This is a genomic window from Paraburkholderia phymatum, from assembly GCF_038900715.1.
Classification (GTDB): domain Bacteria; phylum Pseudomonadota; class Gammaproteobacteria; order Burkholderiales; family Burkholderiaceae; genus Paraburkholderia; species Paraburkholderia phymatum_A.
In genome coordinates this window covers 1-56001 of record NZ_JAYMRZ010000026.1, presented here as the reverse complement: position 1 = coordinate 56001, position 56001 = coordinate 1, and the positions used below count along the sequence as shown (strand labels likewise).

Below are 56001 nucleotides of genomic sequence, written 5' to 3'. Positions count from 1 at the left end.
GCCGCGCCGCCCGAGCAGCAGCTCGAGTGGTCGGGCGCGGGCGTCGAAGGCGCGAGCCGCTTCCTGCGCCGCGTGTGGGTGTTCGGCCAGGCGAACGAAGCGGCGCTGCGCGAGCGCGCATCGTTCGATGCCGCGAAGCTCGCCGATGCCGAAAAGACGTTGCGCCGCGAAATCTACACCGTGCTGAAGCAGGCCGATTTCGACTATCAGCGTTTGCAGTACAACACGGTCGTGTCGGCGGCGATGAAGATGCTCAACGCGCTCGAGAGTGCGAAGGCCGCGAGCCCCGCCGTGCTGCGCGAAACCTACGGCGTGCTGTTGCGCGTGCTGTACCCGGTCGTGCCGCACATCGCGTTCCAGCTTTGGCAGGAACTCGGCTACGCGGACGAATTCGGCACGCTGCTCGATGCGCCGTGGCCGAAGGTCGACGAAAAGGCGCTGGAGCAAAGCGAAATCGAGCTCGTGTTGCAGGTGAACGGCAAGGTGCGCGGCGCCGTGACGGTCGCGAAGGACGCGTCGCGCGAAGCGATCGAAGCCGCTGCCCTCGCGCACGAAATGTTCGCGAAGTTCAGCGAAGGCAAGCCGGCGAAGAAAGTGATCGTCGTGCCTGGCCGCCTCGTGAACGTCGTCGTCTGACGGCCGCGCCGAATGCGTCCGTTGGTGCCGATCGATGGCGATTGCGCTTTAACTGCGAACCAGGAGCCCATGTGAACCGCAGATCGTTTTTGACCCTGGCGTGCGGCGCGGTGCTGCTGTCCGCGTGCGGCTTCCAGTTGCGCGGCCAGCAGAACTACGCGTTCAAGCGCCTCGCCATCACGGGCGCGACGCCGCCCGTCGCAGCGCGCCTGACGCGCATGGTGCAGGGCGGCAGCGACACGGTGATCGTGAATTCGTCCAGCAACGCGGACGCGGTCCTGGTGGTTTCGGAGTCGCGTGGAACGGGCGTGCTGACGCTAAGCTCGCTCGGCGTAGTCGAGGAATACGCGCTGAACTATTCGCTGAACTACACGCTGAGAGGCTCGGACGGCACTTTGCTGATTCCGCCAAGCTCGATCGCGTTGAACCGCGCGATGACGTATAGCGATCAGTTCTCGCAAGCGAAGGCCGCGGAAGCCGACATCCTTTACGCCGACATGCAGAACGACGCCGTCGATCAGCTGATGCGGCGTCTCGCCGTCGTGCGCTCGCTGCATCCGGCGCCGGGCCAGGAAGTGCCGGGCGTCGCGCCGCGCGCGCCGCTGCCGCCGCCGCCGCTCTGATCCGCCGACTGCATCGACCCGCTTTCACTCTCGTTCATCCGTAACCATGCAACTGCGTCTTGACGCGCTCGAAGCGCACCTCGCGAAAGGACTCGCCGGCCTGTACGTCGTGTACGGCGACGAGCATCTGCTCGCGCAGGAAGCGTGCGACCGCATCCGCGCGGCGGCGCGCGCGAGCGGCTTTACGGATCGCGCGGTGTTCACGGTGGAGCGCGGTTTCGACTGGAGCTCGCTGCTCGGTGCGAGCCAGTCGATGTCGCTGTTCGGCGACCGGCAACTCGTCGAGTTGCGCATTCCGACGGGCAAGCCCGGCAAGGAAGGCGCCGATGCGCTGAAGACACTCGCGGCATCGGCGAATCCTGATGTGCTCACGCTCGTCACGTTGCCGCGCCTCGACGCCGCGACGCAAAAGGCCGCGTGGTTCACGGCTTTGGCGGACGCCGGCGTCGCGCTGAAAATCGATCCCGTCGAGCGCGCGCAGTTGCCGGGCTGGGTCGGCCAGCGGCTTGCGCAGCAAGGTCAGCGTGTCGCGGCGGGCGAAGACGGCAAGCGCGCGTTGCAGTTCATCGCGGAGCGCGTCGAAGGCAATCTGCTCGCGGCGCATCAGGAGATCCAGAAACTCGGACTGCTGTATCCGTCCGGAGCGCTGACGTTCGAACAGGTCCACGACGCCGTGCTCAACGTCGCGCGTTACGACGTGTTCAAGCTCAACGAAGCGATGCTGGCAGGCGACGTCGGCCGGCTGTCGCGCATGCTCGACGGTCTGAAGGGCGAAGGCGAGGCGGCCGTGCTGGTGCTGTGGGCCGTCGTCGAAGAGATTCGCACGCTGCTGCGGATCAAGCGCGGCGTCGAAGCCGGCAAGCCGCTCGCGATGCTGTTGCGTGAGAACCGCGTATGGGGCCCGCGTGAGCGGCTCGTCGGGCCAGCGCTGTCGCGCGTGACGGAAGCGTCGCTCGAAAAGGCGCTCGCGCTGGCGGCGAAGCTCGACCGGCAGGTGAAGGGCTTGTCGGGCGGCACGCCGGGCAATCACCGCAATGACCCGCCGCCCGATCCATGGGCGGGGCTCTTCGAACTCGCGATGGCTGTCGCCGGCGCGCAGTCGTCACACTCGCACGCCGCGCCGACGCGGCCCGCGCCAGGTCGAACGGCTCCCCCGCGACCGGCGCCAATGCGCCGACCGTCGTAGGCTGTCGCACGCCTGGCGGACCATCATGCAGAGCCGAGCCGCAGCAGCGCTCGCGTGGTTTCCAGATTCCTCGTCAGGCCGTCCGGCAGCCTTTCCCGGTCCGTGATAGCGCGCCGCCGCGCCAAGCACGCTGTAGTCACACGCCTTACAATCGTCGCATCGTTCCGCTTGCAGAAATTGTCCGCCGCGCTTCGTGCAGAACGCGGCACAACGGGAATCACCATGGATATCGACCAGTACATGACCGATCTCGGCCGCCGCGCGCGTCACGCATCGCGCGCAATGGCGCGGGCGTCGACGGCCGCGAAGAACGCGGCGCTCGAAGCCGTCGCAGTCGCCATCGAGCGTGAAACGGGGGCGCTGAAGGAAGCGAATGCGCGCGATCTCGCACGCGCTCGCGACAAGGGACACGACGCCGCCTTCATCGATCGTCTGACGCTGTCGGACAAGGCGCTGAAGACGATGGTCGAAGGCTTGCGGCAAGTGGCCGCGCTGCCCGATCCGATCGGCGACATCAGCAACATGAAGTACCGGCCGAGCGGCATCCAGGTCGGCCAGATGCGCGTGCCGCTGGGCGTCATCGGGATCATCTACGAATCGCGGCCGAACGTGACCATCGATGCCGCCGCACTGTGCCTCAAATCCGGCAACGCGACGATTCTGCGCGGCGGCTCCGAGGCGCTCGAATGCAACACGGCGCTCGCGAAGCTGATCGGCGAAGGATTGGAAAAGGCGGGCCTGCCGCAAGAGGCTGTGCAGGTGGTCGAAACGTCGGATCGCGCGGCCGTCGGCAAGCTGATCACGATGACCGAATACGTCGACGTGATCGTGCCGCGCGGCGGCAAGAGCCTGATCGCGCGCCTGATCGAAGAAGGCCGTGTGCCGATGATCAAGCATCTCGATGGCATCTGCCATGTGTATGTCGACGATCGCGCGGACATTGCGAAGGCGATGAACGTCTGCGACAACGCGAAGACGCACCGCTATGGCACCTGCAACACGATGGAGACGCTGCTGGTCGCGCGCGGCGCGGCGGCTGAGGTGCTGCCGCCGCTCGGCAAGCTGTATCGCGGCAAGGACGTGGAGCTGCGCGTCGATCCGGCAGCGCGTAAGGTGCTCGAAGCGGCTGGCGTTGGTCCGCTCGTCGATGCGACGGAAGAGGACTGGCGCACGGAATATCTCGCGCCTGTGCTCGCTGTGAAGGTGGTCGACGATATCGATCAGGCGATCGAGCACATCAACGAATACGGCTCGCATCACACGGACGCCATCGTCACGGAAGATCACGACCGCGCGATGCGCTTCCTGCGTGAAGTGGATTCCGCGAGCGTGATGGTCAACGCATCGACGCGTTTTGCCGACGGCTTCGAATTCGGCCTCGGCGCGGAAATTGGCATCTCGAACGACAAGCTGCATGCGCGCGGGCCCGTCGGATTGGAAGGGCTGACATCGATGAAATACGTCGTGCTCGGACACGGCGAAGGTCGCCAATAACCATTCATAAAAACGAACAAGGATCACAGATGTTGTGGGTCAAGACGTTTCACATCGTTCTGGTCGCTTCGTGGTTCGCGGGGCTCTTTTATCTGCCGCGGATCTTCGTCAATCTCGCGATGGAGACCGATCCGAATGCGGTGAAACGTCTGTTGATCATGGCCCGCAAGCTGTTTCGCTTCATGACGCTCATCGCCGTGCCGGCGCTGGCGTGCGGCTTGTGGCTGTGGCTGGTGATCGGGATCGGCAGCGGCGAGGGCTGGATTCACGCGAAGGTCGGCGTGGTCGTGCTGCTCGTCATCTATCACGCGTATTGCGGCGTGCTGCTGCGCACGTTCGAGCGCGGTGAAAACCGGCGCTCGGACAAGTGGTATCGGATGTTCAATGAGCTGCCTGTTCTGGGCATGCTCGTAGCCGTTGCGCTGGTGGTGATCAAGCCGTTCTGATTTTCAGGTCTGTTCGATTCGCGGCGTCGATAAAAAAGCCCGGTTTGCTGGAAACAGCAAACCGGGCTTTTTGCTTTTTGAGGCCGCGTGCGGGAGGTTTGCGGTGTTCGCTTCAACGGACCAGAGCACGACCTGAGTACCATGCGGCTGCTGCTGCCGTGGTTGTGGCGATCTGATCGACCTTCGCACTTTCCTACTTTACCTGGCTCACAGGCGCGCCCTCTGGCGCGGCGACTCCGGCCGCTACGCGTTCTCACGCGGCGCTAGACGTTCGCGACATAGCGCCGGTTCGTTTTCCGAAACACTCAGCCCGTTTCTTTCCGCACACCTGATCGTCCGCACTTTCGACGTTTGCCCGCCCTGGGTGTGTGCCTTCGGCTATCCCGTGCTTCGTTCGCGATATTTCTAGCGAAAACACTTGGGGCCATATCGACTATGTAGGTCAGGGCTCTCTCTGTCAGGTGAAGGCATGGCTGGACGCATGAATTAAGACTGGTCTTATTCATGACGCAGTTCGGTATCTCTAAAGTTCATCCTCAGCATGACGGGAAATTTGAGATGGCGCGCCAACTCAGTCGCGTACATCGAATCGGCCTGAGTCGCCGACAGTCGAACGGGCTCGCCGGGTCCATCAAAATTTAATTCGCTTAGGATTGCAGATGAACAAGACGTATAGAAGTGTCTGGTGTGAGAAGACGGGCACTTTCGTGGCAGCGGCTGAAACGGCCAGGGCAAAAGGGAAAAAGGCGCGTGGCGGCCGCAGCCTGGCCGGTGCGTGCGTCATGGTGCTCGCGGTTGGAACGGGTACAGCGGTAGCGGGCGCACTGGACGGTGGTTCGAATACGGGCAGTGCAAACATCGCCTATGGTAGTGGCGCAGTGGTGAGCGGTGTACCGGGAGCCAACAATGCGATGGCGATCGGCGTAGGTGTGACCGCGTCTAACTCAGATGCCATCGCAATAGGCTCCCAGCTTACTGTTGCCGGCAGCGCCGCTATTGCAATCGGTAACAATGGCGTCAGCATCGACTCGGCATCCTCGAATTCGATCCTGCTTGCGCCCAATACTGGCGCAATCCAGAATTCGGCCAGTTCGTTTGTGGTAGATACCTCAGGTACCTACTGGTCGTCGGGTAAAGCTGCAGCCGTAAATTCCGCCAATGCGGTCGATCTGCTCGGATACGCAACCAACGCGCAACGCAGCGTAGTGGTAGGCAGCAACGCAAGCGCATCGATAGCAGACGTGGTTGCCATTGGTTCCTCGTCACTCGCTTCGGGCTCAACTTCTGTCGCGATGGGTTCCAGCGCAAGTGCGACCGCGACGAATTCCGTGGCGCTAGGTGCAGGCTCGACCACAACGGCCAATCTGAGTGCTGCGGGTTACAACCCGGGCAACGGTACGCTGTCGGGCACCGCCTCGACGACAAACGGTGAAGTGTCGGTGGGCGCATCGGGCAAGGAACGCCGTGTGACGAACGTGGCGGCCGGTTCGGCTGCGACGGATGCGGTGAACGTGAGCCAGTTGCAGTCGGAAGACGCGAAGGTCAATCAGGAAGGCACGACGGCGGCAACGGCGCTGGGCGGCGGCTCGTCCTACAACTCGACCACGGGTGCGATCAGCGCGCCGAGCTATGCGCTCACGAACGCGAACACGATCGACGGCACGGCGCTGACGATGATTCCGGACGTCGATCAGGGCAAGACGATCGCGGTGGGTGTCGGCGGCGGTTCGTACCACGGATATCAGGCCGCTGCGCTGGGTGCTTCGGCACGCGTCACGCAGAACATCAAGATCAAGCTCGGCGCAGGCATCAGCGCGCAGGGCACGACGGTCGGTGCGGGTGCGTCGTATCAGTGGTAAGCATCGGGAAGTGAGCGCGAGGGCGGTGCAGTAATGGCCGCCCGAGCGCTGCCTTCACAGCAGTACGCTTCAGCGCAGTAGGCTTCAAACGAAACGGGCTCCTTCGGGAGCCCGTTTTGCATTTTGCGTCTCGTGGTTCATGTAGCTCATCCGCGCGATCAGTTCGATGCGCTCTACGCGGCTTCGTCCCGGAGAACACGTCCGTGGTGCGCCGGCATTTGCGATCGTCGCCGAAACGGACACGCAAACGCGAACACGATGCACCCGTTCGTCGCTACTCAGCCCGAGTCCGTTAAACGGCCACACGTCAACGCAAACCCGCAGCGCTGCGAGCTACGTCACGATTCTTCGCTGCGCGATGAGATCCTTCGCGCCGGCCAGTTTTTCCGCCAGATCCGGCCCTCGTTGAAGCGCCACACCGACCGCCAGAATATCGCCGATCGCGAGATGCGACGTGCGCGACGTCATCGGTGAAAAGATGTCGGTGTCTTCGTCGACATTGGCAAACAGGCCAATCGACGCAATCCGCGCCAGCGGCGAGTTCCCATGCGTGACGGCAATCACTTTCGCGCCCGTTGCGAGCGCTGACTTCGCCGCATCGATGATGTCGCGCGTGCGTCCCGTATTTGAAATCGCCACGACGACATCGCCTTCGCCGAGCAACGCCGCCGACATCAAAAACGTATGCGGATCGGAATAAGCGACGCTCGGCATGCCGAGGCGGAAGAACTTGTGTTGCATGTCGAGTGCGGCGATCCCCGAGCCGCCCGCGCCGTAGAACTCGATGCGCTTCGCGTGCGCGAGCAGCTGGATCGCGGCCGCGACGCTGTCGGTCGACAGATTGTTGCGCACCTGGATCAGCGCGCCGATCGTCCGGTCCAGCACCTTCGCGGCGACGCCGGGCGCCGGCTCGTCGGGACGAACGTCGCGATAGACGGCGGGCACCTCGGTTGCTATGCCTTGCGCGAGCCGGATCTTGAACTCGCGGAAGCCGGAAAATCCGAGCGCATGACAGAAGCGCGCGATAGTCGGCTGACTCACGCCCGCGCGCGCGGCGACCTCCGTCATCGACAGGTCGAGCACTTCGCGCGGCGCTTCGATCACGTAGTCGGCGAGCTTGCGTTCGGAAGGGCGCAACTGGTCGCGCATCGCTTCCACCTGGGACAGCATCATCGGGAATCTCGCACTATGCTGAAGAATGCGTGGACTATAGCTGATAGATGAATCTGGTACAAAAACTACATTTGCACCGTAGGTGATTACCCTGATGTCGGCCGCAGAGTTCTGGAAAGCGCCGATGCGTAAAGCTTAGGCGTGAATTTGACCGCACGGCAGATTCAGCAATTGCAACATTGTGTGCATGTAGTTTTTCTACTAATATCCCGATTGCCGGCGTTCCATGCCGTTCCCCGCGATATCAATCTGGCGCAAGCGCGCATACGCGCGAGCCAGCGACGAAGGAGCATCGATGGTTTCCCCGCATTCGCAACTGATGAAAGTCACGAAGCGCGTGATCGAGCGCAGCAAGCCCATGCGTGACGCCTATCTGTCGCGCATCGACAAGGCGCAGGGCAAGTTCCCGGCGCGCGGCGCGCTGTCCTGTGCGAACCTCGCGCACGGTTTTGCCGGTCTGGAGGGCAACGACAAGCTCGTCATCAAGCAGATCCGCCAGCCGAATATCGGCATCGTCTCGTCGTACAACGAGATGCTCTCGGCGCATGCGCCATACAAGGATTTCCCCGACATCATCAAGGCCGCCGCGCGCGAAAGCGGCGGCGTCGCGCAGTTCGCGGGCGGCGTCCCGGCGATGTGCGACGGCATCACGCAGGGCAACGCGGGCATGGAGCTGTCGCTGTTCTCGCGCGAAGTGATCGCGATGAGCACGGCCGTCGCGCTCACGCACAACATGTTCGACGCGGCGCTGTGCCTCGGCGTGTGCGACAAGATCGTGCCGGGCCTGCTGATCGGCGCGCTGCAGTTCGGCCATCTGCCGACCATCTTCGTTCCCGCCGGTCCGATGACGAGCGGTCTCTCGAACGACGACAAGGCGAAAGTGCGCCAGCAGTTCGCAACGGGCCAATGCGGCCGCGACGCGCTGCTCGAATCCGAGGCCGCCGCGTATCACAGCCACGGCACCTGCACGTTCTACGGCACGGCCAACAGCAACCAGATGCTGATGGAAATCATGGGCCTGCATCTGCCGGGCTCGGCGTTCGTTCATCCGCATACGCCGCTGCGCGACGCGCTCACGGCGCAAGCCGCGCGCCGCGTGCTCGACCTCACCGTCGACCGCGGCCAGTACATGCCGATCGGTCACGTGATCGACGAGAAGGCGATCGTCAACGGCATCGTCGGCTTGCTGGCGACGGGCGGTTCGACCAATCACACGCTGCACCTCGTCGCGATTGCGCGGGCGGCGGGCATCATCATCGACTGGGACGATTTCGACACGCTGTCGGCGTCGGTGCCGCTGCTGGCCAAGGTCTATCCGAACGGCAAGGCCGATGTGAACCACTTTCACGCGGCGGGCGGCATGGCGTTCCTGATCCGCAATCTGCTCGAAGGCGGCCTGCTGCACGACGACGTGAACACCGTCGCCGGCAAGGGTCTCGCGCGCTACGCGGAAGAGCCGAAGCTGCTCGACGGCAAGCTGACGTGGGTGCCGGGCGTCACCGAAAGCCAGGATGCGGCGGTGCTGCGAAGCATCAACGAGCCGTTCCAGCCGGACGGCGGTCTGCGTCTGATGCAGGGCAAGCTCGGGCGCGGCGTGATCAAGATTTCGGCCGTCGCGAAGCAGCATCGAACGGTGAAGGCGCCCGCGATCGTGTTCGATTCGCAGGAAGCCGTTCAGGAAGCCTTCGACAACGGCGAGCTGAAACGCGACTTCGTCGCCGTCGTGCGCTTCCAGGGCGCGCGTGCAAACGGCATGCCCGAGCTGCATCGTTTGACGCCGCTCCTCGGCGTGTTGCAGGATCAAGGCTTCCACGTCGCGCTCGTCACCGACGGCCGTATGTCGGGTGCATCGGGCAAGGTGCCCGCTGTTATTCACGTGTCGCCGGAAGCGTTGCTGCAAGGCCCGCTCGGCAAGGTGCGCACGGGCGATACGATCGTCATCGACGCGGAAGCGGGCGTGCTCGACGTCGAAATCGAAGATGCCGAATGGGCTGAGCGTCCGATTGCCGTGTCGCAGCATCAGGCGGAAAACGAAGTGGGTTTTGGTCGCGAACTGTTCGGCGTGTTCCGCTCGGCGGCTGCGCCGGCGGAGCTGGGTGCGTCGGTGTTCGGGCCGCTCGTCGGCGAAGAGACGCACGCAGCGCAGCACGAAGGTCAAGCGGCAAGCGCCGTGTCGAGCGAAGCCAGTCACGCAATGCAGAAATGAAGCGATAAGGAGTCTGAAGATGACGTCGAAAACAGTCAGCGAAATCGTGCGCCTGGGACCGGTGATTCCCGTCCTCGCATTCGATACCGTCGAGCAGGGTGAACACGTTTCGCGCGCGCTGCACGCAGGCGGCGTGAAGGTGCTCGAAATCACGCTGCGCACGCCCGCGGGCATCAAGGCGATCGAGCGCGCGAGCCAGCTTGCCGAAGACATCATCGTCGGTGTCGGCACGATCACGAGGCCCGAGCACTGCGAGCAGGCGAAGAAGGCGGGCGCGCAGTTCGGCGTATCGCCGGGCCTCACGAAAGAGATGCACAAGGCCGCGCAGGATGCAGGTCTGCCGCTGCTGCCCGGCGTGATGACGCCCAGCGACATCATCGTCGCGCTGGAACTCGGCTATGAAATCGTCAAGTTCTTCCCGGCGCAGCAAGCGGGTGGCGTGCCGATGCTGCAGGCCTTCCACGGCCCGTTCCCGACGCTGAAGTTCTGTCCCACGGGCGGCATCACGGCGGAAACAGCGCCGAACTTCCTCGCGCTGCCGAACGTCGTGTGCGTCGGCGGCTCGTGGCTGACGCCGAAGGCAGCGCTCGCCGCGCAGAACTGGGACGAAGTCACGCGCCTCGCGCACGCTGCAAGCGAACTGGCCGCGCCCGCGCATTGATTCGCAGCATCGCGTTTTGACGAAGCGCGTAAGAGGCTCGATGCAACCGGCTCGACACAGCCTCGCCGCTTTAGCCTTAAAAGGCTTTAGCGGCGAGGCTTTTTGTTTGTTGCGCGGGCCTTCGCGCGCCATGAACGTCAACAGACAGTAAAATTCAGCGTCCGCGAATACGCCTTTTTTAAAGGCGTTTTCAGCATCCGGAAGCGGGCGAGTGCAGCAGCCCTTGCAACTCAAACCAACAAAGCAAAGGAGGAGCTTCATGGAAGCTGTCCACGGCAGCATGCTGCTGATATACGCCGTGATCGCCATTGCGGTGCTGATCCTGATGATCACGCGCTTCAAGGTCTATCCGTTCCTCGTCCTCATCATCGTTTCGCTGCTGCTGGGCCTTGCTGTCGGCATGCCTGCGGGCACGATCGTGAAGTCGTTCGAAACGGGCAATGGCAACACGTTGGGCCACATCGCGATCGTCGTCGGCCTCGGCACGATGCTCGGCAAGATGATGGCCGAGTCGGGCGGCGCCGAGCGCATCGCCACCACGCTGATCAGGTGGTTCGGCGAAAAGAACATCCACTGGGCGATGATGTTCGTCGCGATCATCGTCGGCTTGCCGGTGTTCTTCGAAGTCGGCTTCGTGCTGCTGATCCCGATCGCGTTCAACGTCGCGAAGCGCACGGGCAAATCGCTGCTGCTGATCGGCCTGCCGATGGTCGCGGGCCTCTCCGTCGTGCACGGTCTGATTCCGCCGCACCCGGCCGCGCTGCTCGCCGTGCAGGCGTATCACGCGGATATCGGCCGCACGATCGCATACGGTCTGCTCGTCGGCGTGCCGACGGCCATCGTCGCGGGTCCGCTGTTTGCGTTGCTGATCCATCGTCAGGTCAAGCTGGCCGAAAACAATCCGCTCGCCGCGCAATTCGTCGATACCGAGCACCAGGCCGGCACGCGCGAGCTGCCCGGCTTCGGCATCACGCTCTTCACGGTTTTGCTACCCGTGATCCTGATGCTGATCGGCAGCTGGGCGGACCTCGTGTTCGCGCCGAAGACGATGGCGAACGATCTGCTGAAGTTCATCGGCACGTCGGACGTTGCGCTGCTGATCTCGGTGCTGGTGAGCTTCTGGACGTTCGGCGCGAGCCGCGGCTTCAATCGCGAGCAGATCCAGAAGTTCTGCGGCGACTGTCTGGCGCCGATCGCGGGCATTACGCTGATCGTCGGCGCGGGCGGCGGTTTCGGCCGCGTGCTGATCGATAGCGGCATCTCGAAGGAAATCGTCGCGACGGCGACGGCAGCGCATCTGTCGCCGCTGCTGTTCGGCTGGTTCGTCGCCGCGCTGATCCGTCTCGCGACGGGTTCCGCGACGGTCGCGATGACGACGGCCTGCGGCATCGTCGCGCCGATCGCTCAGGCGGCGGGCGGCGTGCCCGTGAAGCCGGAACTGCTGGTGCTCGCGACGGGTTCGGGCTCGCTGATTTTCTCTCACGTCAACGACGGCGGATTCTGGCTGATCAAGGAGTATTTCGGAATGACGGTGGGCCAGACGTTCAAGACGTGGTCGCTCTGCGAAACCATCATTTCGCTGATGGGCCTCGGTTTGACCTTCGCATTGGCGGCGGTCCTGTAAGGAGTTTCAAATGATTCTGATCGCGATGGGCGTGTCGGGTGCCGGCAAGACCCGCATTGGCGAATTGCTGGCGGAACGGCTCAACTGCTCTTTCACCGATGGCGACGCGTTCCACAGCGCCGCCAACAAGGAAAAGATGCACCACGGCATCCCGCTGACGGACGATGACCGCTGGCCGTGGCTCAGAGCGATCCGTGCCGCAATCGAGGAAAAGCAGAAGGCGAACGAGACGGCCGTGTTCACGTGCTCGTCGCTCAAGCGCTCGTATCGCGACATCCTGCGTGATGGCGACAAGGATGTGTGCTTCGTGTATCTGAAGGGCACGCGTGAACTGCTGGCGCAGCGTCTGCAGACGCGCACCGGGCATTTCTTCGATCCGTCGCTGCTGCAAAGCCAGCTCGATACGCTCGAAGAGCCGGGTGAGGACGAAGCGATCACGGTGAGCATCGAGCTGACGCCGGAGCAGATCGTCGACGAGACGCTCGCGAAGATCAAGCTGCGATAACGCGTGAGTCCGCCCTTGCGGCAGTCGTAAAAAAGGCGCCTTCGCAGGCGCCTTTTTCATATCCGCATCGTCGGGCGATGCGTGAAGCGGGCAAGCTGATCAGCTGATCCGCTTCGCCAGTTCCGCTGCCTTGCCGATGTACGATGCGGGCGTCATCGCGAGCAGACGTTCCTTGGCATCGGCGGGAATCGACAGGCCGTTGATGAACGTCTGCAACGCTTCGCGCGTGATGCCCTTGCCGCGCGTCAGTTCCTTCAGCTGCTCGTACGGGTTCTCGATGCCGAAACGGCGCATTACCGTCTGCACCGGCTCCGCGAGCACTTCCCACGTTGCGTCGAGGTCTTCGTTCAGACGCTGCGGATTCACTTCGAGCTTGTCGAGGCCGCGATTGAGCGCGTCATACGCAAGCAGCGCGTAGCCGAACGCGACGCCGATATTGCGCAGCACCGTCGAGTCCGTGAGGTCGCGCTGCCAGCGCGAAACGGGCAGCTTGTCGGCGAGATGGCGCAGCGTCGCGTTCGCGAGGCCGAGGTTGCCTTCCGAGTTTTCGAAGTCGATGGGGTTGACCTTGTGCGGCATCGTCGACGAGCCGATTTCGCCTGCCTTCGTCCTCTGCTTGAAGTAGCCCAGCGAGATGTAGCCCCACACGTCGCGGTCGAGATCGAGCAGGATCGTGTTTGCGCGCGCAACCGCATCGAACAGCTCGGCCATGTAGTCGTGCGGCTCGATCTGGATCGTGTACGGATTGAACGTCAGCTTCAGGCGCTGCTCGACGACCTGCTTCGAGAACGCTTCCCAGTCGAACTCCGGATACGCGGACAGATGCGCATTGAAGTTGCCGACAGCGCCGTTCATCTTACCGAGCAGCTCGACCTTCGCGATCCGGTCGATCGCGCGCGACAGACGCGCCGCGACGTTCGCAGTTTCCTTGCCGAGCGTGGTCGGGCTCGCGGGCTGGCCGTGCGTGCGCGAGAGCATCGGCCGATCGGCTTGCGCATGCGCGAGCGCGACGAGACGCTGATGCACCGAGCGCAGCGCGGGCAGGATCACGTGTTCGCGCGCGCCTGCAAGCATCAGGCCGTGCGACGTGTTGTTGATGTCCTCGGACGTGCACGCGAAATGGATGAATTCGCTTGCGCGCTCCAGTTCCGGCTGACCCTTCACCGATTCCTTCAGCCAGTACTCGACGGCCTTCACGTCGTGATTCGTCACGCGCTCGATTTCCTTGATGCGCGCGGCGTCATGCGCGGTGAAGCGCTCGACCAGTTGCAGCAGGAATTGCTCCGACGCTTCGGAGAAGCGCGGCACTTCGGCGAAACCGGCGTGCGACAGCGCGATCAGCCAGTGAATTTCCACCGTCACGCGATGGCGCATGAATGCGGCTTCCGAGAGCCAGTCGCGCAGGGCTTCGGTTTTCGATGCGTAACGGCCGTCGAGCGGGGACAGGGCGGTCAACGCGAAGAGAGTATCGGGGCGGGTGTCGGACATGATGGGAGGGGCGGCAACGGTGAAGAATCGGGTGACAGATATCAGCGGGGAGAACCGCGAATTTTACCACTTTAGGACATCCGGCCCGGCGCGTGCTTCGCCTCTTGCGCACGCGACGCCGCTAGAATGCGGGCTTTCTGTCAATGCTGGAGCGCTGGGTCGCTATGGAACTGAAATGGCTCGAAGACTTCGTTTCGCTCGCGGAGACGCGCAGCTTCAGCCGCTCGGCCGAACTGCGGCACGTCACACAGCCCGCCTTTTCGCGGCGCATTCAGGCGCTGGAAGCGTGGCTCGGAACGGAACTGATCGACCGTTCGGTTTACCCGACGCGCCTGACGGCAGCGGGCCAGGTGTTCTACGAGCAGGCGCTGGCGATGCTCTCGCAGTTTCACGAGGCGCGCACGCTGCTTCGCGGCCACACGGCGACGCCCGCCGCGACGATCGAATTCGCTGTGCCGCATACGCTGTCGCTGACGTATTTTCCGAGCTGGCTGCAACGCATCGAAGCGCAGCTCGGCTCGATTCACACGCGGCTGCGCGCGCTGAACGTGCACGATGCCGTGCTGTCGCTGGTCGAAGGCGGCTGCGATCTGGTGATGGGCTATCACCATCCGAGCCATCCTGTCGCGCTCGATCCCGCGCGCTACGACATGCTGACGCTCGGCATCGAATCGATCAGTCCGTTCTCCGCGCCGGGCAAAGGCGGGCGCCCGCGCCATACGCTGCCGGGCACGCCGGATGCGCCGACGCCGTACCTCTCGTACACGCCGAACGCGTATCTGGGCCGCATGACGGAAGTGATCTTCGCGACCGCGCCGGGGCGTCTCTATCTCGATCGCGTGTACGAGACCGACATGGCCGAAGGACTGAAGGCGATGGCGCTCGCCGGACACGGTGTCGCATTTCTGCCGCATAGCGCCGTCGAAGATGCCGTCGCCGATGGCCGTCTGCTGCGCCTCGATCGCGCATCGCGCGGCGTCGCGCAAGGCCAGCTCACGCTGACGATGGAAATCCGCCTCTATCGCGACAAGCTCGCGGCGCAAGCCGACGACGCGCGCCAGCAGCTTGTGCGCGCGTTGTGGGACGTGGTGAGCGCGGAACTCGCGCAAGGCTCGAAGTAACGCCCGCCAAAGCCACGCGCAAGCGGGGACTCACGAATACACCTTTGCGACATGCATTTGCGTTTTCCGCAGCGTTATGCAAGAAAAACATAACCGGATGAACAATCGGCATTGGACCCTTTCGCCGCTTTTTTTCGACAATGGCGGCACCCGATAAAACGCTGGAGCGTTCATGTCTACCGCGGCAAATCTGCAGTCCATCCCGTCCTACCTTCATCAGGACGATCTCGGCCCCTGGGGCAACTATCTGCGTCAAGTCGATCGCGTCGCGCCGTACCTCGGCTCGCTGTCGCGCTGGCTCGAAACGCTGAAGCGCCCGAAGCGCATTCTCATCGTCGATTGCCCGATCGAACTCGATAACGGCACGGTTGCTCACTTCGAAGGCTATCGCGTGCAGCACAACGTATCGCGCGGTCCGGGCAAGGGCGGCGTGCGTTATCACCAGGACGTGACGCTGTCGGAAGTGATGGCGCTGTCCGCGTGGATGTCGGTGAAGAACGCGGCCGTGAACGTGCCGTACGGCGGCGCGAAGGGCGGTATCCGCGTCGATCCGCGCACGCTGTCGCGCGGCGAGCTGGAGCGCGTGACGCGCCGCTACACGAGCGAGATCGGCATCATCATCGGACCGAACACCGACATCCCCGCGCCGGACGTGAACACGAACGAGCAGATCATGGCGTGGATGATGGACACGTACTCGATGAACCAGGGCCAGACGTCGACGGGCGTCGTGACCGGCAAGCCGATCACGCTCGGCGGCTCGCTCGGCCGTCGCGAGGCGACGGGCCGCGGCGTGTTCGTCGTCGGCTGCGAAGCGGCTCGCCGCATCGGCATGGACATCGAAGGCGCGCGCATCGCCGTGCAGGGCTTTGGCAACGTGGGCGGCATCGCGGCGCGTCTTTATCAGGAAGCGGGCGCGAAGATCGTCGCCGTCCAGGACCACACGGGCACGCTGTACAAGCAATCGGGCATCGACGCAGCCGCGCTGCTCGAGTACGTCGCGAAGCACGGCGGCGTCGGCGGTTATCCGGAAGCGGACAAGATCGCGGACGATGACTTCTGGACGGTCGAGTCGGAGATCCTGATTCCGGCTGCGCTCGAAAACCAGATCACCGAAAAGAACGCCGGCAAGATTCGCACGAAGATCATCGTCGAAGGCGCGAACGGCCCGACCACGACGGCCGCCGACGACATCCTGCACGACAAGGGCGTCCTCGTGATCCCCGACGTCGTCGCGAACGCGGGTGGCGTGACGGTCTCGTACTTCGAGTGGGTGCAGGACTTCTCGAGCTTCTTCTGGACGGAAGACGAGATCAACGAGCGTCTCGAGCGCGTGATGCGCGAAGCGTTCGCAGCCGTGTGGCAAGTGGCGAGCGAGCAGAAGGTGTCGGTGCGTACGGCAGCGTTCATCGTCGCGTGCAAGCGCATTCTGCAAGCGCGCGAAATGCGCGGCCTGTATCCCTGATACAGCGGCGCAGCCCGGGTCCTGTCGGATACGGATACCCGGCCGACGCGGCGCCTGTCATGGAGACGGGCGCCTCGCAACAAACGTTTCACCTATGTCTTTTTTCTGCGCGATTCCACGGACTCGCGCAGAATAACGGGCGGACGGCATCTCCGGGTGCCGTCCGCTTTTGCGCAGTTAATGCCGGTTCAAACCGGCAAAAACGACGCATCCAATGACGCATGCATCATCGCGTCGAGCCGCTGCAAAGCCAATACCAGCGCTGCATCGCGCAAGTGGTGGCTTTATGCAACACTGCATGCGGAAACATGGTTAACAACCATACTTTCAGAATAATTACTGATATAAACTGGCGCCGGTTCTTGCCAAGGAGATCACAAATGAAGGTTAAAAAAGCTGCGCTCGTTCTCGCGACTCTGGGTTTGTTCACGGTAGGCGCACAAGCGCAGGACGCCGGCACGCTGAAGAAGATCAAGGACACGGGCGTCATTTCGCTGGGCCACCGCGAATCGTCGATTCCGTTTTCTTACTATGACGACAAGCAGAACGTAGTCGGCTACTCGCAGGAGTTCGCGCTGAAGGTCGTGGACGCCGTCAAGCAGAAGCTGAACATGCCGAACCTGAAGGTCAAGCTGACGCCGATCACGTCGCAAAACCGCATTCCGCTGGTGCAGAACGGCACTGTCGACCTCGAATGCGGCTCGACCACCAACAATGCCGAGCGCCAGCAACAGGTCGCGTTCTCGAACACGATCTTCGTGATCGGCACGCGCCTGATGACGAAGAAGGATTCGGGCATCAAGGACTGGGCGGACCTGAAGGGCAAGACCGTCGTGACGACGGCTGGCACGACGTCCGAGCGCCTGCTTCGCAAGATGAACCAGGACAAGAGCATGGGCATGAACATCATCAGCGCGAAGGATCACGGGGAATCGTTCCTGACGCTGTCGACGGGCCGTGCCGCTGCGTTCATGATGGACGACGCGCTGCTCGCGGGCGAGCGCGCGAAGTCGAACAACCCGGGCGACTTCGTGATCGTCGGCACGCCGCAATCGCATGAAGCGTACGGCTGCATGCTGCGCAAGAACGATCCGGAGTTCAAGAAGGTCGTCGACGATGCGATCGCGAAGGTCGAAACGTCGGGCGAAGCATCGCAGATCTACAAGAAGTGGTTCGAATCGCCGATTCCGCCGAAGGGCCTGAACCTGGCCTTCCCGGAAAGCGACGACATGAAGACGCTGTACAAGGCACCGAACGACAAGGCAATCGACTAACCCTCGAACAACCGTTAGCTGATCAGTCAACGTGTTGAACAGAACGGAAGGGGCAGGCGCTTCTTCCGTTTCTTTTTGTTGGAGTCTTCGTCATGTCATACCACTGGAACTGGGGCATTCTGCTAAGTCCGGTTTCCACCGGCGAGCCGACCACCTATCTCGGCTGGCTGCTGTCCGGCCTATGGGTGACGGTCACCGTTTCGCTTTCCGCGTGGGTGATCGCGCTCATCGTCGGGTCGTTGTTCGGCGTGCTGCGCACGGTGCCGAACAGGACGGCCGCGATCGGCACGGTCTACGTCGCCGTCTTCCGTAACATCCCGCTGATCGTGCAGTTCTTCATCTGGTATCTGGTGATACCGGAACTGCTGCCGGTTTCGATCGGCACATGGTTCAAGCAACTGCCGCCGGGCACGCAGTTCTTCTCGTCGTCGATCATCTGTCTCGGGCTCTTCACGGCCGCACGCGTGTGCGAGCAGGTGCGCTCGGGCATCAACGCGCTGCCGCGCGGCCAGCGCGGCGCGGGCCTCGCGCTCGGCTTCACGCAATGGCAGACGTATCGCTACGTGCTGCTGCCCGTCGCGTACCGGATCATCGTGCCGCCGCTCACGTCCGAGTTTCTGAACATCTTCAAGAACTCCGCGGTCGCGTCGACCATCGGCCTGCTCGATCTGTCCGCGCAGGCGCGCCAGCTCGTCGACTACACGGCGCAGACGTATGAGTCGTTCATCGCCGTCACCGTGGCGTATCTGCTCATCAACCTGATCGTGATGACGCTGATGCGTATCGTCGAACACAAGAGCCGGCTGCCTGGCTACATCGGAGGCAAGTGATGCATCATTTCGACTGGAGCGGCATTCCGGGCGCGCTGCCGACACTGTGGACGGGTGCCATCGTCACGCTGAAGATCACGATTCTCGCGATCGTCATCGGCATCGTGTGGGGCACGCTGCTCGCCATTATGCGGCTGTCGTCGTTCAAGCCGCTCGAATGGTTCGCGAAGCTCTACGTGACGCTCTTCCGCTCGATCCCGCTCGTGATGGTTCTGCTGTGGTTCTTCCTGATCGTGCCGCAGTTGCTGCAAAACGTGCTGGGGCTTTCCGCGGACATCGACATCCGGCTTGCTTCGGCGATGGTCGCGTTCTCGCTGTTCGAAGCCGCGTACTACTCGGAAATCATTCGCGCGGGCATTCAGGCCGTGCCGCGCGGGCAGGTGAATGCATCGTTCGCGCTCGGCATGAACTACGCGCAGGCGATGCGCCTCGTCGTGCTGCCGCAGGCGTTCCGCGCGATGGTGCCGCTGCTGCTGACGCAAGCCATCGTGCTCTTTCAGGATACGTCGCTTGTCTACGTGATCAGCCTCGCCGACTTCTTCCGCACGGCCACGAATATTGGTGATCGTGACGGTACGAATGTCGAGATGGTACTGTTCGCCGGTGCGTGTTATTTCGTGATTTGTGTGGTCGCGTCGACCCTCGTCAAAAGTCTTCAGAAAAAGGTCGCAAGATGATCTCCATTAAGAATGTCTCGAAGTGGTACGGCCAGTTCCAGGTGCTGACCGACTGCACGACGGAAGTGAAAAAGGGTGAAGTGGTCGTCGTGTGCGGCCCGTCGGGTTCGGGCAAGTCGACGCTCATCAAGACCGTCAACGGCCTCGAGCCGTTTCAGAAGGGCGACATCGTGATCAACGGCCAGTCGCTGACCGACAAGAAGACGAACTTGTCGAAGCTGCGCGCGAAAGTCGGCATGGTGTTCCAGCACTTCGAGCTGTTTCCGCATCTGTCGATCACCGAGAACCTGACGCTCGCGCAGATCAAGGTGCTCGGCCGCTCGAAGGATGAAGCGACGGCGAAGGGCCTGAAGCTGCTCGATCGCGTCGGCCTGCGCGCGCACGCGGACAAGTATCCGGGTCAGTTGTCGGGCGGTCAGCAGCAGCGCGTGGCGATTGCGCGGGCGCTGTCGATGGACCCGATCGCGATGCTGTTCGACGAACCGACGTCGGCGCTCGATCCGGAGATGATCAACGAAGTGCTCGACGTGATGGTCGAACTTGCGCAGGAAGGTATGACGATGATGTGCGTGACGCACGAAATGGGCTTTGCCAAGAAGGTCGCACATCGTGTGATCTTCATGGACAAGGGCCTCATCGTCGAAGACGACCGCAAGGAAGACTTCTTTGCAAATCCGAAGTCGGATCGCGCAAAGGATTTTCTCGCGAAAATTCTGCATTAAGTTTAAGCATCGAATGCAGGTAAAGCCGCTTCCCCGGAAGCGGCTTTTTTTATATATCTACAATTGCTTGGTAGTCCTTTTTTGTGCTGGGCTAAGTGATTATCCTAGACGTTAGGAATATCGCTCATTGTCATATTGGTTAATCGGAATCGTCTCATGTGAGGAATGCTGATATAAGCATAAGCTTGGGGCGAAAAATTCGATGACGATAAGCGGCACGCGTTGCCGTCATTCGTTTTCGATCGACAAGAGACAATCCATGAAAGTGTTTTTACTGAGCGACATGGTCGTTCACGAGCTGGTATCGATGCAATTGGAAGGAAAATGGCTGACGGCGGAACAATTCTCCGAGTCGGCGCGTCTTTGGGTTTCTCGTCATGCGCCTAAATATCAGTTTTCCGAACCGTTTATGCGGACACTGGAAAGGGAGGCCATTCAGATCGCGGAACGCCTGATGAAGGACGGCGTGGTCATGATGGAAGGCTCGCCGTTCAGGCGGCTTTTTCTGGATATTCCCGTTGTCAACTATGCCGATCCGCTGAGCGCGAGTGCGCTCGCTGCCAGTCTGGAGGTTTGCCGCAACAAGCTGTGCGATTGCGGCTCGCATTCCGCCGGAAACGACCTGGCAGCGCAGCTCGCGACGGGCGGCTTGAGTTGCCCCGCCGTGTTGCGTTCGCTCATCTGCATGGCAGATACGCGACAGTCGACGAGATCGGCCGGCGAGCAAGGATGCGCCGGCCGTTGTGGCAAGGCGGTGAGTGAGAAGTAACGACAACGGCCGCTACCCGGCATGTCAGCCGGTTAGGATTCGTACGCGGCGGCGTCGTCGGATTCGAGGTCGAGCGCGGTGGCGGCGGGCAGCATGCTCGCCGACGCGCTCGGATCGCAGGCAGGATTGCGCGCCTTTTCCAGCACGGCCGGCGGCACGGGCACATTGGCGCGCGCAATCACTTCGCCATGCTGGAACATCAGCAGATCGCCGGGTTCGAAGGCGGTCCACACTTCGTTGTCGGTGAGCGGCTGCGTGGCGATGACCGCGACGCGATCTTCGGGCGTCGTGTATTTGGCGAAGTCGATTGAAACGTCCGCGTCGACGAGATGCGCCGTCGAAAACGGCCAGCTACGAACGAGGTAATGCAGATGCGTCGAGCAGTGCGCAAACAGCGCCTGGCCGTTCGACATCAGGAAGTTGAACACGCCGAACTGGGTGATCTCGCGCGTCAGCGATTCGAGCGCGCCAAAAAGTTCGTTGAGCGGCGGCTGCGAACTGGGGAACGCCTTGCGCAAACCTTGCAGCAGCGCGCAGAACGCGAGCTCGCTATCCGTGCTGCCGACAGGCTGATAGACGCCCGAGAGCACAGGGCTGTAGTTCTGCAGATCGCCGTTGTGCGCAAAGATCCAATGGCGTCCCCACAACTCCCGCAAGAACGGGTGGCAATTCTCGAGCACGATATGCCCTTGCGTCGCCTTGCGAATATGCGCGATCGTGTTTTTCGACTTGATCGGATAGCGTTTGACCATTTCGGCGATCGGCGACGTGGCCGACGATTGATGGTCGATAAAGAGCCGACAGGCCTTGTCCTCGAAGAAGGCGATGCCCCAGCCGTCGGAGTGGTGGTCGGTGACGCCGCCGCGCGCTGCGAAGCCGGTGAACGAGAACGTGACGTCCGTCGGCGCGGCGCAATTCATTCCGAGTAGTTGGCACATGATGCGAAAGACGAGCCTTATGAACGGGGTATGAGCCCAGGTGAGCCAACCCGTTACAATGATGATTTTCCAAGCATATCACCGAGCCAGAAACGGCAAAACGCAAAATTGACGAGTGTTTTGGCTGCATTTGTGCAAAGACCTCGCCATTTTCTGCCGCCAATCGTTGCTTGCCGCACCGGCCGCTCGTGACTCCCCGCCATGACTGCATCTACCGCTGCTTCCGTCGATACCCTCACGCTCGCCCGTCCCGATGACTGGCATCTGCACGTCCGCGACGGCGCGATGCTCGCCGCCGTCCTGCCGCATACCGCGCGCCAGTTCGGCCGCGCGATCATCATGCCGAACCTGAAGCCGCCCGTCACGACGACGGAGCTGGCGCGCGCCTATCGCGAGCGCATCGTCGCGGCGATTCCGGCGGGTGTGAAGTTCGAGCCGCTGATGACGCTGTATCTGACCGACAACACGCCGCCCGAAGAAATCCGCCGCGCTCGCGAAAGCGGTTTCGTGCATGGCGTGAAGTTGTATCCAGCGGGCGCGACGACGAACTCGGACGCCGGCGTCACGGACATCCGCAAATGCGCGAAGACGCTCGACATGATGCAGGAAGTCGGCATGCCGCTGCTCGTGCACGGCGAAGTGACGGATTCGTCGATCGACCTGTTCGATCGCGAAAAGGTGTTCATCGATCGCGTGATGACGCCGCTGCGCCGCGATTTCCCCGCGCTCAAGGTCGTCTTCGAGCACATCACGACGAAGGATGCCGTCGACTACATCCGCGACGCGGGTGCGCCGCCCGAACTGCTCGGCGCGACGATCACCGCGCATCACCTGCTGTACAACCGCAATGCGATCTTCCAGGGCGGCATTCGCCCGCATTACTACTGCCTGCCTGTGCTCAAGCGCGAAACGCATCGCGTGGCGCTCGTCGAGGCCGCGACTTCGGGCAATCCGCGCTATTTCCTCGGCACGGACAGCGCACCGCATCCGAAGGGCCTCAAAGAGCATGCGTGCGGCTGCGCGGGCTGCTATACGGCGCTGCACGCGCTCGAACTCTACGCGGAAGCCTTCGACAAGGCCGGGGCGCTCGACAAGCTCGAAGGCTTTGCCAGCTTCCACGGCGCGGATTTCTACCGTCTGCCGCGCAGCGAGGAGAAGGTGACGCTGCGCCGCGAGCAATGGACGCTGCCGTCGGAAGTCGCTGCCGGCGATACGCCCGTCGTACCGCTGCGCGGCGGCGAGGCGATCGGCTGGCGGCTCGTTTGATGGTTCGTTCGACGGTTCGTTTTAAGGCTGGCTGGCGCAATGTCGCGTGATGTCGTTGCGCACGGCGGCGCCCTGAAACGCACCGCGCCAGGTTTCGCGGATATCGACTGGTCGCGGCCGTGGTTCGCGCAGGTCGCCGCGCGCGGCATGCGCTGGCAACAGGCCGCGCTGCGCAGCGCGGCGGACCAGTTAACAGAGATGAACGCCGACGCCGCGTCGACAGTTCAGACGACGGGGCGCGGAAAGCGCCTCGCGTTCATCCCGCAAGAGGATTTGCCTCCCGACACGGCTTACGAAGCCCATATCGCGGCGACAGGCTGCGTGCCCACGCGCCACAATCTGCACGATTTTTTCAACGCGCTGATGTGGTTCCAGTATCCGCGCATCAAGGCCGCGCTGAGCGCGCGCGGGTCGGCGGCCGTCGATGCGCTGGGTGTCGGCCCGACACGCGGCGGCATGCGCGACGCGCTGACGCTCTTCGACGAAAACGCCGTGCTGTTCGCTTGCGCCGGGCGCGAGCTGAGCACGGCACTGCGGTCGTTCGACTGGAAAGCGTTGTTCATCGACAATCGCGCGGCGTGGGGCGAGCGCTGCGAGGTGCGCTGTTTCGGGCATGCGCTGCTCGAAAAGCTCGTCGCGCCGTACAAGGCCTGCACGGGGCATGCGTGGATCGTCGACGTGCCTTTCGCGTACTTCTCGTGGACGCGCGCTGCCCGCGACGCGTTTCTGGATGAGAACGTCGCGCGTGCGCTGATCGAAGGCAGCGAATTCAGCGGCAAGATGTTCGCGCCGCTTCCGGTGCTCGGCATCCCTGGCTGGTGGGCGGAGAACGAAAAGCCGTCGTTCTATGCCGATGCCGCCGTGTTTCGCAGCGGAAGGCGGTCCGGCGTGGTGCTGGATGGTAAAATCCGCGGTTGCAAAGCAGGTCAGGCAGTCGCGGCCTCGACGGTTTCGGCCGGCGAGGGCGAGGAAAGTCCGGACTCCACAGGGCAGGGTGATGGCTAACGGCCATCCGTGGCGACACGCGGAACAGGGCAACAGAAAGCAAACCGCCGATGGCCCGGCGCAAGTCGGGATCAGGTAAGGGTGAAACGGTGCGGTAAGAGCGCACCGCGGCTGCGGCGACGCAGACCGGCACGGTAACCTCCACCCGGAGCAATTCCAAGTAGGCAGGCGCGCATCTTCGCGATGCAGGACGGGGCCCCCGTCTCGTCTGCGGGTAGGAAGCTTGAGCGTGTCAGTAATGGCGCGCCTAGAGGAATGGCTGCCACGCGTGAGGCGTCTTCGGGCGCGTCGCGCGCACAGAATCCGGCTTATCGGCCCGCTTTGCCGCTCAAACGACAAATGCCGGCGTCCGTTGGGACGCCGGCATTTTTCTTTTTGCGCGTTGCTTCGGTACGTCCAGCCGTCGGATCGGACTCAGGCGGGGACGATATCGAACGAATGCGACAGTTCGGCCGTCTTCGCGATCATGATCGACGCCGAGCAGTACTTGTCGTGCGACAGATTGATCGCGCGTTCGACGGTGGCCGGATTCAGGTTCTTGCCCGTCACCGTGAAATGGAAGTGAACCTTGGTGAAGACCTTCGGGTCTTCGCTGGCGCGCTCGGCTTTCAGCGTCACCGAGCAGCCGACGATTTCCTGACGGCTCTTCTTCAGGATCATCACGACGTCATACGCCGTACAGCCGCCCGTGCCGAGCAGCACCATTTCCATCGGGCGGGGCGCCAGATTGCGGCCGCCGCCTTCCGGCGCGCCATCCATGGCGACGAGGTGGCCGCTGCCCGTTTCGGCGGCGAATGCCATGCCGTCCTGACCCATCCAGCTGACTTTGCATTCCATGCGTGTACTCCGGCTCGCTTGCCTTGAATGAGAAACGCATCATTGTAGCCCTACGGATGATGGCTCGCCCGGAGCGACATCGGCAGCAGCTTATGCGGGACAAGGGTTGTATGCTGCACCGCGTCATGCTGCGCGCGTAAGGGATAGCACCGACGAAATTAGGCGATCAGCTCTAGTTCCGTTTGAGAGCGTTTTCCTTAGATGATGGCTAACTGTCTGTTCTGAAAGAATTTATTTGATCTATGTGCGTCGTTGTACGAATTCCGAATCATGAAATCGCATTTCGCATTGCAAATGCTCTTGCGTCGCACAAGCGTTGCCCATATAATCTGTTCATTGGTTGTCGCAGTTCGGCAACCTCCGCATGTCTCCTCCACCCTCCTCCTAAGGTGGATTAAGCCCGAACCGCTAGTTCGGGCTTTTTTTCGTCCCCAGTTTCCCGATCGCTTCGGATGCTTTGACTCCTCGCAGCAAATTCCTTTATAATTCATAGCTTTTCCGCATTCGTGCCCGCGGAGGAAGAACAGGGAGAGCCTGCACGCGCCTCGATGCGCACTTACAAGCAGGAAAAAACACAGGGCGCAGCACTATTTTTTGGATCGATCATGAAGACGTTTTCCGCAAAAGCCCATGAGGTGACGCGTGAATGGTACGTGATTGACGCGACGGATAAAGTTCTCGGCCGTGTCGCCAGCGAAGTGGCACACCGTCTTCGCGGCAAGCACAAGCCTGAGTTCACCCCGCACGTCGACACCGGTGATTTCATCATCGTCATCAACGCCGGCAAGCTGAAGGTCACGGGCAACAAGACCACGGACAAGAAGTACTATCGCCACTCGGGCTACCCGGGCGGTATCTATGAAACGACGTTCGGCAAGATGCAGGAACGCTTCCCGGGCCGTGCGCTCGAGAAGGCGGTCAAAGGCATGCTGCCGAAGGGCCCGCTCGGCTACGCGATGATCAAGAAGCTGAAGGTCTACGCAGACGCAACGCATCCGCACTCGGCGCAACAGCCGAAGGCGCTCGAGATCTAAGGGGAGCCCACATGATCGGTAACTGGAATTACGGTACGGGCCGCCGCAAGAGCGCCGTTGCACGTGTCTTCATCAAGGCAGGCAAGGGCGACATCGTCGTCAATGGCAAGCCCATCTCCGAGTACTTCTCGCGCGAAACCTCGCTGATGATCGTGCGCCAGCCGCTGGAACTGACGAACCACGCTTCGACGTTCGACATCAAGGTCAACGTGTCGGGCGGCGGTGAAACGGGTCAGGCAGGCGCAGTCCGCCACGGCATCACGCGCGCGCTGATGGACTACGACGCGACGCTGAAGCCGGCTCTGTCGAACGCAGGCTTCGTGACGCGTGACGCACGCGAAGTCGAGCGTAAGAAGGTCGGTTTCCACAAGGCACGTCGCCGCAAGCAGTTCTCGAAGCGTTAATCGTTTCGTGCCGGCTCTGTTTTCGGCAGGGCCTGCAACAAAAAGCCGCCAACGCGCATGCGAAGGCGGCTTTTTTGTTTTTCGCCGTGCGGATGGGCCGTTTCGCCTGCCGCCGTGCGAGGATATGGCTTATGGTTTTGCACCCGCTTCTTTCCCGCCTAAGAACCTATTGATTTCATGGGCTTTAGCACGATATTGGGATCAGCAATACAATAGTGGCTAGAAGCTATTTTGGAGAGTTCGTATGAACGCAGTGACCGACACCCCTGTGACCGAGATGCCGGCCCCGTTCGTCTTTACCGACGCAGCGGCAGAAAAGGTCAAGCAACTGATCGACGAAGAAGGCAACCCGGACCTCAAACTGCGCGTGTTCGTGCAGGGTGGCGGCTGCTCGGGCTTCCAGTACGGCTTTACGTTCGACGAGGCGATCAACGAAGACGATACCGTGATGAACAAGAGCGGCGTCCAGTTGCTGATCGACTCGATGAGCTACCAGTATCTGGTCGGCGCGGAAATCGACTATAAGGACGACATCAACGGCGCCCAGTTCGTGATCAAGAACCCGAATGCGACGACTACCTGCGGTTGCGGTTCGTCGTTCTCGGTGTAATCGACACCGTACTTCGCGCAAGTTGCACAGAAAACGGGGCCTCGGCCCCGTTTTTCATTGTCCGCCTCGCGTTCGCGTTGCGGAAAACGCCTCAGAATGCAAACGACGGATCAGCGCGCATAAACCGCGCCCAGTACGCGCTCGCCGGCCGCGCCCGTCACCGACGACAGATTTCCCGGCTCGCGCGCCACGCAACGCATCGCCAGCCACGCAAACGCCAGCGGCTCCACCTGATGCGGTGGCACGCCAAGCGCGTCCGTCGTCAGCACGGGTACGCCGCTGCAGCCGCTTTCGGCTAGCGCGCCCTCCAGCGCCTTCATCACTTCCGGATTGCGCGCGCCGCCGCCGCAGATATACACGGCCTTGCAATCGGGCGCATGACGCTCGATTTCGCGTGCGACGGTCACGGCCGTCAGCGCGACGAGCGTCGCCTGGACGTCAGCGGGGCTTACGTCGGCGAATTCATGCAGTTTTGCGTCGAGCCATTCGGCGTTGAACAGATCTCGGCCCGTGCTTTTCGGCGGCTGCGCCTCGAAAAACGGCTCGTCGAGAAACGCATTCAGCAGCGGACGATGCACCTGGCCCGTCGCCGCGAACTGGCCGTTCTCGTCGTAAGGCTTGTGCAGATGCCGGTGCGCCCATTCGTCGAGCAGCGCGTTCGCCGGGCCGCAATCGAAGCCGCGCACCGCACCGTTCGCCGACAGGATCGTGATATTGCTGATGCCGCCCAGATTGCAGACCACGCGTGTCTCGTTCTGCGCGCCGAAAACCGTCGCGTGGAACGCGGGCACGAGCGGCGCGCCCTGGCCGCCCGCCGCGACGTCGCGGCTGCGGAAATCGGCGATCACGTCGATGTGCGTCATTTCCGCCAGCAGCGACGGATTGTTGATCTGCCGCGTGTAGCCCTTTTCCGGCCGATGCCGCACTGTCTGTCCGTGCACGCCGATCGCGCGGACGTCGGCGGCGGACAGGTTGCCCGCGCGCAGCAGCTCGTGGCAGCACACCGTGTAGCGCGCGGCCAACGCGTTCGCAGCCAGCGCCTCGCGCTCGATTTCGTTGTCGCCGGGCTGCTGAAGGGCGAACAGCGCGTCGCGCAGGCCCTCCGAAAAGCCCACGAAAGCCTGGGACCGCACGACGGGCGCCTTGCCCTTCGCGAATTCGACCGCGATGCCGTCGACACCGTCCATGCTCGTGCCCGACATCAATCCGAAATACACGCCGTCTGCTGTGTCTTTCGCCACGCTGTGCTCCTCCCATCGTCGTTCGTCGCGCATCACGGCGCTTCGGGCGCGCCGTTCACGACGATTGTCGCTCAATGCTGCGCCGCGAAACAACCGGGCCGGGCCGCGCGCGAGCGCGCGAACTCTTCGCTCGCGCCGTATTGCGACGTGAGTTGGGCGCGTTTCGCGTGAGATGAGGGCGCAATGTCCCGCAACTATGGGACAATCTCCCTTTTTGCGATCTCCCGTTCCAGCATGAGCACCGAGTCCACCGACAAGCCCAATTCCGCCTACCCGATCACCGACGAAGTCCGCCACGCGCTCGAAGTCACGAAGCGCGGCGTCGACGAACTGCTGATCGAAGAGGAGTTCGCGCAAAAGCTCGCGAAGAGCGCGGCCACGGGCACGCCGCTGCGCATCAAGCTCGGTCTCGATCCGACGGCGCCCGACATCCACATCGGCCACACCGTCGTGCTGAACAAGATGCGCCAGTTGCAGGATCTCGGCCATACGGTGATTTTCCTGATCGGCGATTTCACGTCGCTGATCGGCGATCCGTCCGGCCGCAACGCGACGCGCCCGCCGCTCACGCGCGAGCAGATCGAATCGAATGCGAAGACGTACTTCGAACAGGCCGCGCTCGTGCTCGACCGCGCAAAGACCGAGATTCGCTACAACAGCGAATGGTCGATGCCGCTCGGCGCCGACGGCATGATCAAGCTCGCGTCGCGCTACACCGTCGCGCGCATTCTCGAGCGCGAAGACTTCACGAAGCGGTTCCAGAGCGGCGTTCCCATTTCGATCCACGAATTCCTGTATCCGCTGATGCAGGGGTACGACTCCGTCGCGCTGAACGCGGACCTCGAACTCGGCGGCACGGACCAGAAGTTCAATCTGCTCGTCGGCCGCGAACTGCAAAAGCAGTACGGCCAGGAACAGCAGTGCATTCTGACGATGCCGCTGCTCGAAGGGCTGGACGGCGTCGAGAAGATGTCGAAGTCGAAGGGCAATTACGTCGGCATCAGCGAAAAGCCGACCGAGATGTTCGGCAAGCTGATGAGCATCTCCGACGTGCTGATGTGGCGCTACTTCGAGCTGCTGTCGTTCCGTCCGATGACGGAAATCGAAGGGTTCAAGCGCGAAGCCGAAGGCGGGCGCAATCCGCGCGACTTCAAGGTGATGCTCGCGCAGGAGATCGTCGCGCGCTTCCACTCGCAGGCCGACGCTGAGCGCGCGCTCGAAGACTTCAACCATCGCGCGAAGGGCGGCGTGCCGGACGACATTCCGTCGGTGTCGCTCGCGGGCGCGCCGCTTGCGATCGGCCAGCTGCTGAAGCAGGCGGGCCTTGTGCCGTCGACGAGCGAAGCGCTGCGCAATATCGAGCAGGGCGGCGTGAAGATCGACGGCGCGACCGTGTCCGACAAGGCGCTGAAGGTGGACGCCGGTGAATTCGTCGTGCAGGTCGGCAAGCGCCGCTTTGCGCGCGTGACGCTGTCGGCGTGATGATTCGCGCAGCCATCGGCCTTGCGCAGCGGACGTGCGCCGCATGATCGCGTTAATTCAACGCGTGCGGCGCGCGGAAGTGCGCGTTGGCGACCGTGTGACGGGCGCAATCGACGCGGGCCTGCTCGCGCTGGTGTGCGCCGAACGCGGCGACACCGACGCCATCGCCGAAAAGCTGCTGGCGAAGGTGCTCGGCTACCGCGTGTTCAGCGACGCCGCAGGCAAGATGAATCTGCCCGTGCAGAACATCGACGGCGCGGGGCGCGCGGGCGGCCTGCTGCTCGTTTCGCAGTTCACGCTCGCGGCCGACACGAACAGCGGCCTGCGTCCCAGCTTCACGCCCGCCGCACCGCCCGACGAGGGCAAGCGCCTGTTCGATTACTTCGTCGCGGCGGCGCGCGCGAAGCATCCCGTCGTCGAAACGGGCGAATTCGGCGCGGACATGCAGGTGTCGCTCGTCAACGACGGTCCCGTCACGTTCTGGCTGCAGACGCGCGCCTGAGCGTGCGTTCTTTTTCGCCCAGCCTCACATCGTTCAACGATGCCGATTTCCATGGCCACACAAATCCTCTTCATCCGACACGGCGAAACCGACTGGAACCGCATCAAGCGGATTCAAGGGCACATCGACATTCCGCTCGCGACGAGCGGTGTCGAACAGGCCGGGCGTCTCGCCGAACGTTTCGCACGCGAGGCTCGAGGCGGCGCGCGGCTCGATGCCGTCTATTCGAGCGATCTGTTGCGTGCGCAGCAAACGGCGCGGCCTTTTGCCGACATGCTCGGCTTGCCGTTGCAACTGAGCGAAGGGCTGCGCGAGCGCAACTACGGCGCGTTCCAGGGGCACGACAGCGACGAGATCTCGCGGCGCTTTCCCGACGAGTACGCGCAATGGCAGACGCGCGATCCGGGCTTCTCGCCGCCCGAGGGCGAATCGCAGCGCGTGTTCTATCACCGTGTATTGCACGCGATCGAACCTATCGTCGCCGCGCATCCGAACGGGCGTATTGCGTGTGTTGCGCACGGCGGCGTGCTGGACTGCGTGTATCGCTTCGCGAACGGCCTGCCGCTGGATGCGCCGCGCAACTACGCGCTGCTGAACACGAGTGTGAACGTGGTCGATTACGCGGATGGGCGAGCGACGGTTGCGGCATGGGCCGACGTCACGCATCTCGACGGACGCAGCGAAGACGACAACTTCAAGAAGGCGCCCGAAGCGGCGCGCTGAATCTGATCGACACGGCGGCGAAGATAAGAACTACGCACAACGTCGCGCGCCGTGCTTTTCATCGAAGAGCCGCTTAGCTCGGCTCCGAATTCCACAGACCGCTCACCGGGTTCGTCGAATCCGGCGCAGCGAGGCCGAAGTGCCGATACGTGAGCAGCGTCGCCACGCGTCCGCGCGGCGTGCGTTGCAGGAAACCTTGCTGGATCAGGTACGGTTCGAGCACGTCTTCGATCGTGTCGCGCTCTTCGCCGATGGCGGCCGCCAGATTGTCGACGCCGACGGGTCCGCCGTCGAACTTGTGCAGGATCGCTTCGAGCAGCTTGCGGTCCATCAGATCGAAGCCGACAGGGTCGACGTCGAGCATCTTCAGCGCCGCATCCGCGACCTCGGCGGTGATCTTGCCGTCCGCCTTGACCTCCGCGAAGTCGCGCACGCGGCGCAGCAGGCGGTTCGCGATACGCGGCGTGCCGCGTGAGCGCTTCGCGATTTCCAGCGCGCCATCAGGATGAATCTGCGCGCCCAGCAGCGATGCAGAGCGGCTGACGATGCGCGCCAGTTCCTCTGCGTTGTAAAACTCCAGCCGCGCGACGATTCCGAAGCGATCGCGCAACGGGTTGGTCAGCATGCCCGCGCGCGTCGTCGCGCCGACCAGCGTGAACGGTTGCAGATCGAGCTTCACGCTGCGCGCGGCCGGGCCCTCGCCGATCATGATGTCGATCTGATAATCCTCGAGCGCCGGGTACAGGATTTCCTCGACGACGGGCGACAGCCGGTGAATCTCGTCGATAAAGAGGACGTCGTTGGCTTCGAGATTGGTCAGCAGCGCGGCGAGGTCGCCCGCGCGTTCAAGCACGGGCCCCGACGTCTGCCGCAGATTGACGCCCATTTCGCGCGCGATGATATGCGCGAGCGTCGTCTTGCCGAGACCAGGCGGGCCGAACAGCAGCACGTGATCCAGCGATTCCGAGCGGCGCCTCGCCGCCTCGATGAAGATTTCCAGCTGGCCGCGCACCTTTTCCTGGCCAACGTATTCGTCGAGCTGGCGCGGGCGCAACGCGCGCTCGAATGCTTCTTCATTCGGCGACACGGGCGTGGCGGCGATGATGCGTTCGGCGGCGAGTTTGTCGTGTTCGATCATGCAGGCATTGTACCGCGCGTGGCCCCTTCGACGACCTGGCCGAACGGCCAGGGTGCGCGCAGACAAGCGGTGTGCGAAGCTTCACGCATCGCCGCTGTGGAGGCTCGCTCAGCCCTTCGACAGCGCCTTCAACGCAAGCTTGATGCCTTCGGAAACGCCGGTGCCGGCGGGTACGTTCTTGATGGCAGCCAATGCTTCCTTTTCGGAGTAGCCCAATGCCAGCAATGCATTCAGGATGTCGGACGCATGATCGGACGGCGACGCCGCGCCTGCCACCGCGCCAATGTCGGCGCCGAGCTTGCCCTTCAGTTCGAGCAGGAGCCGCTCCGCCGTCTTCTTGCCGATGCCGGGCACGCGTGTGAGGCGCGCGGCGTCCTGCATCGTCACCGTCTGCGACAGTTCCTGCACGCTCATGCCGGACAGCACGGCAAGCGCCATGCGCGCGCCGATGCCCGTGATCTTTAACAACTCGCGAAACGTTGAACGCTCTTGCGGCGTGAGGAAGCCATATAGCAGATGCGCATCCTCGCGCACGATCATCTGCGTGAGCAGCACGACCTTTTCGCCCGTCGAGGGCAGGTTGTAGAACGTGCTCATCGGCACATCGACTTCGTAGCCGACACCGTTGCAGTCGATCAGAAGGTGAGGCGGATTCTTTTCCAGCAGGACGCCGGCGATGCGACCGATCATAGCGGGTTCTATCGGGAGGGAAAGCGCGAGTGTAGCGCAGGGGGATGCGCTTTCGCGAGCCGGGCTGAGCTAGCCGTCAAACCCTCCGTCGTGTGTGTTGTTTCAAGCGTCGTGCGTCGTGAGGATCAACCCACCAGCCTACCGCGCCGCACCCGCAATCCCTTCTTCGCCAGCGCGGGCGCGATGCCGCCCAGCGTGCTCAGCGTGCCGCCGCCGTGCGCATGGCAGATCGCCATGCCGAGGGCATCGGCGGCATCGGTGGACGGGATGCCCGAGAGGCTCAGCAGCCGCACGACCATCTGCTGCATTTGCTCCTTGGTCGCGCGTCCGTAGCCGACCACGGCCTGCTTCAACTGCAGCGCCGTGTACTCGGCGACGGGCACGCCGCCCGACACCAGCCCGCAAATTGCTGCGCCGCGCGCCTGGCCGAGCAATAGCGTCGATTGCGGATTGACGTTCACGAACACTTTTTCGATCGCAGCCTGGTCTGGCGCATGCTGGCGGATCAGCGTCGAAATGCCTTCGAAGATGGTGCCGAGCCGGGTCGGCAGATCGGCATCGGCCGTCTTGATGACGCCGCTCGTCACATAGGTGAGCTGGTGGCCGGACTGATCGATCACGCCGAAGCCGGTGACGCGCAAGCCTGGGTCGATGCCGAGAATTCTCATAGGTGCCGTGCGTGTTCAGTGCCTGCGATACTACAACGAATCAAATGCAAAACGGCCCGGCAGTTGCAAACCGCCGGGCCGTTCCAGAAGAAGCGGGTCAGCCGATCAGTGGCGGAAGTGGCGGACGCCCGTCACGACCATCGCGATGTTGTGCTCGTCGGCGGCGGCGATCACTTCGTCGTCGCGCATCGAGCCGCCAGGCTGGATCACGCAGGTCGCGCCCGCCGCGACGACCACGTCGAGACCGTCGCGGAACGGGAAGAACGCATCCGACGCCACGGCCGTACCCGACAGCGTCAGGCCCGCGTTCTGCGCCTTGATGCTCGCGATGCGCGCCGAATCCACGCGGCTCATCTGGCCCGCGCCGACGCCCATCGTCATGCCGTTCGCGCAGAACACGATGGCATTCGACTTCACGAACTTCGCGACGCGCCATGCGAACAGCAGATCGTCCATTTCCTTCGGCGTCGGGTGACGCTTCGTGACCACGCGCAGTTCGTGCGGCTGCACGTTCTTCGCGTCGAGCGACTGCACCAGCAGGCCGCCGCCCACGCGCTTCAGATCGAACGTGTTGTGGCCTTCGCCCAGCGCGATTTCGAGCAGGCGCACGTTCTGCTTGGCCGCGAACACCTGCCTGGCCGCTTCGCTGAACGACGGCGCGATCAGCACTTCGACGAACTGCTTCGCGACCGCCTGTGCGGCCGTTTCATCCACTTCGCGATTGAACGCGATGATGCCGCCGAACGCCGAGGTCGGATCGGTCTGGAACGCCTTCGAATACGCTTCGTGCGCGTTCGCGCCGATGGCCACGCCGCACGGGTTCGCGTGCTTGATGATCACGCAGGCGGGCGCGTCGAAAGTCTTCACGCATTCCCACGCGGCATCCGAGTCGGCGATGTTGTTGTACGACAGCTCCTTGCCCTGCAGCTGACGATAGTTTGCGAGCGCGCCGGCGGGCACCGCGATGTCGCGATAGAACGCTGCGCTCTGGTGCGGGTTCTCGCCATAGCGCAGGTCCTGAACCTTGTCGAACGCCATGTTGAGCGTGGCCGGGTACGTGTTGCGATCGCGGTGCTGCAGTTCTTCCGTGAGGCTCGTCAGGTAGTTCGTGATCGCGCCGTCGTACTGCGCGGTGTGCGCGAACACCTTGGTCGCGAGACGGAAGTTGGTCTTGTAGCCGACCTTGTTGCCGTTCGCGCGCATTTCGTCGAGCACGCTCGCGTAGTCGGCCGGATCGACGACGACCGTCACGTCGCGATGGTTCTTCGCTGCCGAGCGCAGCATCGTCGGGCCGCCGATGTCGATGTTCTCGATTGCGTCTTCCAGCGTGCATTCTTCCTTCGACACGGTCTGCACGAACGGATACAGGTTCACGACGAGCAGGTCGATGGTCGGAATGCCGTGCTTTTCGAGCGCGGCCATGTGTTCCGGCAGGTCGCGGCGGGCGAGGATGCCGCCGTGCACTTTCGGGTGCAGCGTTTTCACGCGCCCATCCAGCATTTCCGGAAAGCCCGTGTAATCGGCCACTTCGGTAACGGAAAGGCCGGCATCCGCGAGAAGTTTCGCGGTGCCGCCCGTCGACAGGATCTTGACGCCGAGGTCCGACAGCGATTTCGCGAAATCGACGATGCCGGACTTGTCGGAAACGGAGATGAGCGCTTGCTTGATCATGATGGGAACAAAAGCCGATGAAAGGCGTGGCAGGGCGCTGAAACTACAGCAGGCCGTGCTGTTGCAGTTTCTTGCGCAGCGTATTGCGGTTGATGCCGAGATACTCGGCTGCCAGCGACTGATTGCCGCCGGCCTGCTCGAGCACCACCTCGAGCATCGGTTTTTCGACACACGAAATCACCATGTCATAGACATCGTGCGGATTGGAGCCGTCGAGATCCTGGAAGTACATACCCAGGCTGTCGCGGACACATTGTTCGATATTGTGCTTGCTCATGCTGCTAGTCGGTCGGTTTGGTCCTGCTCGCCGTTGTTGTTGACTTCGTCGTCGACGTACACGAGGCGCTCCGAAATTGCCTTTTGCGCGTCGAAGAATTCGTTGACGGCGAGCAGCTGTTCGCGCGTCGTGTCCAGCGTATTCATGCGATGGCGGAACACATTGGCGCCGGAAAGGCCGCGAGTGTACCAGCCGATGTGCTTGCGCGCAGTCCGAACGCCCGTAAATTCGCCGTAGAACGCATAGTGATCTTCCAGGTGCTCGTTCATCACCTGCTGGATTTCGTCGATGCGCGGCGCTTCCATCAGTTCGCCCGTGCGCAGGAAATGCTCGATCTCGCGGAAGAGCCACGGACGTCCCTGTGCCGCGCGGCCGATCATGATCGCGTCCGCGCCCGTCGCGGCCAGCACGTCGCGCGCCTTCTGCGGCGACGTGATGTCGCCGTTCGCCACCACGGGAATCTTTACCGCGGCCTTCACGGCGGCAATCGTTTCGTACTCGGCTTCGCCGTGGTACAGGTCGGCGCGCGTGCGGCCGTGGACCGTCAGCATCGAAATGCCCGAGTTCTCGGCGAGCCGCGCGACGTTGAGCGCGTTCCTGTTTTCGCGGTTCCAGCCGGTGCGGATTTTCAGCGTGACGGGCACGGCGCCGGGGCCGACACCGACGGCGCCCACCACCGCCTCGACGATTCGCTGCACGAGCGGCTCGTTCTGCAGCAGCGCCGACCCGGCCGCGACATTGCAGACCTTCTTGGCCGGGCAACCCATGTTGATATCGATGATCTGCGCGCCGTTCGCGACGTTGTAGCGCGCGGCCTCGGCCATCATCTGCGGGTCCGCGCCCGCGATCTGCACCGCGATCGGCTCGACTTCGCCCGCGTGATTCGCGCGGCGCATCGTCTTTTCGCTCTTCCACAACTGCGCGTTCGACGCCACCATCTCCGACACCGCATAGCCCGCGCCCATGCGCTTGCAGAGCTGGCGGAACGGCCGGTCCGTCACGCCCGCCATCGGGGCGACGAACAGGTTGTTGCGCAGTGTGTGGGAGCCGAGAGTGGGCATGGCGGACATCGGCGGCGAACGTTCGATGCGCTCAAAATAGCGCACCTTGCGTACCGCAAAATACGAGGGAAAACGTCTATTTTAGCGTTAACGCGCTAGAGCCAGACGCAACGGCCGATGAGGCAACTCATTAAATCTTCTATGAAAGTGGCCGAGATCATAGAACGGCGGCCACTGCCACGCGTTTTTCGCGACGCCTAGCGGCGCTGTCCGAACATCATCTGCCGGGCGAGGGCCGTCTTCACGGGCGGCACGAATTCGAGCGCGGTGAGGGCGAGTCCGCGCAGCGTCGCGAGCGGCGGAAAGTCGATCGTGAAGAGACGGGCGAGCGTGTCGGTGGCGCCGATCGTCATGCGCCTGTCGAGCGCGCGGCGGCGCGCGAAAGCCGCGAGCGCGCTGCGCGTCGCGCCGTGATGCGACAGCGCGTCGGCGAGCGCACGGGCGTCGCGCAGCCCGAGATTCAACCCCTGTCCGGCGACGGGATGCAGCGTCTGCGCCGCATTGCCGATCGCGACGACATTGCCCTTGACGAGCGTATCGACGGTGTTGAGGCCGAGCGGGAACGCGGCGCGCCCCTTGATCTGCGTGAAACGGCCCATCCGGTCGCCGAACTCGGCGCCGAGTTCGTGCAGGAAATCTTCGTCGGACAATTGCGCGCGCCGCGCCGCCTGTTCCGGCGCGCAGCACCAGACGAGCGCGTAGTCCGCGCCGCGCACGCCGCCCATCGGCAAAAGCGCAATCGGCCCTTGCGACGTGAAGCGCTCCCACGCGACATGCGGCTGCGGGGCCGACAGCGTCACCGTGCCGACCAGCGCCGTCTGCCCGTAGTCGCGCGTTGCACCGGCCCCGGCCTGCTGCTCGCCGAACAGACCGCCTTCCGCGTTCACGAGAATGCGCGTGCGCAAGGTGCGCGTCACATGCGCGCTTTCGATCGGCAGCAGCACGCCATCGTCGTCGAGTTGCTGCGGCGGGTGGGCTTTCGTCGACTTGAACCAGTGCACGGGTGTCGTGCGCACGGCCTCAGCGAGCGCGTGGACGATCGAGCCGTAGCGCAGCACATAGCCGAGCGCGGGCAGGCCGTGTTCCGCGTGATCGATCAACGTGCGCCCGAAGTGGCCGCGCTGCGAAACGTGGATGCGCTGGATCGCGGTCGCGTCGGAGGGCCAGCGCAGCGGCTCGAGGATCATCCGGCTGCCGTGCGACACGGCAATCGCGCGCGGATCGGCAATCGAGTCTTCCGGCTCGCGCGCGTCGATCAGCGCGACCGACAGTTGCTGCGTCGCGCTGCGCCGCGCAAGCCAGCCTGCGAGCGCCAGACCGACAGGCCCCGCGCCGACGATCGTCACGTCGTAGTCGAATGGCTGCGTGTTCGAGGGGACGAGCGGCGCGTTCGCCGCCGCCTGATGGACATCGTTCATCTTCTTGTCTGTTCCTTGCGCTCAGGCGGCGCCCGCCTCGTGTGCCGGCTGCGCCTGTTGCCCGGGTTGCGCCTGTTGCATCAGCGCTTCGATCTGGTCCGCGTCGACGGGCACATCGCGCGTGATCAGCTCGCAGCCCGTTGCCGTGACGATCGCGTCGTCTTCGATGCGGATGCCGATGTTCCAGTACTTTTCGGGCACATCGTCGGCGGCGCGGATGTAGAGGCCCGGTTCGACCGTCAGCGTCATGCCCGGCTTCAGCGTGCGCCACGGCAGCGCGCCGCTATCATCGGCGCTCACGCCGCGCTCGCGATAGTCGCCCGCGTCGTGCACGTCCATGCCGAGCCAGTGGCCCGTGCGGTGCATGTAGAAACGCGTATAGGCGCGCTCGGCGATCACGTCGTCGACGCCCGCGAACAGGTCGCGCCTGAGAATGCCCGTGTCGAGCAGCCCCTGCGCGAGCACGCGCACGGCGGCCTGATGCGGCGCATCGAAGCTCGCGCCCGCGCGCGTCGCGTCGATCGCGGCCCGCTGCGCGGCCAGCACGATGTCGTAGATCTCGCGCTGCGCGGGCGTGAAGCGGCCGCTCGCGGGAAACGTGCGCGTGATGTCCGACGCGTAGCCGTCGAGTTCGCACGCCGCGTCGATCAGGATCAGATCGCCGTCCTGCGCGACGGCATTGCCGGCGGGGTAGTGCAGCACGCACGCGTTCGCGCCTGCTGCGACGATCGAGCCGTACGCGGGCGCCTGCGCGCCGTGCTTGCGGAACGTGTACAGCAGTTCGGCTTCGAGTTCGTATTCGCGCACGCCGGGGCGGCACGCGGCCATCGCGCGCCGGTGCGCTTGCGCGGAGATCGCGGCGGCGCGGCGCATGATCGACAGTTCGTGGTCGTCCTTGACGAGGCGCATGTCGTCGAGCAGCGGCATCAGGTCGTGCACGGCCGACGGCGCGACGACCCCGCTTCTGCCCTGCGCGCGCACGGCGTCAAGCCAGTTGCGCACCTTGCTGTCGAGCGCTTCCGACGAGCCCAGCGCGTAGTGCAGCGCCGGCTTGTCCGCGATGATGCGCGGCAACTGCGCGTCGACTTCGTCGAAGGTGAATGCGGCGTCGAAGCCGAACGCTTCGCGCGCCGCGTCGGGGCCGAAGCGAAAGCCTTCCCACGTCTCGCGCTCGGCGTTCTTCGCGCGGCAAAAGAGAATCGCCGCGGGTTCGTTCTGCTTCGCGCTCGCGTCGAGCACGAGCATCGCTTCGGGCTCGATGAAGCCGGTCAGGTAATAGAAATAGCTGTCGTGCCGGTACGGATAGTCGGCGTCGCGGTTGCGCAGGACTTCGGGCGCGGTCGGAACGATCGCGACGCCGCCGCCCGTCGCGCGCAGCGCGTCGAGCACGCGCGCGCGGCGCTGACGGTAGATGTCGATAGCCGGAGTCAGATCGGTCATGAGTTCGGTCGGCGGGTTCATCATGCGGGTTGGATGGCGGCGCGCGAGGCAATCTCTCCATGCCTCGACGCCGCGATGCAATGCTGCGATTGTATCGCCCAACTGGAATCGCTTCCGTCGGGCCCGCGCGCGGGGTTGGGGCACGCATGCGAGCGCCCGTCTTTCACGCAACGACGAGGCGGTCGCGTCCCCGCGCGCGTCGCCCGCATCCTCGGGTGCAGCCATTGTCTCGACGATCGCAAGCCGCACCCACGCGCGCGTGCCCGCATCGCTCGAATCAGCAATCACGCGTCATCCATCCACGCGTCGGCCACCCGGCATCGATGCGCGAACGCCTGGCCGTCAGGCCAGGTAGACAGGCGCGCGCCCAGCCGGCATTGTTGCAATCCGTCTATAGCTGGAAGCCTGCAACGCGCCGCCACGCGCGTTGCACTGAAAATCTGCCAATGCCCGCCAACGCACGTATACTTTCGGCCAATTTCAAACGAGGCAGGATGTGATGAAACTCATCGGTTCGCTGTCGAGCCCATTCGTCCGCAAGGCGCGGATCGTGCTCGCCGAAAAGAAAATCGACTACAAGCTCGAACTCGAAAACGTCTGGGCCGCGGACACGGCGATTCACGACTACAACCCGCTCGGCAAGGTGCCGTGTCTCGTGATGGAAGACGGCGCGGCCGTGTTCGATTCGCGCGTGATCTGCGACTACGTCGATACGCTGTCGCCCGTGTGCAAGCTGGTGCCGCAGTCGGGCCGCGAGCGGGTCGAAGTGCGCTGCTGGGAAGCGCTCGCCGACGGCATGATGGATGCCGCCGTGCTGATCCGGCTCGAAGGCGTGCTGCGCGACGAAGCGCATCGCAGCGAAGCGTGGGTCGCGCGCCAGCGTCACAAGATCGATGATGGCCTGAAGGCGATGGCGCGAGGGCTCGGCTCGAAGACGTGGTGCGCGGGCAATCACTACACGCTCGCCGACGTCGCCGTGGGCTGCGCGCTGAGCTATCTGGACTTCCGCATGCCGCAACTCGACTGGCGCGAGCAGCATCCTAATCTCGACAAGCACTATCAGAAGCTGTCGCAGCGTCAGTCGTTCATCGACACGGCACTGACCTGAGCTGCACCCGGCGATCCGCGGCGAGCGCAACAAACATCGATGCCACGCGCCGTTGTCGAGCCACACTGATTGAATGTTAAGGAATCTTTCGTTTTCGACGAAAGCGCCTTTCAACATGTTAAAAACGCCTGCCCGTCAGGCGTTTTTGCTTTTGGGCGCCTGTCGATGGCGCATGACCATCGATAACAACCGTCAAGAGACCTTCGACATGAAAACTATCCGCGTAGCTCTCGCTGCCGCCGCGTGCGGCGTACTCGCCGCCTGTTCCGGGATGAGCCTCGATCCCAATACGCTCGTTCAATCCGGCTCGCAGGCGTATCAGGCCGCGTCGCTCTCCGATGGCGACGTGCGCACGCTGTCCGACAAGTCGTGCGCGCAGCTCGATTCGGAAAACAAGATCGCGGGCGCCGGCAGCCCGTACACGAAGCGCCTGAGCAAGATCGCCGCGCAGCTCGGCGGCGACATCAACGGCGTCCCCGTTAACTACAAGGTCTATATCACGAAGGACGTCAACGCGTGGGCGATGGCGAACGGCTGCGTGCGCGTCTACAGCGGTCTGATGGACATGATGACGGACGACGAAGTGCGCGGCGTCGTCGGTCACGAGATGGGGCACGTCGCGCTCGGCCACACGAAGAAGGCGATGCAGGTCGCGTATGCGACGTCGGCACTGCGGTCGGTGGCGACGTCGGCGGGCGGCATCACTGGCGCGATCTCGGCGTCGCAGCTCGGCGATTTCTCCGAGAAGCTGATCAACGCGCAGTTCTCGCAAACGCAGGAATCGGCAGCCGACGACTATTCGTTCGATGTCCAGAAGAAGAAAGGCCTCGATCCGTCCGGCCTCGTCACGGCGTTCAACAAGATCGCGAAGCTCGAAGGCGGCAAGTCGAGCATGCTCGATTCGCATCCGGCGTCGGCGGCGCGCGCGCAGCATATCCAGCAGCGGATCGCGTCGAACAAGTAAGCCGGCGATTCCCGAATAGAAAACGCGCGCTGGATTCGCATCCAGCGCGCGTTTTTCATTGGCGCTTCAAAGACGTCGACGCTTACGCGACGGCCGGTTCGAGATCCGGCGAAAACGAATCGCTGCGCGCGACGGGCCACCACTTCTCGTACAGCGTATAGCGATAGTTGCAGCTGATCAGATCGTTCGGCTCGAGATACTTCAGCAGGTCCGACATCAGCCGTACTTCATACGACGACACGCGCCGCACGATGTGATGCGCGCGCAGATCGGACGGATGACGCAGACCGGCCGCCTGCACGATTTCCTGCAACGCGTGCAGCGTGTTGTGATGGAAGTTGAACACGCGATCCGATTTGTCGGTGACGATCAGCGCGCGCTGGCGCACCGGGTCCTGCGTCGCGACGCCCGTCGGGCAGCGGCCCGTGTGGCAGGTCTGCGCCTGGATGCAGCCGACCGCGAACATGAAGCCGCGCGCGGCGTTCACCCAGTCGGCGCCGATCGCGAGTGTCTTCGCGATATCGAAAGCGGTGATCATCTTGCCGCTCGCGCCGATGCGAATCCGCTCGCGCAGCCCGATGCCGACCAGCGTGTTGTGCACGAGCAGCAGCCCTTCCTGTAGCGGCACGCCGATGTGATCGGTGAATTCGAGCGGCGCCGCGCCCGTCCCGCCTTCCGCGCCGTCGACGACGATGAAGTCCGGCAGGATGCCCGTTTCCAGCATCGCCTTCGCGATGCCGAAGAATTCCCACGGATGGCCGATGCACAGCTTGAAGCCCGTCGGCTTGCCGCCCGACAGATCGCGCAGACGCCCGACGAATTCGAGCAGCCCGCGCGGCGTCGAAAACTCCGAGTGCGTCGCGGGTGAGATGCAGTCGCGGCCCATCGGCACGCCGCGCGTTTCGGCGATTTCGGGCGTGATCTTCGCGGCGGGCAGCACGCCGCCGTGACCCGGCTTCGCGCCTTGCGACAGCTTCACCTCGATCATCTTCACTTGCGGCTCGCGCGCCTGCTTCGCGAACTTGTCGGCGTTGAACGTGCCGTCGTCGTTGCGGCAGCCGAAGTAGCCCGACGCGATCTCCCAGATGATGTCGCCGCCATGCTCGCGGTGATACTTCGACATCGAGCCTTCGCCCGTGTCATGCGCGAAGTTGCCTTTCTTCGCGCCGAGGTTCAGCGCGCGGATCGCGTTCGCCGACAGCGAGCCGAAGCTCATCGCCGAGATGTTGAAGATCGACATCGAGTATGGCTGCGCGCGGTCCGCACCGACCACGATGCGAAAGTCGTGACCGTCGAGCTTCGTCGGCACGAGCGAATGGCTGATCCATTCGTGGCCGGTCGCCTTCACATCGACTTCCGTGCCGTACGGGCGGCTGTCCACTTCGTTCTTCGCGCGCTGATAGACGATGCTGCGCTGCGCGCGCGAGAAGGGCCTTTCTTCCGTGTCGTCCTCGACGAAGTACTGGCGGATCTCCGGCCGGATGAATTCGAACAGAAAGCGCAAATGCCCCCACAGCGGATAGTTGCGCAGGATCGCGTGGCGCTGCTGCGTCAGATCGTAGACGCCGAGCGCGACGAGCAGCACGGGCACGATGATCCACGGCCATGCGATATGACCGGTTGCGGCGAGTGCAGCGCAACCCGCGAGCAGCAGAAGGGCACCCCACATCGCCAGATAACGTCGAGAGAACATGACAGCTCCATTGCAGTGATTTCGCCGCCGCCGATGCATTCGGCGTCCGTTGCATCGGCCTTGCGCGAAGACGGCGTGCGTGTGTGCGGAGGGATCGCGCTGCGGATCGGTACGGCGGATACGGCGGGTTGTCCAGCGCTCGCATGTGCCGAGGCCCGACGGCGCGCGAAGCGAAGCGGCCGGGCGACAGGCAAGGGTGGCGGCGGGACAACCGTCGCCCGGAAGATACAACGAACAGGAACTTGATGCAGCGATGCCGGTGCGGACCGGCTCGCGAATCATGCTCGCGGGCCGGTCGCGGCAAGGCTCAGCGCGTTGTCAGCAGCGCCGCTTTCTGCGGCTGGCGTACCGCCGGCTGCGCGGTCGCAGCGTGCTCGATGATGCCGCCGCCCAGGCAGACGTCGCCATCGTAGAGCACGGCCGATTGCCCCGGTGTGACAGCCCATTGGGCGTCGGCGAAATGGAGGGAGAAGAGAGCGTTCTTGCTGTTGCCGCCTTCGGCGGCGCCGAACGTGCACGCCGCATCGGCCTGGCGATAGCGTGTCTTCGCCGCGCACGCGTGGCCTTCGTCGGGCGCGTGGCCCGCGACCCAGCTCGTGTTGCCCGCCGTCAGCGTGTGGCTCAGCAGCCACGGATGGTCGTGGCCTTGCGCGACGTACAGCGTGTTCGACGGAATGTCCTTGCCCGCGACGAACCACGGCTCGCCGCTGCCGTCCTTGCTGCCGCCGAGGCCAATGCCCTTGCGTTGTCCGAACGTGTAGAACGCGAGGCCGATGTGCTCGCCGACCGTCTTGCCTTCCGTGGTTTTCATCGGGCCCGGTTTGGTCGGCAGATAGCGGTTCAGGAAGTCGCGAAACGGCCGCTCGCCGATGAAGCAGATGCCCGTCGAATCCTTTTTCTTTGCGTTCGGCAGACCGATCTGCTCGGCGATTTCGCGGACCTTCGTCTTCGGAATCTCGCCGAGCGGAAACAGCGTTTTCGACAGTTGCGCCTGGTTGAGCCGATGCAGGAAGTACGACTGGTCCTTCGTGTGATCCTTCGCCTTCAGCAGTTCGAAACGGCCGTCGATTTCACGCACGCGCGCATAGTGGCCCGTCGCGATGGTTTCCGCGCCGAGCGACATCGCGTGATCGAGGAACGCCTTGAACTTGATTTCGGCGTTGCATAGCACGTCGGGGTTCGGCGTGCGGCCGGCCGAGTATTCGCGCAGGAATTCGGCGAACACGCGGTCCTTGTATTCGGCGGCGAAATTGACGGCCTCGACGTCGATGCCGATCAGATCCGCGACCGATACGACATCGATCCAGTCCTGACGCGTCGAACAGTATTCGCTGTCGTCATCGTCTTCCCAGTTCTTCATGAACAGGCCGACGACGTCGTAACCCTGTTCCTTCAGCAGCCATGCCGTGACCGACGAATCGACGCCGCCCGACATGCCTACCACCACTTTCTGTTTGCTCATTGGATCTGCCTGACTGCTCTTTCCTTGTGCCGAAGCACGCGTTCTATCGGGAGGGCCCGACTGAATGCGTTTGCACGAAGTCGAGCGGGAAACGCCGGCCTGCGAGGTAGTCGTCGACACATTGCATCACGAGCGGCGTGCGATGCCGCTCGGGGCACGCGCGCAGTTCGTCGGCGCTCATCCACACCGTGCGGACGATGTCGGGATCGAGCGCGCGGCCCTCGGCGGGCGAGCCTTCCGTCGAGCCGCAATACGTGAAGCGCAGGTACGTGACGCCATCGGCGGGGCCGTCCACGGTGTCTGGCCGGCTGAAGTGCGTCATGTACACGCCGACGAGCGCCTCGGGCGCGAACGCATGCGCCGTTTCTTCGAGCGTTTCGCGGATGACGGCTTGCGTCAGCGTTTCGCCTGCTTCCAGATGTCCGGCTGGCTGGTTGAGGCGCAGCCCGGCGGGCGTGTGCTCTTCGACCAGCAGAAAGCGCCCGTCGCATTCGACGACGGCCGCCACCGTCACATGCGGGGCCCAGGTTTCCGGTTTCATGGGACGGCATTTTACCGTTTATGGGCCGGGCTTGCCGGTGCACGGAGGATGGCGCGCTGCGCGCCTAGCACATGTCGGTAAAAAAAGCACGAAGGATCGCGTTCCTGAATACCGGGATCGCTACGGATTTCGATCCGTCACCTGACTTCGGTTAAAGTTGCAGCGTTGGCTGAAGCCCCAGCCGTGCGTTGCCGTTGCACTTGCCTTATTGCATTGCCGGCGTTGCCCCTCGTCGGCGATTCCAGATTTTCATAACAGAGGATGGTCGAGGAGGTTTAACGATGCACATCGGAGTGCCAGCCGAGACGCGGCCGTATGAAACACGCGTCGCCGCGACGCCCGAGACGGTCAAGAAGTACGTGTCGCAGGGTCACAGAGTCACCGTACAGATCGGCGCCGGAGCGGGAGCCAGTTATCTGGACGATGCCTATTCAGCAGCAGGGGCGGAACTCGTCGATGCGCCGACAGCGTTCGGCGCGGAGATCGTTCTCAAGGTCCAGACGCCCACCGATTCAGAACTACCGCTTCTTAAACGCGGCGCGGTGCTGATCGGAATGCTCGAGCCTTTTAATACGGAGAATTCATCAAAGCTTGCAGCAGCGGGCATCACTGCCTTCTCGCTGGAAGCCGCGCCGCGCACGACGCGCGCGCAAAGTCTCGACGTATTGTCGTCTCAAGCCAACATCGCGGGCTACAAGGCGGTGCTGCTCGCCGCCGACCTTTACCCGCGCTTCATGCCGATGCTGATGACGGCCGCCGGCACGGTAAAGGCCGCGCGCGTGCTGATTCTGGGCGCGGGCGTCGCGGGCCTGCAGGCGATTGCGACCGCGAAGCGCCTGGGCGCCGTGATCGAAGCGTCGGATGTGCGGCCCGCCGTGAAGGAGCAGATCGAGTCGCTTGGCGCGAAATTCCTCGACGTGCCTTATGAAACCGCCGAGGAACGCGAAGCGGCCGAAGGTGTCGGCGGCTACGCGCGGCCGATGCCGCCTTCGTGGCTCACGCGCCAGTCGGCGCTCGTCCACGAGCGCGCGAAGCAGGCCGACGTCATCATCTCGACCGCGCTGATTCCGGGCCGTCCCGCGCCGACGCTGCTTTCCGTCGAAACCGTGCAGGCGATGAAGCCGGGCTCCGTGCTGATCGACCTCGCGGCCGGACGCGGCGCCGAGTACGAAGGCAACCGCGGCGGCAACTGTCCGCTGACGGAAGCCGACAAGGTCGTCGTCAAGCACGGCGTGACGATCGCGGGCTATACGAATCTCGCGTCGATGGTCGCGTCGGATGCCTCCGCACTGTACGCGCGCAATCTGCTCGACTTCATGAAGCTGATCGTCACGAAGGAAGGCGCGCTCAATATCGATCTCGCGGACGACATCGTCGCGGCCACGCTGCTGGCACGCGACGGCGAAGTCACGCGCAAGGCATAAGGGAAGAGGAGACGGGAGATGGAAGTCATCAACCATACCGTGATCAACCTGATCATATTCGTGCTGGCGATCTACGTCGGCTACCACGTCGTGTGGAACGTGACACCGGCGCTGCACACGCCGCTGATGGCCGTAACGAACGCGATTTCGGCGATCGTCATCGTCGGCGCGATGCTTGCGGCGGGCCTGACGGTCGGCGGCGCGGGCAAGTTCTTCGGCACGATCGCCGTGGCGCTCGCCGCCGTCAACGTGTTCGGCGGGTTCCTCGTCACACGGCGGATGCTGGAGATGTTCAAGAAGAAGGAGCCGAAGAAGATCGCGGCTCCCGGTGGTTCGAAGGAGGGTGCGTAAATGAGCATGAACGTCGTTACGCTCCTTTATCTGATCGCCTCGGTCTGCTTCATCCAGGCGCTCAAGGGGCTGTCGAATCCGAAGAGCGCGCGCGCCGGCAACGTGTTCGGCATGGTCGGCATGGCGATCGCGATCCTGACAACCGTCGCGCTGATCGCGAAGCAGGCTGCCGTGCTCGGTTCGAATCTGTCGCTTGGATTGGCGCTTGTGTTCGTTGCGCTGGTGGTGGGCGGCGGGATCGGCGCGTTCGTCGCCGCGCGCGTCGAGATGACGAAGATGCCGGAACTGGTCGCGGCGATGCACTCGCTGATCGGTATGGCAGCCGTGTGTATCGCGTATGCGGTGGTGTCGGAGCCGGCCGCGTTCGGCCTCGGCGCCGAGGAAGGCATTCCCGGCTTCCTGCCGTACGGCAACCGGATCGAACTGTTCATCGGCACGTTCGTCGGCGCGATTACCTTTAGCGGCTCGGTGATCGCGTTCGGCAAGCTGTCGGGCAAGTACAAGTTCCGGCTCTTCCAGGGCGCGCCCGTCGTCTATGCGGGCCAGCATCTGATCAACCTGCTGCTCGCGCTCGCGATGATCGGCTTCGGCGTGATCTTCTTCCTCACGCAATCCTGGCTGCCGTTCATCATCATGACGCTGATCGCGTTCGCGCTGGGCGTGCTGATCATCATCCCGATCGGCGGCGCGGACATGCCCGTGGTCGTGTCGATGCTGAACTCGTACTCGGGCTGGGCGGCGGCGGGCATCGGCTTCTCGCTGAACAACGCGATGCTGATTATCGCCGGTTCGCTGGTCGGCTCGTCCGGCGCGATCCTGTCGTACATCATGTGCAAGGCGATGAACCGCTCGTTCTTCAACGTGATTCTCGGCGGCTTCGGTGCCGAGCCGGGCGCGGCAGCGGCGGGCGGCTCGACGGAGCAGAAGCCGGTGAAGTCGGGCTCGGCGGAAGATGCGTCGTTCATGCTCGGCAATGCCGAGACCGTCGTGATCGTGCCGGGCTATGGTCTCGCCGTCGCGCGCGCTCAACACGCGCTGAAGGAACTGACCGACAAGCTCGTCGAAAAGGGCATCGACGTGAAGTACGCGATTCACCCTGTCGCGGGCCGCATGCCCGGTCACATGAACGTGCTGCTGGCGGAAGCCGAAGTGCCGTATGAAATCGTCCACGAGATGGAGGACATCAACGGTGAGTTCGGCCAGGTCGACGTGGTGCTGGTGCTCGGCGCGAACGACGTGGTGAACCCGGCCGCGAAGAACGATCCGAAGTCGCCGATCGCGGGCATGCCGATCATCGAGGCGTACAAGGCGCGCACGGTGATCGTCAACAAGCGTTCGATGGCGGCGGGTTACGCCGGTCTCGACAACGATCTCTTCTACATGGACAAGACGATGATGGTCTTCGGCGATGCGAAGAAGGTGATCGAAGACATGGTGAAATCCGTCGATTGATGAAGTACGCAGCGGGGCGCTTTCAAAGGCGCCTCGCGCGCTTCATCGGGTGTCGAGATCGAGCGTCACGACAATTCGCTCAGCGCGGCTTCACGCCGATGCTGCGCATGAAATCCGCGAGCCGTCTTCCCGCTACATCGGGAAACGGCTCGTGTACTTTCAGGTCGTCGATATTCGCGAGCGCGAAGTGTCGAAAGTCTCCGCGCAGCTCGCACCACGCGCCGAGCGTGAAGCGCGCGCCCCAGTACGCGAGCGCGAGCGGCCACACGCGCCGCTGCGTCGCGGCGCCGTTCTTGTCCTGATACGCGAAGCTGACCACGTGCCGCGTGTCGATCGCGCGATGCAGCGTATCGACGATCGCGGAGACATTCCCGTCGATATGAAACGACGGCGCGAAGAACGCGAGGCGGTCGATGGCCGCGCGCTTGTCGGCGGGCATCGCCGACGCGATCTTCGCGAGTGCGCCGCGTGCGCCCGCCGCCATGCTTTCGCCGCCCCATGATTCGAGCATCCGCGCGCCGGCGGCGAGCGCCGTGAGTTCGTCGGCCGTGAAGGTGAGCGGCGGCAGGCTCGCGCTGCGGCTCAGCCGATAGCCGATGCCCGGCTCTCCTTCGATTGGCACCCCCGACAGTTGCAGGTCCTGCACGTCGCGATAGACGGTGCGCAGCGACACGTGCAGCCAGTCCGCCAGTTGCTGCGCGGTGGTCAGACGCCGGCCGCGCAGCAGCTCGGCGATCTGGAACAGGCGGTCGGCGCGACGCGTCATCGTGGGTGTCTCGCGGAAATAGACGGGGAATCTCCCGCGATGATAGCGCCGCACGACGCGCTCCTGTCGACCGGAATGGGCGCGCTTAGGCGCCTGCTTCCGTCCAACGCAAGATGATGGCGGTCACGTCTGCCGACGCGTTACTCGTTGGTCTTCGAGTGAAGGCCGACGCGGTTGCCTTCCGTATCGGTGAAAAAGCCGATCCAGCCGATGTCGTGCGGCAACTGCACGGCTGGCCCTTCAACCTTGCCGCCTGCGCGCTTCACGCGTTCGAGCGTCGCGTTGACGGTCGGGCGCGCGTTCAGGTAGACGAGCGAGCCCGTCGACGACGGTTCCATGGTCGGGCTCTGGACGATGCAGCCGCCCGTCGACGGCTCGTCGTAACTGAAGACGGCCATCGGCATGCCGAAGTCTTCGCGGCGCAGCGTCGTATCGAGCGCGGCCTCGTAGAAACGGACGGCGCGCTCGAAGTTGACGGACGGGATCTCGAACCAGGCGATGGCGCGGTTGGGTTGTGCTGACATGACGTTCTCCTGTGGATGTGTCGCCGGATGGCGCAGGAGAAGTGTGCGGGCGGGCTGCTGACACCGTTCTGTCAGTAGCGTTGAGTCTCGTTGACCGACGCCGCGAGCGCAGGCGATAAAAAAGCGGGCATTGCGCCCGCTTTCACTTTCACTCAATGAGCCACCGAAACAAGCCGCCGAAGCGGAAAAACCGCTTACGCCTTCGGCTCGTCGGCAGCCGGCCGCTGCCTCACGCTTCCGGCGATCAGATCGAAGCGGAACAGCCGGCATTCGAGCGCGCCGTTATACAGCGGCGTTTTCGCCGACTCGCGCAGGCGCAGTTGCCCCGGCAGCTTGCGATCCGACGTCAGCACGAACGCGTGCCAGCCGGTGAAGCGCTTCTTGAGCGCATCGCCGAACGACTGGAAGAACTCGGCGATATCGCCCGCATCCGCTTCCGCGCGCCGGAAGCCGCCTTCTTCACGTCCCGTATTACGTATCTCGCCGCGCGGGCCGCGCCCGCGCACCTCGATCCGCTCGCCATACGGCGGGTTCGCGACGAGAATGCCGGCGTCGCTGGCAGGCGGCGTCATGTTGCGCGCGTCGAGCTGCTTGAGCGGCAGCGCGGGAAAACCAGCGCGCTCGAAATTCGCGCGCGCCTTCTCCAGCATGTTGTCGGAGATGTCGCTGCCGAAGATCAGCAGATTTCCGCGGCCCGCGCGCGCCGCGCGCTTCGCGTCTTGCGCGGCGACCTTCAGCGCTTGCCACGCCGATACGTCGTACTGCCTGAACTTCTCGAACCCGAACCGGCGATCGACGCCCGGCGCGATGTGCAGCGCGACTTGCGCGGCTTCCGCGAGGAACGTCCCGCTGCCGCACATCGGGTCGTACAGCGGCGTGCCCGGCGTCCAGCCAGTCAGGCGCAGAATGCCCGCCGCGAGATTTTCGCGCAGCGGCGCCGCGCCCTTGTCGAGGCGCCAGCCGCGCTTGAAGAGCGGCTCGCCGGAAGTATCGAGATACAGCGTGCAGTCGGTTGCCGTCACGAACGCGAATACACGCACGTCGGGCGAACCCGTATCGATGCTCGGACGCGCGCCCGTCTTGTCGCGCAGACGGTCGCAAATCGCGTCCTTCACGCGCAGCGTCGCGAATTCGAGGCTGCGCAGCGGCGACTTGATTGCGGTGACGTCGACGCGCAGCGTTTCGTTCGCCGAGAACCATTGTTCCCAGTGCTGTTCGAGCGCGAGCGCATAGATGTCCTGCTCGTTGCGATACGGACGATGCGCGATTTTCAGCAGCACACGGCTCGCGATGCGCGAATGCAGATTGGCGGCCATGCCGGCTGCCCAGCCGCCCTTGAAGTGCACGCCGCCGGGCACCTGCTCGCCGGCGGTGAACGGCGCGCCGTTCAGATGACGCGAGGCGATCTCGGCGAGTTCGGCGGCAAGCGCGGCTTCGAGGCCGCGCGGGCAGGGGATGAAAAATTCGAAGGACATGGAGGTTGCCGCAAGGCGTGGGTCAAGGCGACATTGTACGCGGTCGCCTCGCTGTGCCTCGGGGTTGGATCGCGCGTGGGCGCTTGCGTGCGCGCACGTCTCGTCGCGCGCGTGAGCCTGTTTAGCCCTTTGATCCCGCGTTCGACCCAGCGGTGTTCGGCGCGGAAGGTCCGGAAGGCGCGGAAGGCACCGCTGAAGCGCCAGCCGGCCCGGCCGCCGACGCCGGACACATCACGCTCGCGCCGCGCGCCGGCGTCGCCGCGAGATTGCGCACGGCGGCCGCGATTTCCGTCGAGATCTGCTGGACCGCACGCCGATGGCCTTCGGCGAGCGCGTCATAGCCGCCGGACACCGGCTCGCCGACCACGCTGCGGCACGTCAGCACCGCCTGTGTGCGCACCGCGCGCACGCTCCATACGGCGTCGATCAGCGCGTGCGAGCCGGGCCACGACTCGAAGCGCTGCACGTTCACGCTGATGCGGTACACGGGCACGCGATCGGGATACGGCGTGCCGTACACGTCGATCGTGCCCAGTTGCTGCGTCAGCGTGCCGGACAGCGCGCGGCGGATCTCGTCGCCGGGCAGCGACGCCCAGCGCTCCTGTTCGAGCACCTGCACCTGGGTCGGGCCCGTCTGCACGACGAGCTGGTTTTTCGCCACTTGCGACGGCACGTCGACGGGCGGCACTTCGATCAGGAACGCAGGGTTGCTCGCGGTGCGCGCGGCATCCGGCGACGCGTCGCCGGCGGAGAGCGTATAGAAGCGGCTCGCCGGCGACGAGCACGCGGCAAGCGCCGCAAGCAGCATGGCGGACGCCGCCAGCGCGGCAACGCGCATCGTTCGGGGGACGCGGGCAAACGTCATGGCTTGTCTCCTGATTTACCGCGCAGCAGCGATTCGGGATGGCGTTCGAGATAGTCGGACAGCGCGTTCAGCGATTGCAGCGTGCGCGTCAGCTCCTGCAGCGCCTGATGCACGTCGGATTGCATCGGCGAGTCCTGCTGCAGCGTCGCTTCCGCCGAGCCGAACGTCTGCTTCGCGGCCGTGAGCGTGTCGCGCGCCTGCGGCACGACTTCCTTGTCGAGCCGCGTGAAGAGCTGATCGGCGTGCTTCAGCGCGGTGTTCAGGTTGTTGCCGATCTGGTCGAACGGCACCTGATCGAGCTTCTTCGCGATGTCGGCGACCTGCAGTTGCAGTTCGTCGAGCGTGTTCGGAATCGTCGGCAGCTCGATCGGATCGCGCGAAACGTCGATGGTCGCGGCGGGCGCTTTCGGGAACAGGTCGAGTGCGATGTACAACTGACCCGTCAGCAGGTTGCCCGTGCGCAGCTGGCCGCGCAGGCCGTGCTTGACGAGCGCCTGCAGCATCTTGTGGCTCGCTTCCGTGCCCGTGTCGGGCACGGGCTGGCCCTTGGTGCGGCGGCGCAGGCGGTCGGGATACAGGTCCAACGTGACGGGCATCGTGAAGTTCTTCGTCTGCGGATCGTATTCGACGCCGATGTTCGTCACCTGGCCGAGCACGATGCCGCGGAAATCGACGGCCGCGCCGAGCGACAGCCCGCGCAGCGACTGGTTGAAGTTCATCACGACGCGCACGGGCTCGCCGTCGGGCTCGCGCATCGCATCCCCTTCATCCGAGCCGAGGCGGAACGTCATGTTGTTCGGCGCCTGTGCGCCGACGGCCTGGCCCGGCGGCGACTGGAACGCGAGGCCGCCGACGATCACCGTCGCGAGCGACTGCGTGTTCAGCTTGAAGCCGCTCGAATCGAGCCGCACATCGACGCCGCTCGCGTGCCACCAGCGCGAGTTCGTGCCGACGTACTGATCGAACGGCGCGCTCACGAACACCTGCACGGTCACGCCCGTGCCGTCCTTGTCGAGCGAGAAGCCCGTCACCTGGCCGACCTGCACGCGCCGGTAGAACACGGGCGAGCCGATGTCGATCGAGCCGAGCGATTCGCCGCGCAATGTGAACTGGCGGCCTTTCTGGTCGACGGTGACGGCGGGCGGCGATTCGAGGCCGACGAACTGCGTCTGCGTTTCCGTCGCGCGGCCGCCGTCCACGCCGATATACGCGCCCGACAGCAGCGTGCCGAGCCCCGACACGCCGCTCGCGCCGATGCGCGGACGCACGACCCAGAAGCGGCTGTCCTTCACCGCGAAGTCTTCGGCTTCCTTCGTCAGCTGGACCTCGACGTTGACGCGCGAATGGTTCTTCGCAAGCCTGATCGACTTCACGAAGCCGATATCGACGTCCTTGTACTTGACCTTCGTCTTGCCGGGCTCGAGCCCTTCCGCGCTGATGAAGGTGATCGTGATGGTCGGCCCCTTTTCCAGCACCGACTTCACCACGAGTCCGACGCCGATCAGCGCCGCGATCAGCGGAATCACCCAGACGACGGAAGGCAGCCAGCCGCGTTTCGTGACGATCTCGGGTTCAGGGACGGGCGGCTCGTTGCGCGGCTCGCCGCCCGGTGGCGTCGGCTCTTGAGGGCTATTCATGTGGTGGGTCCTGAAGTATTGCGGTTCGCGCGGGCTGCGTCGCCTGTGCGTCTGTCCACGTCGTCCCAGATGAGGCGTGGATCGAACTGCATCGACGCAATCATCGTGAGGATCACGACCGAGCCGAATGCAAGCGCGCCCGGCCCCGCCGTGATGACGGCGAGCGACTTGAAGCGCACGAGCGCGACCGTCAGCGTGATGACGAAGATGTCGAGCATCGACCAGCGGCCGATGCGCTCGACGATCCGGTAGAGCTTCGTGCGCTCCTGCGGACGCCATGTCGAATGGCGTTGCGCGGTGATGGTCAGAAGCGCGAGCACCGTGAGCTTGAGCATCGGCACGAGAATGCTCGCGACGAACACGATGACGGCGAGCGGCCAGTCACCCGACGTCCAGAAATAGACGACGCCGCTCATGATGGTGTCGTCCTCCGCGCCGAGCAGCGATGACGTATGCATGACGGGCAGCAGGTTCGCGGGAATGTAGAGCACGGCGGCCGCGATCAGGAGCGCCCAGGTGCGCATCAGGCTGTCGGGATTGCGCCGGTGCAGGAGCGCGCCGCAGCGCGTGCAGCGTTGCGGCTCTTTCGAGCGCACGCGCGGCTGCACGCGCGAGCATGCGTGACAGGCGACGAGACCGGCGCGCGAGGCCGTCGTGTATTTCATCGGCCGGTCATCCCTGATGCGGCGCGGCTGTGCCATCGACGCCCGGTTCGCCTGCGTCGCGTCCGGCCGGATCGGCATCGCCGTCGTCCGCTTCGTCTTCGCGCGCGTGGCGCTCGCGCCGCGCCTGCAGCACGCCGAGACCTTCGGCGACGTCCCACAGCGTGCGCGGATCGAAGGTGACGACCACGACGAACATCAGCGTGAGCGCGCCGAACGCGAACATCGCCGCCTCGGGGATCACGCGCGCGAGACTCACCATTTTCACGATCGTCACGAGCACGCCGAGCATGAACACTTCGATCATGCCCCACGGACGCACGAACTGGATCGCGCGCAGCACCTGGTTGAAACCGGGCGGCACGATGCCGGCGCGAATGGGGATCAGCAGATAGAGCAGCGCCGTCAGTTCGGTGAGCGGGAAAAGGAACGTCGAGCAGAACACCATCACCGCGACGATCTGCATGTCTTCGTTCCACAGCGCGACGATGGCGCCGATCAGGCTGGTCTGCGACGTGATGCCGTTGGTTTCCAGCTCAACGATCGGAAAGCCCTGCGCGATCAGAAACGTGATGAGCGCGGCCATCGTCATCGCGGTGATGCCCTCCAGCCGTCCCGACGCGCTCCCATACAGAATCGCGCCGCATCGCGGGCAGCGCGCCGTCCGCCTGCGTCCGAGGCGGGGTTTCTGGAGCAGCGCGTCGCATTCGTGGCAGGCAATCAGATGGTCATGTTCCATGCAGGCGATCGGAAAACAGGAAGCGATGTGTCGTCGTGTCTGTGGTTGGACCTTACAGCCGGTTACGGCGCGACGCGCTGCATGCGGCGTGCAAGGGCATGCGGGAGGGCGCGCGGCGCGGCTTGGGGGCAATAGTATCAAAGCTCGCCGGGATGACGTCCGTCGGTGTGCGCTGACGGATGCCCGGTGAATGGACTGACGTTCGTCGGCTTCCCGCGGGCCTGGTCCGACAGATGCTGCGCCCGCGGGTTCAAACCCCGACAGCAAATTTCGCGCCGCGTGCAAAGCCGCCAGCCAGCCGATGCGGCTTGCGGTACGATTAGCGCCGCGAGCCGTTGGAGCCGTTGGTGCGCCGGGATTGGGCGCGGCGGAATAACGGCATCGACTGCGTCGTTTAACTTACAGGTTGGCGTCGGTTCTGTCATGGCACACACTTCTTCGCTTCGTTCGTTCTCCGCACGGGCTTCGTCGTACACGTCGACGGCCATTGCACTGCATTGGCTGATCGCGCTGCTGATCGTCGGCGGCTTTGCACTCGGCTGGGTGATGACGGACATCCCCGGCTTCACGCCGACCAAGCTCAAGTACTTCTCGTGGCACAAATGGATCGGCGTGACCGTGTTCGCGCTCGTCGTGCTGCGCCTTCTCTGGCGCGCGACGCATGCCGTGCCGCCGATGCCCGCGCATATGGCCGCATGGCAGCGCGGCATCGCGCATCTCACGCATTTCCTGATGTATGTGCTGATGGTCGCGATTCCCGTGTCGGGCTATCTGTTCAGCTCGGCGGCGAACGTGCCCGTCGTCTATCTCGGGCTCGTGCCGCTGCCGCGTCTGATCGCCCCCGATCCGCACCTCAAGGAAGTGCTGAAGTCGGTCCACATCGTGCTCAATTACACGCTTCTCGGGCTGGTCGTGCTGCACATGCTGGCGGCCATCAAACATCAATGGCTCGATCGCGACGGTCTGCTGTCGCGGATGATCCCTTTCCTCAAATAAGGAAATGGAATGGACGCCTCCCCCCGCAAGGGCTGACAGTAGGTGCAGATTGGGGAGTAACCAGGATGAAGGGGGGTTCTCACAGCCGACGGCATCAGATGTGCCAAAGTGGAAGTAGCGAAACAAACCACTTGAGGAAGGAGAACCCCGAATGAAGCTTACCGCAGTCGGTGTTGAT

At 63.8% G+C, this 56001-nt stretch carries 53 protein-coding genes, 1 other RNA gene and 2 pseudogenes (1 of these 56 only partly in view); 33 read left to right on the top strand and 23 right to left on the bottom strand.

The features are described from left to right. The 7 genes and pseudogenes from leuS to VSR68_RS34545 all read left to right on the top strand — a co-directional run. Positions 1–636, top strand: partial view of a leucine--tRNA ligase gene (gene leuS / locus VSR68_RS34575; RefSeq protein WP_342944063.1) — the 3' end only. 1959 nt of this gene lie to the left of the window's left edge; 636 of the gene's 2595 nt are visible here — the last part of the coding sequence; its start codon lies off the left edge, out of view; it ends in the stop codon at positions 634–636. 71 nt (positions 637–707) lie between these two features. Next, positions 708–1259 (top strand): LPS assembly lipoprotein LptE, encoded by a 552-nt coding sequence (gene lptE, locus VSR68_RS34570; protein WP_342944062.1) that lies wholly within the window; start codon positions 708–710, stop codon positions 1257–1259. A 46-nt stretch (positions 1260–1305) separates the two neighbouring features. Continuing rightward, positions 1306–2445, top strand: a complete 1140-nt coding sequence (holA, locus tag VSR68_RS34565) for a DNA polymerase III subunit delta (RefSeq protein WP_342944061.1) — start codon at positions 1306–1308, stop codon at positions 2443–2445. Positions 2446–2667: 222 nt separating this feature from the next. Then, positions 2668–3939 carry a glutamate-5-semialdehyde dehydrogenase gene (locus VSR68_RS34560; RefSeq protein ID WP_342944060.1) on the top strand — a complete coding sequence of 424 codons (1272 nt, stop codon included), beginning with the start codon at positions 2668–2670 and terminating at the stop codon, positions 3937–3939. A 29-nt stretch (positions 3940–3968) separates the two neighbouring features. After that, on the top strand, positions 3969–4385 hold the full coding sequence (locus tag VSR68_RS34555; protein WP_342935827.1) for a CopD family protein: 417 nt from the start codon (positions 3969–3971) through the stop codon (positions 4383–4385). Positions 4386–5044: 659 nt separating this feature from the next. Then, a pseudogene (locus VSR68_RS34550) lies at positions 5045–5173 on the top strand (ESPR domain-containing protein); the annotation flags it as partial. Positions 5174–5713: 540 nt separating this feature from the next. Next, on the top strand, positions 5714–6244 hold the full coding sequence (locus VSR68_RS34545) for a YadA-like family protein (protein ID WP_342944114.1): 531 nt from the start codon (positions 5714–5716) through the stop codon (positions 6242–6244). Between the two features lie 333 nt (positions 6245–6577). Here VSR68_RS34545 and VSR68_RS34540 read toward each other — a convergent pair whose 3' ends face one another. Further along, the gene (locus tag VSR68_RS34540) at positions 6578–7417 is read right to left on the bottom strand and encodes a MurR/RpiR family transcriptional regulator (RefSeq protein WP_342944059.1); all 840 of its coding nucleotides are present in this window, start codon (positions 7415–7417) and stop codon (positions 6578–6580) included. Between the two features lie 295 nt (positions 7418–7712). Here VSR68_RS34540 and edd point away from each other — a divergent pair, with 295 nt between their 5' ends. The 4 genes from edd to VSR68_RS34520 all read left to right on the top strand — a co-directional run bounded on the left by edd (position 7713) and on the right by VSR68_RS34520 (position 12413). After that, complete coding sequence (edd, locus tag VSR68_RS34535; RefSeq protein WP_342944058.1) at positions 7713–9623, top strand: phosphogluconate dehydratase; 1911 nt, start codon at positions 7713–7715, stop codon at positions 9621–9623. Between the two features lie 19 nt (positions 9624–9642). Next, positions 9643–10284, top strand: coding sequence for a bifunctional 4-hydroxy-2-oxoglutarate aldolase/2-dehydro-3-deoxy-phosphogluconate aldolase (gene eda / locus VSR68_RS34530; protein WP_342944057.1), 642 nt, complete (start codon positions 9643–9645; stop codon positions 10282–10284). A gap of 259 nt (positions 10285–10543) precedes the next feature. After that, entirely contained in the window at positions 10544–11908 is a 1365-nt protein-coding gene (locus VSR68_RS34525; RefSeq protein ID WP_342944056.1) for a GntP family permease, read from the top strand. A gap of 10 nt (positions 11909–11918) precedes the next feature. Then, a complete protein-coding gene (locus tag VSR68_RS34520; RefSeq protein ID WP_342944055.1) occupies positions 11919–12413 on the top strand; it encodes a gluconokinase in 495 nt (164 codons plus the stop codon). Positions 12414–12512: 99 nt separating this feature from the next. Here the strand turns inward: VSR68_RS34520 and purB are convergent, their stop codons facing one another. Beyond that, a complete protein-coding gene (gene purB / locus VSR68_RS34515; protein WP_342944054.1) occupies positions 12513–13901 on the bottom strand; it encodes an adenylosuccinate lyase in 1389 nt (462 codons plus the stop codon). Between the two features lie 164 nt (positions 13902–14065). On the opposite strand from purB, the gene VSR68_RS34510 reads away from it, so the two are divergent. The 7 genes from VSR68_RS34510 (at position 14066) to VSR68_RS34480 (ending at position 20759) form a co-directional block, all read left to right on the top strand. Continuing rightward, complete coding sequence (locus tag VSR68_RS34510; protein ID WP_342944053.1) at positions 14066–15022, top strand: LysR family transcriptional regulator; 957 nt, start codon at positions 14066–14068, stop codon at positions 15020–15022. Between the two features lie 172 nt (positions 15023–15194). Further along, positions 15195–16487, top strand: a complete 1293-nt coding sequence (locus VSR68_RS34505; protein WP_342944052.1) for a Glu/Leu/Phe/Val dehydrogenase — start codon at positions 15195–15197, stop codon at positions 16485–16487. Positions 16488–16867: 380 nt separating this feature from the next. Beyond that, entirely contained in the window at positions 16868–17761 is an 894-nt protein-coding gene (locus VSR68_RS34500) for a glutamate/aspartate ABC transporter substrate-binding protein (protein ID WP_342944051.1), read from the top strand. A gap of 92 nt (positions 17762–17853) precedes the next feature. Then, positions 17854–18591, top strand: coding sequence for an amino acid ABC transporter permease (locus VSR68_RS34495; protein ID WP_342944050.1), 738 nt, complete (start codon positions 17854–17856; stop codon positions 18589–18591). Then, positions 18591–19268, top strand: coding sequence for a glutamate/aspartate ABC transporter permease GltK (gltK, locus tag VSR68_RS34490; protein WP_342944049.1), 678 nt, complete (start codon positions 18591–18593; stop codon positions 19266–19268). The genes VSR68_RS34495 and gltK overlap by 1 nt, the downstream gene beginning before the upstream one ends. Then, entirely contained in the window at positions 19265–19990 is a 726-nt protein-coding gene (locus VSR68_RS34485; protein WP_342935813.1) for an amino acid ABC transporter ATP-binding protein, read from the top strand. Before gltK ends, VSR68_RS34485 begins: the two co-directional genes overlap by 4 nt. A gap of 259 nt (positions 19991–20249) precedes the next feature. After that, positions 20250–20759 carry a hypothetical protein gene (locus VSR68_RS34480; protein ID WP_342944048.1) on the top strand — a complete coding sequence of 170 codons (510 nt, stop codon included), beginning with the start codon at positions 20250–20252 and terminating at the stop codon, positions 20757–20759. 32 nt (positions 20760–20791) lie between these two features. On the opposite strand, the gene VSR68_RS34475 is transcribed toward VSR68_RS34480, so the two are convergent. Next, positions 20792–21697, bottom strand: coding sequence for a class II glutamine amidotransferase (locus VSR68_RS34475; RefSeq protein WP_342944047.1), 906 nt, complete (start codon positions 21695–21697; stop codon positions 20792–20794). A gap of 201 nt (positions 21698–21898) precedes the next feature. On the opposite strand from VSR68_RS34475, the gene pyrC reads away from it, so the two are divergent. The 3 genes and pseudogenes from pyrC to rnpB all read left to right on the top strand — a co-directional run bounded on the left by pyrC (position 21899) and on the right by rnpB (position 24295). Further along, positions 21899–22963 carry a dihydroorotase gene (gene pyrC, locus VSR68_RS34470; protein WP_342944046.1) on the top strand — a complete coding sequence of 355 codons (1065 nt, stop codon included), beginning with the start codon at positions 21899–21901 and terminating at the stop codon, positions 22961–22963. A 39-nt stretch (positions 22964–23002) separates the two neighbouring features. Then, a pseudogene (locus VSR68_RS34465) lies at positions 23003–23782 on the top strand (DUF3025 domain-containing protein); the annotation flags it as partial. Positions 23783–23881: 99 nt separating this feature from the next. Then, positions 23882–24295, top strand: an RNA gene (rnpB, locus tag VSR68_RS34460) — RNase P RNA component class A. An 87-nt stretch (positions 24296–24382) separates the two neighbouring features. On the opposite strand, the gene VSR68_RS34455 is transcribed toward rnpB, so the two are convergent. Then, positions 24383–24805: an OsmC family protein gene (locus VSR68_RS34455; protein ID WP_342944045.1), complete on the bottom strand. Its 423-nt coding sequence runs from the start codon at positions 24803–24805 to the stop codon at positions 24383–24385. A 605-nt stretch (positions 24806–25410) separates the two neighbouring features. Here VSR68_RS34455 and rplM point away from each other — a divergent pair. From rplM to erpA, 3 genes are all read left to right on the top strand, one after another. After that, positions 25411–25839 carry a 50S ribosomal protein L13 gene (gene rplM / locus VSR68_RS34450; RefSeq protein WP_087739748.1) on the top strand — a complete coding sequence of 143 codons (429 nt, stop codon included), beginning with the start codon at positions 25411–25413 and terminating at the stop codon, positions 25837–25839. Between the two features lie 11 nt (positions 25840–25850). Continuing rightward, positions 25851–26243 carry a 30S ribosomal protein S9 gene (rpsI, locus tag VSR68_RS34445; RefSeq protein ID WP_087739747.1) on the top strand — a complete coding sequence of 131 codons (393 nt, stop codon included), beginning with the start codon at positions 25851–25853 and terminating at the stop codon, positions 26241–26243. Between the two features lie 244 nt (positions 26244–26487). Continuing rightward, entirely contained in the window at positions 26488–26853 is a 366-nt protein-coding gene (erpA, locus tag VSR68_RS34440; RefSeq protein ID WP_087739746.1) for an iron-sulfur cluster insertion protein ErpA, read from the top strand. A 110-nt stretch (positions 26854–26963) separates the two neighbouring features. Here the strand turns inward: erpA and VSR68_RS34435 are convergent, their stop codons facing one another. Next, positions 26964–28094 (bottom strand): anhydro-N-acetylmuramic acid kinase, encoded by a 1131-nt coding sequence (locus VSR68_RS34435; protein WP_342944044.1) that lies wholly within the window; start codon positions 28092–28094, stop codon positions 26964–26966. A gap of 234 nt (positions 28095–28328) precedes the next feature. On the opposite strand from VSR68_RS34435, the gene tyrS reads away from it, so the two are divergent. The 3 genes from tyrS to VSR68_RS34420 are packed head-to-tail and all read left to right on the top strand — an operon-like array spanning position 28329 to position 30801. Continuing rightward, positions 28329–29576, top strand: a complete 1248-nt coding sequence (gene tyrS, locus VSR68_RS34430; protein WP_342944113.1) for a tyrosine--tRNA ligase — start codon at positions 28329–28331, stop codon at positions 29574–29576. A gap of 43 nt (positions 29577–29619) precedes the next feature. Continuing rightward, a complete protein-coding gene (dtd, locus tag VSR68_RS34425) occupies positions 29620–30078 on the top strand; it encodes a D-aminoacyl-tRNA deacylase (protein ID WP_342944043.1) in 459 nt (152 codons plus the stop codon). A 51-nt stretch (positions 30079–30129) separates the two neighbouring features. After that, complete coding sequence (locus VSR68_RS34420; RefSeq protein WP_342944042.1) at positions 30130–30801, top strand: histidine phosphatase family protein; 672 nt, start codon at positions 30130–30132, stop codon at positions 30799–30801. 73 nt (positions 30802–30874) lie between these two features. Here the strand turns inward: VSR68_RS34420 and ruvB are convergent, their stop codons facing one another. From ruvB to VSR68_RS34380, 8 genes are all read right to left on the bottom strand, one after another. Then, positions 30875–31939 (bottom strand): Holliday junction branch migration DNA helicase RuvB, encoded by a 1065-nt coding sequence (gene ruvB / locus VSR68_RS34415; RefSeq protein ID WP_342944041.1) that lies wholly within the window; start codon positions 31937–31939, stop codon positions 30875–30877. 108 nt (positions 31940–32047) lie between these two features. After that, positions 32048–32629 carry a Holliday junction branch migration protein RuvA gene (gene ruvA / locus VSR68_RS34410; RefSeq protein ID WP_087739741.1) on the bottom strand — a complete coding sequence of 194 codons (582 nt, stop codon included), beginning with the start codon at positions 32627–32629 and terminating at the stop codon, positions 32048–32050. A gap of 125 nt (positions 32630–32754) precedes the next feature. Then, on the bottom strand, positions 32755–33297 hold the full coding sequence (gene ruvC / locus VSR68_RS34405; protein WP_152755244.1) for a crossover junction endodeoxyribonuclease RuvC: 543 nt from the start codon (positions 33295–33297) through the stop codon (positions 32755–32757). 105 nt (positions 33298–33402) lie between these two features. Then, positions 33403–34968, bottom strand: a complete 1566-nt coding sequence (gene purH, locus VSR68_RS34400; protein ID WP_342944040.1) for a bifunctional phosphoribosylaminoimidazolecarboxamide formyltransferase/IMP cyclohydrolase — start codon at positions 34966–34968, stop codon at positions 33403–33405. Positions 34969–35011: 43 nt separating this feature from the next. Next, a complete protein-coding gene (locus VSR68_RS34395) occupies positions 35012–35245 on the bottom strand; it encodes a Fis family transcriptional regulator (protein WP_087739738.1) in 234 nt (77 codons plus the stop codon). After that, the gene (dusB, locus tag VSR68_RS34390) at positions 35242–36306 is read right to left on the bottom strand and encodes a tRNA dihydrouridine synthase DusB (RefSeq protein WP_342944039.1); all 1065 of its coding nucleotides are present in this window, start codon (positions 36304–36306) and stop codon (positions 35242–35244) included. The genes VSR68_RS34395 and dusB overlap by 4 nt, the downstream gene beginning before the upstream one ends. 197 nt (positions 36307–36503) lie before the next feature. Further along, entirely contained in the window at positions 36504–37724 is a 1221-nt protein-coding gene (locus VSR68_RS34385; protein WP_342944038.1) for a UbiH/UbiF/VisC/COQ6 family ubiquinone biosynthesis hydroxylase, read from the bottom strand. 21 nt (positions 37725–37745) lie between these two features. Beyond that, a complete protein-coding gene (locus tag VSR68_RS34380) occupies positions 37746–39185 on the bottom strand; it encodes an aminopeptidase P N-terminal domain-containing protein (RefSeq protein WP_342944112.1) in 1440 nt (479 codons plus the stop codon). A 475-nt stretch (positions 39186–39660) separates the two neighbouring features. On the opposite strand from VSR68_RS34380, the gene VSR68_RS34375 reads away from it, so the two are divergent. Next, the gene (locus tag VSR68_RS34375) at positions 39661–40272 is read left to right on the top strand and encodes a glutathione S-transferase C-terminal domain-containing protein (RefSeq protein ID WP_342944037.1); all 612 of its coding nucleotides are present in this window, start codon (positions 39661–39663) and stop codon (positions 40270–40272) included. 208 nt (positions 40273–40480) lie between these two features. Continuing rightward, positions 40481–41236, top strand: a complete 756-nt coding sequence (locus VSR68_RS34370; protein WP_342944036.1) for a M48 family metallopeptidase — start codon at positions 40481–40483, stop codon at positions 41234–41236. A gap of 82 nt (positions 41237–41318) precedes the next feature. Here the strand turns inward: VSR68_RS34370 and VSR68_RS34365 are convergent, their stop codons facing one another. The 3 genes from VSR68_RS34365 to VSR68_RS34355 form a co-directional block, all read right to left on the bottom strand. Next, positions 41319–42929 carry an FMN-binding glutamate synthase family protein gene (locus VSR68_RS34365; protein WP_342944035.1) on the bottom strand — a complete coding sequence of 537 codons (1611 nt, stop codon included), beginning with the start codon at positions 42927–42929 and terminating at the stop codon, positions 41319–41321. Between the two features lie 307 nt (positions 42930–43236). Next, positions 43237–44391 (bottom strand): tRNA 2-thiouridine(34) synthase MnmA, encoded by a 1155-nt coding sequence (gene mnmA, locus VSR68_RS34360; protein ID WP_342944034.1) that lies wholly within the window; start codon positions 44389–44391, stop codon positions 43237–43239. A 43-nt stretch (positions 44392–44434) separates the two neighbouring features. Further along, positions 44435–44932 (bottom strand): NUDIX hydrolase, encoded by a 498-nt coding sequence (locus VSR68_RS34355; RefSeq protein ID WP_342944033.1) that lies wholly within the window; start codon positions 44930–44932, stop codon positions 44435–44437. Between the two features lie 281 nt (positions 44933–45213). Between VSR68_RS34355 and VSR68_RS34350 the strand changes: the two genes are divergently transcribed. From VSR68_RS34350 to VSR68_RS34340, 3 genes are read left to right on the top strand one after another with little or no spacing between them, the layout of a single operon-like run. Next, positions 45214–46356 carry a Re/Si-specific NAD(P)(+) transhydrogenase subunit alpha gene (locus VSR68_RS34350; protein ID WP_342944032.1) on the top strand — a complete coding sequence of 381 codons (1143 nt, stop codon included), beginning with the start codon at positions 45214–45216 and terminating at the stop codon, positions 46354–46356. An 18-nt stretch (positions 46357–46374) separates the two neighbouring features. After that, on the top strand, positions 46375–46707 hold the full coding sequence (locus VSR68_RS34345) for an NAD(P) transhydrogenase subunit alpha (RefSeq protein ID WP_090868596.1): 333 nt from the start codon (positions 46375–46377) through the stop codon (positions 46705–46707). Continuing rightward, the gene (locus VSR68_RS34340) at positions 46708–48159 is read left to right on the top strand and encodes an NAD(P)(+) transhydrogenase (Re/Si-specific) subunit beta (RefSeq protein ID WP_342944031.1); all 1452 of its coding nucleotides are present in this window, start codon (positions 46708–46710) and stop codon (positions 48157–48159) included. A 79-nt stretch (positions 48160–48238) separates the two neighbouring features. Here the strand turns inward: VSR68_RS34340 and VSR68_RS34335 are convergent, their stop codons facing one another. The 7 genes from VSR68_RS34335 to VSR68_RS34305 form a co-directional block, all read right to left on the bottom strand. Continuing rightward, positions 48239–48979 (bottom strand): helix-turn-helix transcriptional regulator, encoded by a 741-nt coding sequence (locus tag VSR68_RS34335; protein WP_428983660.1) that lies wholly within the window; start codon positions 48977–48979, stop codon positions 48239–48241. A gap of 86 nt (positions 48980–49065) precedes the next feature. Next, on the bottom strand, positions 49066–49449 hold the full coding sequence (locus VSR68_RS34330; protein WP_342944030.1) for a VOC family protein: 384 nt from the start codon (positions 49447–49449) through the stop codon (positions 49066–49068). Between the two features lie 194 nt (positions 49450–49643). Further along, entirely contained in the window at positions 49644–50924 is a 1281-nt protein-coding gene (locus VSR68_RS34325; protein ID WP_342944029.1) for a class I SAM-dependent RNA methyltransferase, read from the bottom strand. A gap of 121 nt (positions 50925–51045) precedes the next feature. Then, positions 51046–51789: a PqiC family protein gene (locus VSR68_RS34320; protein WP_342944028.1), complete on the bottom strand. Its 744-nt coding sequence runs from the start codon at positions 51787–51789 to the stop codon at positions 51046–51048. After that, the gene (locus VSR68_RS34315) at positions 51786–53426 is read right to left on the bottom strand and encodes an intermembrane transport protein PqiB (protein ID WP_342944027.1); all 1641 of its coding nucleotides are present in this window, start codon (positions 53424–53426) and stop codon (positions 51786–51788) included. Before VSR68_RS34315 ends, VSR68_RS34320 begins: the two co-directional genes overlap by 4 nt. Further along, positions 53423–54091, bottom strand: a complete 669-nt coding sequence (locus VSR68_RS34310) for a paraquat-inducible protein A (protein WP_342944026.1) — start codon at positions 54089–54091, stop codon at positions 53423–53425. The genes VSR68_RS34315 and VSR68_RS34310 overlap by 4 nt, the downstream gene beginning before the upstream one ends. A gap of 7 nt (positions 54092–54098) precedes the next feature. Then, positions 54099–54827 carry a paraquat-inducible protein A gene (locus VSR68_RS34305; protein WP_342944025.1) on the bottom strand — a complete coding sequence of 243 codons (729 nt, stop codon included), beginning with the start codon at positions 54825–54827 and terminating at the stop codon, positions 54099–54101. A gap of 423 nt (positions 54828–55250) precedes the next feature. Between VSR68_RS34305 and VSR68_RS34300 the strand changes: the two genes are divergently transcribed. Next, the gene (locus VSR68_RS34300; protein ID WP_342944024.1) at positions 55251–55823 is read left to right on the top strand and encodes a cytochrome b; all 573 of its coding nucleotides are present in this window, start codon (positions 55251–55253) and stop codon (positions 55821–55823) included. Positions 55824–56001: the final 178 nt, after the last annotated feature.

Bases quoted from the DNA above. Each gene is read 5' to 3' on its own strand.
- VSR68_RS34330 (WP_342944030.1), bottom strand. From the start codon at position 49,449: ATGTCAGCACAACCCAACCGCGCCATCGCCTGGTTCGAGATCCCGTCC.
- VSR68_RS34365 (WP_342944035.1), bottom strand. From the start codon at position 42,929: ATGTTCTCTCGACGTTATCTGGCGATGTGGGGTGCCCTTCTGCTGCTC.
- VSR68_RS34320 (WP_342944028.1), bottom strand. From the start codon at position 51,789: ATGACGTTTGCCCGCGTCCCCCGAACGATGCGCGTTGCCGCGCTGGCG.
- VSR68_RS34520 (WP_342944055.1), top strand. From the start codon at position 11,919: ATGATTCTGATCGCGATGGGCGTGTCGGGTGCCGGCAAGACCCGCATT.
- VSR68_RS34485 (WP_342935813.1), top strand. From the start codon at position 19,265: ATGATCTCCATTAAGAATGTCTCGAAGTGGTACGGCCAGTTCCAGGTG.
- rpsI (WP_087739747.1), top strand. From the start codon at position 25,851: ATGATCGGTAACTGGAATTACGGTACGGGCCGCCGCAAGAGCGCCGTT.
- VSR68_RS34495 (WP_342944050.1), top strand. From the start codon at position 17,854: ATGTCATACCACTGGAACTGGGGCATTCTGCTAAGTCCGGTTTCCACC.
- rplM (WP_087739748.1), top strand. From the start codon at position 25,411: ATGAAGACGTTTTCCGCAAAAGCCCATGAGGTGACGCGTGAATGGTAC.
- VSR68_RS34475 (WP_342944047.1), bottom strand. From the start codon at position 21,697: ATGTGCCAACTACTCGGAATGAATTGCGCCGCGCCGACGGACGTCACG.
- purB (WP_342944054.1), bottom strand. From the start codon at position 13,901: ATGTCCGACACCCGCCCCGATACTCTCTTCGCGTTGACCGCCCTGTCC.
- VSR68_RS34560 (WP_342944060.1), top strand. From the start codon at position 2,668: ATGGATATCGACCAGTACATGACCGATCTCGGCCGCCGCGCGCGTCAC.
- dusB (WP_342944039.1), bottom strand. From the start codon at position 36,306: ATGCCCACTCTCGGCTCCCACACACTGCGCAACAACCTGTTCGTCGCC.
- VSR68_RS34525 (WP_342944056.1), top strand. From the start codon at position 10,544: ATGGAAGCTGTCCACGGCAGCATGCTGCTGATATACGCCGTGATCGCC.
- edd (WP_342944058.1), top strand. From the start codon at position 7,713: ATGGTTTCCCCGCATTCGCAACTGATGAAAGTCACGAAGCGCGTGATC.
- VSR68_RS34555 (WP_342935827.1), top strand. From the start codon at position 3,969: ATGTTGTGGGTCAAGACGTTTCACATCGTTCTGGTCGCTTCGTGGTTC.
- VSR68_RS34500 (WP_342944051.1), top strand. From the start codon at position 16,868: ATGAAGGTTAAAAAAGCTGCGCTCGTTCTCGCGACTCTGGGTTTGTTC.
- VSR68_RS34540 (WP_342944059.1), bottom strand. From the start codon at position 7,417: ATGATGCTGTCCCAGGTGGAAGCGATGCGCGACCAGTTGCGCCCTTCC.
- tyrS (WP_342944113.1), top strand. From the start codon at position 28,329: ATGAGCACCGAGTCCACCGACAAGCCCAATTCCGCCTACCCGATCACC.
- dtd (WP_342944043.1), top strand. From the start codon at position 29,620: ATGATCGCGTTAATTCAACGCGTGCGGCGCGCGGAAGTGCGCGTTGGC.
- VSR68_RS34305 (WP_342944025.1), bottom strand. From the start codon at position 54,827: ATGGAACATGACCATCTGATTGCCTGCCACGAATGCGACGCGCTGCTC.
- VSR68_RS34480 (WP_342944048.1), top strand. From the start codon at position 20,250: ATGAAAGTGTTTTTACTGAGCGACATGGTCGTTCACGAGCTGGTATCG.
- VSR68_RS34395 (WP_087739738.1), bottom strand. From the start codon at position 35,245: ATGAGCAAGCACAATATCGAACAATGTGTCCGCGACAGCCTGGGTATG.
- VSR68_RS34345 (WP_090868596.1), top strand. From the start codon at position 46,375: ATGGAAGTCATCAACCATACCGTGATCAACCTGATCATATTCGTGCTG.
- ruvC (WP_152755244.1), bottom strand. From the start codon at position 33,297: ATGAGAATTCTCGGCATCGACCCAGGCTTGCGCGTCACCGGCTTCGGC.
- VSR68_RS34505 (WP_342944052.1), top strand. From the start codon at position 15,195: ATGTCTACCGCGGCAAATCTGCAGTCCATCCCGTCCTACCTTCATCAG.
- VSR68_RS34340 (WP_342944031.1), top strand. From the start codon at position 46,708: ATGAGCATGAACGTCGTTACGCTCCTTTATCTGATCGCCTCGGTCTGC.
- VSR68_RS34510 (WP_342944053.1), top strand. From the start codon at position 14,066: ATGGAACTGAAATGGCTCGAAGACTTCGTTTCGCTCGCGGAGACGCGC.
- VSR68_RS34300 (WP_342944024.1), top strand. From the start codon at position 55,251: ATGGCACACACTTCTTCGCTTCGTTCGTTCTCCGCACGGGCTTCGTCG.
- VSR68_RS34325 (WP_342944029.1), bottom strand. From the start codon at position 50,924: ATGTCCTTCGAATTTTTCATCCCCTGCCCGCGCGGCCTCGAAGCCGCG.
- gltK (WP_342944049.1), top strand. From the start codon at position 18,591: ATGCATCATTTCGACTGGAGCGGCATTCCGGGCGCGCTGCCGACACTG.
- VSR68_RS34315 (WP_342944027.1), bottom strand. From the start codon at position 53,426: ATGAATAGCCCTCAAGAGCCGACGCCACCGGGCGGCGAGCCGCGCAAC.
- VSR68_RS34310 (WP_342944026.1), bottom strand. From the start codon at position 54,091: ATGAAATACACGACGGCCTCGCGCGCCGGTCTCGTCGCCTGTCACGCA.
- VSR68_RS34385 (WP_342944038.1), bottom strand. From the start codon at position 37,724: ATGAACGATGTCCATCAGGCGGCGGCGAACGCGCCGCTCGTCCCCTCG.
- VSR68_RS34355 (WP_342944033.1), bottom strand. From the start codon at position 44,932: ATGAAACCGGAAACCTGGGCCCCGCATGTGACGGTGGCGGCCGTCGTC.
- VSR68_RS34455 (WP_342944045.1), bottom strand. From the start codon at position 24,805: ATGGAATGCAAAGTCAGCTGGATGGGTCAGGACGGCATGGCATTCGCC.
- erpA (WP_087739746.1), top strand. From the start codon at position 26,488: ATGAACGCAGTGACCGACACCCCTGTGACCGAGATGCCGGCCCCGTTC.
- ruvB (WP_342944041.1), bottom strand. From the start codon at position 31,939: ATGATCGAACACGACAAACTCGCCGCCGAACGCATCATCGCCGCCACG.
- holA (WP_342944061.1), top strand. From the start codon at position 1,306: ATGCAACTGCGTCTTGACGCGCTCGAAGCGCACCTCGCGAAAGGACTC.
- ruvA (WP_087739741.1), bottom strand. From the start codon at position 32,629: ATGATCGGTCGCATCGCCGGCGTCCTGCTGGAAAAGAATCCGCCTCAC.
- VSR68_RS34420 (WP_342944042.1), top strand. From the start codon at position 30,130: ATGGCCACACAAATCCTCTTCATCCGACACGGCGAAACCGACTGGAAC.
- VSR68_RS34380 (WP_342944112.1), bottom strand. From the start codon at position 39,185: ATGAACCCGCCGACCGAACTCATGACCGATCTGACTCCGGCTATCGAC.
- VSR68_RS34350 (WP_342944032.1), top strand. From the start codon at position 45,214: ATGCACATCGGAGTGCCAGCCGAGACGCGGCCGTATGAAACACGCGTC.
- mnmA (WP_342944034.1), bottom strand. From the start codon at position 44,391: ATGAGCAAACAGAAAGTGGTGGTAGGCATGTCGGGCGGCGTCGATTCG.
- purH (WP_342944040.1), bottom strand. From the start codon at position 34,968: ATGATCAAGCAAGCGCTCATCTCCGTTTCCGACAAGTCCGGCATCGTC.
- eda (WP_342944057.1), top strand. From the start codon at position 9,643: ATGACGTCGAAAACAGTCAGCGAAATCGTGCGCCTGGGACCGGTGATT.
- VSR68_RS34370 (WP_342944036.1), top strand. From the start codon at position 40,481: ATGAAAACTATCCGCGTAGCTCTCGCTGCCGCCGCGTGCGGCGTACTC.
- pyrC (WP_342944046.1), top strand. From the start codon at position 21,899: ATGACTGCATCTACCGCTGCTTCCGTCGATACCCTCACGCTCGCCCGT.